Genomic DNA, 56,572 nt, shown 5'->3' on the forward strand with positions numbered 1-56,572 from the left:
GTCCGGGCGCCACGCCCGATCCCTCAGCCAGGCCGGCACGGACCATGCCAGCCTCGGACAACCGCACCACCGCCCGCTCTGCACAGGCCGCCGGCCCATCCGCCTCGCCAAGGGCCCCTCCCGTCGCAGGGACCAAGTGAGCAAATGGCTCGGGACATTGGACAAAGGTCATCATGTAGCCAGCCGGGATTGAGGATCGGGTCGATCCGCGCCAGCACATGTCGGCACAAGATCGCCGGACATTCGTTCACGTAGCAAAACGCAGACGAAGACAAGGACTCCAGCTGCATTTCTCCTTACCACCCCAGAATCCGTGAGCTCTCCGATATCCTCGGATGTATCCAGTGGATCGGCGACCGGCGTCGTCTTCAGCGGCTCCGTGCAGCAGTGCGGCCTACGCACCTGGAAGACATGCGCGATGACTGCGTTGAGGCCGGTGTGGACGGTGCTGGTCAGCAGCTTGGGGTCGGTCGGTTCGAGCGCCGTCTCCGGGGGCGTGCCGGGGCTCGGACTGTCCGGGCGCTTGTGCCGCTTCGGCGTCCGCAGGTTCGGTGCGATGGGCCGGGTGCGAGGCTCCGGTCGCTGTCAGCGTTCCGAAACGTCGTGCGAATCTCTACCCGCTATCGGTGGCGCCGGACGGCGGTGGCATTTCGCGGCGGGTTTCGGCGGTCGCCGCCTCCCTTGGGTTGCATCTCGACGGTCATTCCGCTTGTGCCGATCATGGTCCAGAAAGTTGCAAAGAGCCTCGGATGTCCTGGCCGGCACGACCGGAGCGGCCATCACGACCGAGCTCAGCGGGGCGAGCTGCGCCGCCGGCGGCCTATCGCGCCGGGCCGGTCCGCGCCGCCGGAAGGGGCAGCGTCACCGCCGCACGCAGGCCGCCGCCGGGGCGCCGGCTCAGGGCCACCTCGCCGCCATGGGCGCGGAGGATCGCCCGCGCGATGGGCAGACCGAGCCCGACCCCGCCGGTCTCGCGCGAGCGCGAGGGCTCGAGCCGGGTGAAGGGATCGAACACCCGCTCGAGATCGGCCTCGGGAATGCCGGGGCCGTCGTCGTCGACCAGGATCTCCGCCCGGCCCGCCTGCACCCGGAGCTGCACCCGCGCGCCGCCGCCATAGCGCTGCGCGTTCTCGAGGATGTTGCGCAGCGCCCGGCGGAAGGGCATCCGCCGCAGCGGCACGGTCACGGGCCCGGACGCGGCCAGCGCGATGCGCGGCCCGGTCTCGGAGAGTTCGGCCGCGAGGCCGGCGAGCTCCGCCGCGAGGTCGGTCTCCTCCATCGGCTGGTCGGTGGAGACGCCGCGGGCGAAGGCCAGCGTCGCCTCGACCATCTCCTGCATCTCGTCCAGCGTCGCCACCATGCGCTCGCGGGTCTCCTCGTCGTCCACCATCTCGGCGCGCAGCCTGAGCGCGGTGATCGGCGAGCGCAGGTCATGCCCGAGCGCCGCCAGCATCCGCGTGCGCTCGGCGATCATGCCGGCGAGCCGCCCATGCATCCGGTCGAGCGCCTCCGAGAGCGCCCGCACCTCGCGCGGGCCGCCGCGGGGCATCTCGGGCGGCGGGCCGTCGAGGCCGAAGCCGTCCGCCGCCGCCGCCAGCCGCCGCAGCGGCTTGGTGATCCGGCGCAGACCCAGCCAGAGCGTCACGAGGATCAGCAGGAGCGAGAGCAGCGAGGTTCCGAGCACCGCCGGCCCGAGCTGGAAATCCGGCCGGTGGAACCGCGCGCGCACGTTCAGCCATTGCCCGTCCGACAGCGCCAGCGACAGCCGGAGCTCCGTCGGCTGCACGCCCATGGCGCGCAGCCGGTCGCGCAGCCAGCCGCCGCGGTGCTCGTGATCCTCGCGCCGCCAGCGCCGGATCGGGGCGAGCGCCTCCTGCGCCCGAAGCTCGCGCGCGCCCTCGAGCAGCGTGCGCACCCGGCTGCGCACCGCCTCGAGGCCGGACTGGTCGGCCTCCACCAGCGGCCGGTCGGCGAGTTCGTAGCGCACCGCGCGCGACCGTGCGGCGACGAGGATGCCGGGCCGGCTCGCCGGTGGCGCGATCTCCAGCGCCCGCGCCACCGCGGCCACGCGCTCTGCGGTCTCCAGCCGCTGCGCCGCCCTGACCGCCGCGCCGCGCTCGTCAGCGAAGAACCAGACGCTCATCACCTGCGCCGCGAGGAAGGCGCCGAGGATCAGCAGCGCGAGCTGCCCGGCAAGGCTGCGCGGGAGGAGCCGCATCACGTCACCTCGCGGACATCCGCCGCGAGGCTGTAGCCGCCGGAGCGGATCGTCGCGATGATCTGCGGCTGCGAGGGATCGGCCTCGATCTTGCGGCGCAGGCGGCTCACCTGGTTGTCGATGGTGCGGTCGAAGACATCCGCGGTGCGTCCGCTGGTGATATCCAGCAGCTGCTCGCGCGAGAGCACGAAGCGCGGCCGCTCGAGAAAGGCGGTGAGCAGCTTGAACTCCGCCGTGGTGAGCGAAACCTCGGTGCCGTCTTCCTCGCGGGTCAGCGCGCGGGTGTCGGTATCGAGCACCCAGCCGGCGAAGGCGAGGCGCCGCCCGCCGAGATTGCCGGCCAGCGGCTCCGGGCGCTCGCTCCGCCGCAGGATCGCCTTGACCCGGGCCAGCAGCTCGCGCGGGTTGAAGGGTTTCGGCAGGTAGTCGTCGGCGCCGATCTCGAGCCCGACGATGCGGTCGGTGTCCTCGGTCAGGGCGCTCAGCATCAGGATCGGCGGCCCGCCGGAGGCCGCGAGGCGCCGCGCCGCCGAGAGCCCGTCCTCGCCGGGCATCATCACGTCGAGCACCACGAGATCGAAGCGCCCGGCACGGAGCTGGGCATCCATCTCGACGACATCCTTCGCCGCGCTGGCGCGCATCCCGTTCTTCTCGAGATAGCGCGTCACCGCATCGCGGATCTCGCGATGATCGTCCACGACCAGAATATGGGGCACCCGGGCTTGCTCGCTCATGACCCTGAGATAGCGCGGCAGGCGGGCCCGCGGGAAGGCGTTGCGTCGCACTCCGTCGCAACCGGGCGGCCTGCGACAGAGCGTTACAAATCCCCGCCTCCGCCGGCACATTCCTGCGACAGGCCGGGCCCATCTCATGCCCATCGAAACACCAACCAACGAGGTGAGATGATGAAACGTTCCAATATCCTGGCCATCGGCGTTCTGGCTGCCACCGCCGCGATCGGCGCCGTCGCGATCCCCGCCTTCGCGCATTCCGAGAAGGGCTGGGGCGGCCCGGCCGCCCATGGCTGGATGGACGGCCCGCGCGGCGAGGACCGGGCCGAGGGTCGCCGCGGCCACGGCCATGGCGAGCACCGCCGGATGAAGCATCGCGGCGGCCACGGCCCGATGGGGATGCGCGCGCTGATGAAGAGCCCGATCTACCAGTCGTTCGACACCGACGGGGACGGGCGGGTGACCGCCGCCGAGGCCGAGGCCGGGATCACCGCCCTGCATGCCCGCCACGACGCCAACGGCGACGGCCAGATCGACCCGGCGGAGTTCTCGACGCTGTTCGCCGAGGTCACGGCGGAGTTCCAGAAGCGGCCCTTCGCGATGCTCGACGCCGATGGCAACGGCGAGATCAGCGCCGAGGAGATGTCGTTCCCGGCGGAGATGGCGGCCCGGATGCAGGCCTGGCGCGATGCCGGCCCGAAGCATGGCCCGAGGGGCGGCCCGCGGCATGAGCGCGGCGCCGAGGAGTAACCCGGCACCGGCCTGAAGCAGGACGGCCGCCGGCAGCTGCGCCGGCGGCCGCAAGGATCAGAACTTCAGCCGCTCCAGCACGACATCCTCGCCGCCGCGGATCTCGGCAAGCTGGAAATCGCGGCCCAGCACCATGCCCTCGGCATCGAACTCGATGCTGGAGCTGGCGCCGGAATAGTTGATCTCCTCGCCCGCCCGGATCGCCGCCAGACCGTCGGTGACGTTGTAGACGGTGCGCTTGCCCTCGCCGGTGGTGACCTGCCAGATCGCCTTGGCGACCGCGGCGGTGTCGGTGGTGCCGGCCTTCTCGATGGCGAGCAGCAGCGTGCTCATCTGGTCGCGCCCGGCGGTGCCGAAGGGGTGCTGGACATTGCCGGTGTCCTCGAGCCCGGCCTCCTTCAGATACTCGCCATAGGCCGGGCTCTCGAGCGGCGGCACCGGCAGGCCGTGGATCACGCCATCCGCCGCATCGCCCACGGCCTCCTTGAACTTCGGCCCCACCGAGAGGCCGGTGGTGATCACCGCGCCCTCGTAGCCCTGGCGGTAGAGCTCCTTGTAGACCGCCGTGAAGTCGGTGACATAGGAGGGGATGAACACCGCATCCGGCTCGTCCTCGATGAGGCTGGTGACCTCCGAGCGATAGCTCGCCTGCGCGGCGTTGTAGTAGAGCGGCTCCTTGATCACCTTGTCGGCGCCGACCACCGCGGCGAAGGCATCAACCATCGACTTGGTGAAATCGTTGTTCAGCGCCATCAGCCCGTAGCTGCCATAGCCGCGGGTCACCGCCAGCTTGGCGATCGCGTCGCCCCAGACCGGCGAGAGCGCCTGGAAGTTGAACACGAGGCCCTTCTCGTCCGCCATCGGGATGTCCGAGGAGGAGGAGGTGCACATCTGGATCACGCCCGCGGTCTGGCATTTCGGCATGATGCCGAGCGTCACCGAGGAGGACCAGGTGCCGAGGATGCCGACCACGCCGTTGACATTGATCAGCTTGTCGGCGGCGCGCACCGCGGTCTCGGGGTTGGTCTCCGAGTTCTCCTGGTAGAGCCGGATCTGCCGGCCGAGCACGCCGCCCTGCCCGTTCACGAGATCCGCCACCCGCTTGTGCGAGGCGGTGATGTTCGGGCCGAAGGGGCCGCCGCCGCCGGTGTTGGGGGTGAGGCTGCCGACATTGATCTCGGCCCCCTGGGCCCGCAGGATCGAGGGCGCGAAGACCGCGGTGGCAGCGCCGAGCTTCAGCGCGTTGCGGCGCGTGAGATTGATGGCCATGACTGGATGACTCCCGTTGGTTGCTTCAGGATTTTCGTTGGAACTTGTTGCGGTAGCGCGGTTCGGGGATCAGGCCCTGGGGCCTCAGATGCAGCGTCACGATCAGCAGCACGCCGATCAGGATGATGCGCCCCGCCGAGAGCTTCTCGGCGTCGATCCAGGGCGCGATGTCGCCGATGAAGCGGCTGCCCTCGAGCAGCACCATCACGATGCCGGCGCCGAGCAGCAGCCCCCAGTTGTTGCCGGCGCCGCCGACGATCACCGACATCCAGATGAAGATCGCCACCATCGGCAGGAACACGTCCGGGCTGATGTTCTGGACGTAATGGGCATAGAGCGCGCCGGCGAGGCCCATGATCCCGCCGCCGATGGCGAAGATCCGGATCTTGTGGCGCAGCACCGCCTTGCCGAGCACCGAGGCGACCAGCTCGTCCTCGCGGATCGCGCGCAGCACCCGGCCCATCGGCGCGCGCCGGATCGTCTCCGACAGCGCGAAGGCCACCGCCACCGCCAGCACCACAAGCCCGAGATAGAGCAGCGGGTAGTTCTCCACCGAGACCCAGCCGGCGAGCGGCTGCTCGGCGATGCGCAGCCCGCGCGGGCCCTCTGTGATCTGGTCCTCGTTGAGGATGATGAGGCGCACGATCTCGCCGAAGCCGAGCGTGACGATGGCGAGATAGTCGTCGCGCAGCCGCCCCGAGAGCAGCGCCAGCGCCGCCCCTGCCGCAAGCCCGGCCAGCACCGCGACCATCATCGCCAGCCCCACCGGCAGCCCCAGCTTGGACGAGAGGATGCCGCTCGTGTAGGCACCGAGGGCATAGAACCCGGCGATGCCGAAATTCACCATCCCCGTCATGCCCCATTGCAGGTTGAGCGCGATGGCCAGCAGCATGAAGAAGCCGACGAAGGTCGCGAGCGAGACGATATAGGCGAGCATCAGGCGGCCCTCACTTCTTGATTTCGGGCTGGCCGAACAGCCCCTGCGGGCGCAGCAGCAGGAAGACGGCGATGATCAGGAAGCCGACGGCGATCTTGTAGGTCGAGGGCAGCACCAGGATGGTCAGCTCCTCCGCCATGCCGACGCAGATCGCCCCCACCAGCGCCCCCATCGGCGAGCCGATGCCGCCGAGGATCGCCGCGGCGAAGATCGGGATGGTGAGGTTCCAGCCGATCAGCGGCTCGATCACCAGGTCGAGCCCGGCAAAGACCCCGGTCAGCCCGAAGATCGCGCCGGCCAGCGCGCAGGTGCCGGCGGTGATCCAGCGCAGGCTGAGGCCGCGCACCTGCGCCAGCACCGGGTTGTCCGCCACCGCCCGCATCGCCTTGCCGAAGCGGGTGAAGCGCAGCACCACATGCACCGCGACCGTGATCGCGAAGGCCAGCATCAGGATGTCGAGCTGCTCCGGCGTGATCCGCGCGCCCATCACCTTGATCGGCCGTTCCAGCGGGATGTCGAAGCCCCGCACGTCGGAGGCGAAGAACAGCCGCACGAGGTTCTCGAGGATCAGCGAGAAGGCGATGGAGACCACCAGCAGCGTCACCGGCTCCTGGTTCCTCAGCGGCGCGAAGACCACCACGTCGCTCAGCCAGACCACCAGCGCCGTCACCGCCATGGCGAAGAGCGTCGCCGCCACCAGCGGCCAGGCGAAGATCACGTTGGCGGTATAGGCCATGAAGGCGCCCACGGTGATGTAGCCGCCGATGGCGAAGTTGGGAAAGCGCAGCACCCCGAAGAGCAGCGTGAAGGCAATGGCCGGCGGGGCGATCAGCGAGGCGTTGACCAGCCCGTTGACGAAGAGCTGCAGGTTCATCGGCGGGTCCCCAGATAAAGCTCGGATACGTTCTCGGAGGCGAGCAGCGCGCTGGCATCGTCGATCAGCGCGATCTCGCCGCCGGCCATCACCACGCCCCGGTGCGAGATGTCGAGCGCTTGGATCGCGTTCTGCTCGATCATCAGCACGGCGACGCCGGTCGCATTGACCTTCTTCACCGCGGCGAACATCTCCGCGACCATCTTGGGCGAGAGCCCGGCCGAGGGCTCGTCGAGCAGCAGCACCGAGGGCGCCACCATCAGCGCCATGCCGAAGGCGACCATCTGGCGCTGTCCGCCGGAGAGGTTGCCGGCGCGGGTGCCGAGATGGACGCGCAGGTCCGGAAAGAGCTCCAGCACCCGCTCGCGGCGCTCGCGGACATGGCCGCGATCGACCCAGCCGCCGATCGTGAGGTTCTCGTCCACCGTCATCTGGCGGAACACGTTGGCCTCCTGCGGGACATAGGCCAGGCCGAGGCGCGCCACCTCCGAGGGCGGCCGGTTGGCCACCGTCTCGCCCTTGATGCGGATGTCGCCGGCCGAGCAGCGCAGCACCCCGGCGATGGCCTTCAGCAGGGTCGACTTGCCGGCCCCGTTGGGCCCGATCACCGAGACGATCTCCCCCGCCGCCACCCCCAGCGAGGCGCCGAAGACGATGTCGATCTTGCCGTAGCCGGTCGAGACGTTCTCGACCTCGAGCAGCGCTTCGCTCATGCCGCACCTCCGAGATAGGCGTCGAGCACCTGGCGGTTCTGCCGGATCTCGTCGAAGCTGCCGGAGACCAGCGTGCGGCCCTCCGCCATCACCGTGACGCTGGTGCAGAGGCTCGCGATCAGGTCCATGTCGTGCTCGACGATCAGGAATGTCTTGCCGTGGTCGTTGCGCAGCATCTGGATCATGTCCGAGAGGGTCTTCATCAGCGCCGGGTTGACGCCGGCGCCGGGCTCGTCGAGCAGGATCAGCTTGCTGTCGACCATCAGCGTGCGGGCAAGCTCGAGCAGCTTCTTCTGCCCGCCGGACAGGTCGCTCGCGCGGTTGTTCTCCACATGCTCGAGCTTGGCGATAGCCAGCACCTCCTTGGCGCGGTCGAAATGCCGGCGCTCGATCTCGTCGACCTCGCGGCGGCGGGTGAAGAGCGGCAGCAGATCCTCGCCAAGCTGGACCTGTGGCGCCACCAGCAGGTTCTCGAGCACCGTCATCCGCGAGAACTCGCGCGAGAGCTGGAAGGTGCGGAGCATCCCCAGCCGCGCCCGCTTGCTCGGCGAGAGCTTGGTGATGTCGGCACCGTCGAAGACCACCCTGCCCCGGCTCGGCCGCATCACCCCGCTGAGCAGGTTGAAGAAGGTGGACTTGCCCGCCCCGTTGGGGCCGATCAGCCCGACGATCTCGCCCTCGCGGACGGAGATGCTCATCCGGTCCACCGCGACGAAGGCACCGAAGTTGCGGCTGACCTCCGTCGCCTCGATGATCGGGCGCGGCCCGGCTGGCTGTGATCCTGTCAAGCGTCGTTCTCCGATGTCCTGGTGGCGTCCTCGGCGACGACCCGGTCGAGCACGCCCTCGAGATCGAGCGCGCCCTTCAGGATCAGCGTCACCATCTGGCGCAGCGCCACGGCCACCTGCGGGTCGTTGCGCATCATGTTCTGAATCCGCAGGCCGCGGAGCAGCGAGGTCAGCATGTTCATCGCGAGGCCGCGCTTCTCCTTCGAGAGATTGCCCGCCGCGAAGAGGATTTCCGCCGCCTCGTCATAGCTTTCGAAGAGCTTCTCCACCGAGGCATCGACATGCAGCAGGATGCGCTCCTCGGCCCGTGCCGCGATGATCATGTCCATGGTCACCGAGACGTAGTTCTCGGTGAACGAGCGCTCCCAGAGCGCATCGACGAAGCCCTCGAGATCGACCTCGCCATCGACGTAGCGCCGGCAGATCCCGCGCGTCGAGGCGATCGAGGTGTCCCACATCTCGCGGGTGGCATCGATCACCAGCTCGGTCTTGTCCCTGTAGTGGTGCATCAGGGCGCCGCGGGTCACGCCGGCGCGCTTGGCGATGTTGACGGTGGTGGTGTTGGCGAGCCCGATCTCGGAGATCAGCTCGATCGTGGCCTTGCGCAGCTTCCGGCTGGTGATCGCCGAACGCTGCTCCTGCGTCAGCCGCTTCGCATCCGTCATGCCCGCCCCTCCTGTCGCCGGTCCGGGTGGCCCGATCCAGAAAAGATGCATTCATGTATGTATGTATTGCAAGCGTTTTTCTGCTGCATATGCGAGATTCCCTCCGTCATCCCCGATATGCCCGTCAGGTCAGGGCGTTGACCGCCCCGGCAATCCGCGCGCTGGCGCTGCGCAGGGCCTCGGCGGGGGCCGCGGTGGAGATCCTGAGATGCGGCGAAAGCCCGAAGGCCGCCCCGGGCACGGCAGAGACGAAGTGCTGCTCCAGCAGGTAGCGGCAGAAATCGGTGTCGCTCCCGATCACCTCGCCGGCGGGCGTGCGCCGCCCGATCACCCCGGCGCAGCGCGGATAGACATAGAACGCCCCCTCCGGCACCAGGCACTCGATCCCGTCGACGGCGTTCAGCGCCGCCACCACGATGTCGCGCCGCGCCTCGAAGCTGCGCGCGCGCCCGGCGAAGAAATCCGTCGGCCCGGTCAGCGCCGCCACCGCCGCGGCCTGCGAGATCGAGCCGGCATGGGTGCAGCTCTGCCCCTGCACGGTGTTCATCGCGGTGACGATCTCCTGCGGGCCGGCGGCATAGCCGATGCGCCAGCCGGTCATGGCGAAGACCTTGGAGACGCCGTTGACCACCAGCACCCGCGGCTTCAGCGCCGGTGCCACCTCGAGGATCGAGGCGAAGCGGTGACCGTCGAACATCAGGTGCTCGTAGATGTCGTCGCTCAGCACGTGCACATGGGGGTGGCGCGCCAGCACCGCCGCCAGCCCGGCGAGATCGGCCCGGGAATAGACCCCGCCCGTCGGGTTGCTCGGCGAGTTCAGCAGGAGCCAGCGGGTGCGCGGCGTGATCGCCGCCTCGAGCTGCTCCGGCGTGATGAGAAACCGCTGCTCCTGGGGGCAGTCGACGATCACCGGGCGGCCCTCGGCCACGGCGACGATGTCGGGATAGGACGACCAGTAGGGCGCCGGCACGATCACCTCGTCACCGGGCGAGAGCGTCGCCATCAGCGCGTTGAAGATCACCTGCTTGGCGCCGTTGCTCACCGTGATCTCGGAGAGCGCGTAGTCGAGCCCGTTCTCGCGGGCGAGCTTGCCGCGGATCGCCTCGCGCAGCGCCACGGTGCCGGGCACCACGGTATAGCGCGTCTCGTCCGCCCCGATCGCCGCGATGGCCGCCGCCTTGACGTGGTCGGGGGTGGTGAAGTCCGGCTCGCCGATGCCGAGATCGATCACCGGCTTGCCCTCGGCGGCAAGGCTGCGGGCCTTCTGCACGAGGCCGAGGATCATCGAGGGCCGGACCGATCCGAGGCGTTGCGCTTGCATCATCCGTCTCTCCCTGTTTCCCCGGCCTCGCGCGGATCAGTGCGCGGGTCAGTGAGCTGGGCCGGCGGGGGCCGGCAGGCCCTCGATCATCACGTTGACACAGGCCGGCTTGCCGCTCTGCACCGCGCGGGCCAATGCCGCGTCGAGCTCGCCCGGGTCGGTGACGAACTCGCCATGCCCGCCCATCGCCGCCGCGGCGAGGTCGTAGCGCGCCGCGCTGAGCTCGCAGCCGATGGTGCGCTGGGGGCCATAGTTGCGGAGCTGGATCTGGTGCTCGGCGTTCCAGCGAAGATCGTTCCCGATCACCACCACCATCGGGATACCCTGGCGCGCCGCGGTCTCGAACTCGGCGAAGTGAAAGCCGGCGGTGCCGTCGCCCATCAGCGAGAACACCGTCGCCCCCGGCCGCGCATAGCGCGCTGCGATGCCATAGCAGAGCCCGCCGCCGATGGCGCCCGAGACGCCGTTGATCACCCGCGCCGGGGCCTGCACGCAGGCCTGCGACCACTGGCCGAACTCGCCGCCGTCGCAGATCAGCACGGCCTCCGGAGCCGCATCGATCTGGCGCTGCACCGCGGCGCAGAGCGCGGCAGGGGAGATCCGGCCCTCCGGCACCTCTGCCGTCGAGCGCGCCGCCAGGAGCTTCGCCGCCTCGTCCCGCCAGGCGGCACGGGCGCTGCCGGCGCCGGTGTCGAGAAGCTGCCGGGCGACATCCCGCGGATCGGCCGCGACGCATTGCGCGAGCCGGTCGCCGAGATTGCGATGCGCGCGGTCGCGCTCCTCGGCGCTGGCCTGCACCACGTGCCAGCGGGCGGCGGCGTCGAAGAGCCTGGTGCTGCCGAAGCCGAGCGTGAAATCGACCTTCTTGCCGAGGCTCACCACCAGATCCGCGCTGGCGAAGAGCTGGCCGATGGCGCCGAGGGCCGGGTCCTTGAGCCCGCGCGGGCTCTCCATCGGCACCACCGGCGCGTCGAGCGCCCCGGCGAGGGCCGCGAGCGCGTCGAAGCGGGTCGCGGTCAGCACCGGCCCGGCCAGCACCACCGGGCGCGCCGCGCCGGCCAGCGCCGCCCGCAGCGCCGCCAGATCACCCGCGCCGGCCGGCATCGGCTCGCGGGCGAAGGCGCTCTTCTGCGGCACCGCGCCTTCCCCCGCATCGCCCTCGACCACGTCGAAGGCCAGCGCCATGTGCACCGGCCCCGGACGGCCCGACTGCGCCAGCCGCAGCGCCCGCGCGGTGTCGCGCCCCATGTCGGCGGCACGCAGCGGGCGGATCGAGAGCTTGGCCAGCGGCCCGGCCATCGCGGTCTGCGGCATCTCCTGGAAGGCGCCCATGCCGTCCTGCGCCACCGGGCTGTCGCCGGTCAACAGCAGCACCGGCGTGTCGCTCTCGAGCGCGGTGAAGAGCGGGCCCATGGCATTGGCCATCCCGGCACCGGCGGTGACCATCGCCACCGCCACCTCGCCGGTGAGCTGGGCATGCGCCTCGGCCATGTAGAGCGCCGCCGCCTCGTGGCGGGTGTGCACGATCTCGATGCCAGCGTCGATGCAGGCGTCGTAGACCGGCATGATCTGGTTCCCGGAGAGGGAGAAAATCCGCGTGACGCCCGCTTCGGCAAGCGTCTTGATCAACAGGTCTGCGCCTCGCATCGTGCCGTTCTTCCTTGTCATTCTCGGTCTTCCCGGTTGCAGGGTGGGGCCGCGGCGCCGCCCCGCCCGGGGCGGTGCAGGCGGCCGCAGCCGATCACCCGCCGCCCCGCCTTGCAAGCGGCAATCGGGCGGTCAGTCCCAGACCTCGTCGTCGCGGTACCAGGCATCGACATCGAAGGCGATGTTGTCGCCGAAATAGTCCACCGTGGTCTCGGCCGGCAGCGTCTCGCGGGTGTAGGTCGTGGTCGCGGCCTCGAGGCGGCGCACCCGGGGCTGGCCCTCGAGCCATTTCTCCACCGGCAGCAGGGTGCTCTGCCGCTGCACCACCTTCCAGCTGTAGTAGTGGTGCGGCACCACCACCTTCGGCGCCAGGCGCTCGAGCACCGAGGCGACCATCGGATGGCCCATCACGTGCTGGCTGTCGTCCACCGGCATCAGCAGGATGTCGATCTCGCCGAGGCGCTTCCAGACATCCTCGGGCGGATTGTGGCGGTTGTCGCCCCAGTGCAGGATGCGCAGGCCCCCGGTCTCCACCACCACCAGGTTGTTGTCCCAGGAGCGGCAGTTGTTCGGCGGATCCAGCACCTGCTTGTTGAAGTAGCTGTTGATCTTGTTGAAATCATAGGTGCCGTAGCTCGCATCGGTGGCGTGCTTGTCCGGGATCGTGCGGATCGCGAGATCGCCGACCTCGTAGCGCCCGATCGGCCGGTCGAGCAGCACCGAGGCGTCGAGCCGGTTCAGCGCGTCATGGTCGTAATGCGCATGGGTGGCGACGCCGATATCGACCTTGGTCAGCGGGAAATCCTTGAAATACCAGTTCCAGTAGCCGGTCGGGTGGTTGCGCCAGGGGTCGAGCATCACCGTGATCCCCGCCGGCGTGGTGATCCGGAAGGCCGAGGAGGCGAAGAAGGCGAGCTCCACCGGCCCGTCCTTCGGCGCCGCATCCTGGAGCTCCAGCATCCGGTTGTGGTTGGAGGAAAATCGCCATGCGGTGAGGCCGTCGTCGATGCCCATTTCCGTCTCCCTTGGGGTGTCTCGCTCGGGTGAGACTGGCACGGGCCGAACAAAGATACAATCATGTTTGTTTGTTTTATGGAGGGGCGCGTCAGCCCCCCTCCGCGGCGGGCGCATCCTCCTCGGGCGGCAGCACGCGGAACCCCGCTCCGAGCCAGGGCGCCGCGGCGGCCACCGCCGCCACTGCGGTCTCCGCGAGCATCCCGCGCAACGCGTCCGACAGCTCTGCCGGCAGCGCCCCCAGCGGGCCGCGCCGGGCCATCAGCGAGAGCCGCCGCGCGAAGCCGGGAAACGGGTTCGGCGCCAGCGACACGCCGCCATGCGCCTGCCCCGCGCTCAGCCAGCAGAGCGGGGTGACCAGCGCCCAGCCATCGAGCCGCGCCACGCAGCCGAAGAGCGCCTGCGTCGAATGGCAGATCACCCGGCGCGGCGGCGCGGCGCGCAGGCGGTGCAGGTGCCGCTCGGTCTGCCGGCCCATGAAGAGCGCCTCGGAAAAGCGGATCATCGGCGCCGCCATGAGCCCCGGCAGGGACACGCCGCCCGCCACCAGCCGGGGCGCCGCGGCCAGCATGTAGGGGTCGCGCAGCAGCGGATGGCGCTCCACCCAGTCCGGCGCATCGCCCTCGTCGGCCGCGATCACGAGGTCCACCGCCCGGTGCCCCAGCGCGTCGATGTTGAGATGGCTGGGGCCCGAGCGGATCTCGATCTCGCAGCCCGGCAGGCGCGCCGCCAGCAGCGCCGCGAGCGCCGGCGTGATCTCGCCGTCGAGATCCTCCACCACGGCCAGCCTGAGCCGGGGCAGCCGCGCCAGCGCCAGCGTCGCCAGCTCGGAGCGCGCCCGCTCCGCCTCGCCGAGGATCGCCGCCGCGCGCCGGGCAAAGACCTGGCCCGCCCCGGTGAGCGCCAGCGGCCGGGCCGAGCGCTCCACCAGCCGCGCGCCGAGCGCGGTCTCCAGATTGGTGATCTGCTGCGACACGGTCGACGGGCTCGCCCCGAGGCGGCGCGCGGCGGCGGCGACGGAGCCCTCCTCCATCACCGCCACGAAGACCTCGATGCCGCGGAGCGTCAGCCGTCCGCCCTCGGGCATCAGTGGCGCCTTCGCCATCCGCGCCTCCCCCGCCGCGCCGCGTCAGATGCTGCGGGCGAGCGCGGCCACGGCGCCGGCGATCTCGTCCTCGGTGTTGTAGACATGCGGCGCGATGCGCAGCATGACCGGCAGGCCCCGGCGCTCGCTGTCGAGCCGGGTGCTGGCCGGGTCGGAGGCGCCGATCACGAAACCGGCCTCGGCCATGCGCGCGACCACCGCGGCCGGCTCGGCGCCCTCGACCGTGAAGCTGACGATGCCGCAGGGCGCCGGCCCGAGATCGCGGACCGTGACCCCCGGCACCGCCGCCAGCAGCGCCCGGCACCGCTCGGCGAGCTGCCCGATCCGCGCGGCGATGCGCACGATCCCGATGGCCTCGGCATAGTCGACCGCGGCCCCGAGGCCGGCGCGCAGCGCATAGGCGTTCTCCCAGGTCTCGAAGCGGCGGGCGTCCGGGCGGAGCGCGTAGCGGTCCCGCGCCACCCAGGGCGCGCCGAAATGGTCGATCATCGCCGGCTCGAGGCGCTCCAGCCAGCGCCCGGCGACATAGAGGAACCCGGTGCCGCGCGGCCCGCGGAGGAACTTCCGCCCGGTGGCCGAGAGAAAGTCGCAGCCGATCGCACCGACATCGATCGGCAGCTGGCCCGCCGCCTGGCAGGCGTCGAGCAGATAGGGCACGCCGTGGCGCCGCGCCACCGCGCCGACGGCGGCGGCCGGGTTCACCAGCCCGCCATTCGTCGGCACCCAGGTGATCGCGATCAGCCCGACATCGCCGTCGATCATGGCCTCGAGCGCCGCGACGTCGAGCGCGCCGGAGGCGTCCGACGGCACCACCTCGATGCGCAGGTCCTCGCGCTTCGCCCGCTGCAGCAGCGCGACGTAGTTGGCGGCATATTCCGCCTCGCAGGTCAGGATCCGCACGCCGCGCCGGAGCGGCAGGGCATAGAAGGCATGGCACCAGGCAACGGTGGCGTTCTCCAGCAGCGCGATCTCGCGGGGCTGCGCGCCGACAAGCCGGGCGACGCTGGCATAGACCGCCTCCAGCGCCTCCGCCTGCATGGCCGCCGCCTCGTAGCCGCCGTGCTCTGCCTCGAGCCGGGTATGCCCGATCACCGCATCGACCACCGGCTGCGGCATCAGCGCCGAGCCGCAGGCCAGCAGATGCACCGGCCCGCCGATCCCCGGCGTCTCGGCGCGGATCCGCGCGATGTCGAGCTCCTGCGTGCCATCTGCTGCCATTGCGGCCTCTCCGTGCTGCCCCGCTCCTGCATAGGAGGCCGGCGGGGCCGGCGCAACGCGCACCGCTCGACAGCGGCGCCCGCAGGGGCGAGTATCGCGCTGGCAGGACGCGTCATCCCGGGAGGCCAGAGATGCCGAAGACCATCGCGCTCGTCGCGCATGACCAGCGCAAGGATGCGCTCGTCGCCTGGGCCAGGACCCACGAGGCGGCGCTCGGCGCGCATGCGCTCTATGCCACCGGCACCACCGGCGGGCGGATCAATGCCGAGACCGCGCTCTCGGTCACCGCGCTGAAGAGCGGGCCGCTCGGCGGCGATGCGCAGATCGGCGCGATGATCGCCGAGGGCCGGCTGGACGCGCTGGTGTTCTTCATCGACCCGCTGACCGCGATGCCCCACGATGTCGACGTGAAGTCGCTGCTGCGCCTGGCGATCCTCTACGACACGCTGCTCGCGGTGAACGAGGCCTCGGCCAACATGCTGCTGCGCGGCGGGCTGGCCGACTGACGCGTCCGGCGGCGGCTCAGCCGCCCTGCACCCAGCGCGCCGGCCGCTTCCCGAGAAAGGCGTCGATGCCGTGCGCGGCCTCCTCGGTCTCCCAGGTGTCCGCGAGGCGCCGGATGGTCTCGTCGATCACGCCGGCGTCGATCCGCGGCCCGAGCGCGCGGGCCAGCGCCTTGGCCCGGCCCACCGCCCCCGGCGCAACCGAGAGATAGGGCGCGATCTCCGCCTCGACCGCGGCATCGAGCCCGGCCTCCGGCACCGCGCGGGCGAGGATGCCGAGGTCCACCGCCTCCGCCGCGCCGAAGACCCGGGCCGACATGAAGACCCGCCGCGCCCGGCCCTCGCCCATCCGTGCGATCACATAGGGCCCGATGGTGGCCGGGATCAGCCCGAGCCGCGTCTCGGTCAGGGCGAGCCGGGTGCCCTCGGCCGCCAGCGCCACGTCGCAGACGCAGGCGAGCCCCACCGCGCCGCCGAAGGCGCCGCCATGCAGGCGCCCGATCAGCGGCGTCGGCATCTCGTTGAGCGCGCCCAGCATCTCGGCGAGCTTGCGCGCCTCGGCCATGCGGGTCTCGCGGTCGGCCTCGATCTGCGCCTGCATCCAGCCGAGATCGGCGCCGGCGCAGAACACCTTGCCCCGGCCCGAGAGCACGATGGCGCGGGTCTCCTCCGCCGCGCCGAGGCTGCGCGCCATGTCGGTCAGCTCGGCGATCATCGCGGCGTTGAGGGCGTTGCGCTTGTCCGGCAGGTTCAGCGCGACATGCGCCACGCCGCGGTCGTCCTGCCGGATCTCGAGGGTCTCGTAGTCGCTCATGCCGCGCTCCTCAGGGTGTTCGCGAAGGCCGCCGCGGCGGCCAGGCGCCGGGGGTCGATGCCGGTCTCGAAGCCGCGCATGGCGAGCATGGCGACCACCGCCTCGGTGGCGACATTGCCCTTGGCGCCGGGGGCATAGGGGCAGCCGCCGAGCCCCGCCACCGAGCTGTCGAAGACGCGCAGGCCCCGGTCGAGGCTCACGCCGATGTTCTCGAGCGCCCGGCCGCGGGTGTCGTGGTAGTGCCCGGCCAGCCGCGATGCCGGCACCGCCTCCAGCACCGCGTCGAGCATCGCGGCCACGGTTTCCGGCATGCCGGCGCCGATGGTGTCGCCGAGGCTCACCTCGTAGCAGCCGAGCCCGATCAGCGCCGCCGCCACCTCCGCGACCCTGCCGGGCGGGGTCGGCCCGTCATAGGGGCAGTCGGTCACGCAGGAGACATAGCCGCGCAGCGGGATGCCGGCCGCGCCCGCCGCCTCCGCCACCGGGGCGAAGCGCTCGAGACTCTCGGCGATCGAGCAGTTGATGTTCCTCGCGCTGAACCCCTCGGAGGCCGAGCCGAAGATCGCCACCTCGTCGGCGCCCGCCGCCCGCGCCGCCTCGAAGCCACGCAGGTTCGGCGTGAGGGCGGCATAGGAGACGCCCTCGGCCCGCGCGATTCCGGCCAGCACCTCGGCGGCATCGGCCATCTGCGGCACCCATTTCGGGCTGACGAAGCTCGTCACCTCGATCCGCGCGAAACCGCAGGCCGAGAGCAGATCGACGAGGCGGATCTTGTCCGCCGCCGCGATCTGCACCGGCTCGTTCTGCAGCCCGTCGCGGGGCGACATCTCGAAGATCGTGACGCGCTCAGCCATCCTCGGGCTCCAGCGTCAGGAGGAGCGTGCCGTCGGTCACCTGGTCGCCCACGGCGGCGAGCACCTCGGCCACCCGCCCGGCCCGCGGCGCGCGCAGCGTGTGCTCCATCTTCATCGCCTCGAGCACGAAGAGCGCCTCGCCCTCGGCCACCTCGGCGCCCGGCGCGGCCGAGACCAGCTTGACCAGCCCCGGCATCGGCGCCGCGATGCTTTCGCCGCCGGCCTTCTCGGCTTCCGCCCCGGTCAGCGCGTCGGGCAGCCCGAAATGGAAGCTCCGCCCCTCGGCAAACACCGAGATCCGCGCCGCCTCGCGCAGCACATCCGCCCGGAGCTGGCGCGTGCCGAGATCGACCCGGCAGGCATTGCCCCCGATCGGGGCGACGCCGAGCGTCACCGCGCCGCCCTCGCCATCCACCGTGAAGCGCCCGCGGCCGAGCCGGGTGACGCGCTGCTCGATGCGCCCGGCCGGGGTCTCGAGCGCGACATACTGCTTGGCATCGGTCCAGTGCCGCCAGCCGGCCAGCGTCTCCCAGGGATCGCTGCCGACCGGCTCGTGCAGCAGCCCGAGCCCGCCGAGCGCCGCCAGCGCCAGCACGTGAAGCGGCGCCGCGGCATCCTCGGTGAGGCTCGCGAGGTCGCGCCCGATCAGCCCGGTATCCACCTCGCCGCGGGCAAAGCCCCGATGCGACGCGAGCCGGCCGAGGAAATCGAGATTGGTGACCGAGCCGGTGACATGGCAATCCGCCAGCGCCGCCGAGAGCATGTTGAGCGCCGCCGCGCGGGTCGGGCCATGGACGATCACCTTGGCGATCATCGGGTCGTACCACGGGCTGATCTCGTCGCCCTGGCGCACGCCGCTGTCGATCCGCACCGGCGCCCGGCGGAACTCCGCGGCCTCGGGGAAGGAGAGATGGTCGAGCCGCCCGGTGGCCGGCAGGAAGCCGCGGCCGACATCCTCGGCATAGACCCGCGCCTCGAAGGCCCAGCCCTCGATGCCGAGATCCGCCTGCGCCACCGGCAGCGCCTCGCCGCTGGCCACGCGCAGCTGCAGCTCGACGAAATCGAGCCCGGTGATCGCCTCCGAGACCGGGTGCTCGACCTGCAGGCGCGTGTTCATCTCCATGAACCAGAAGCCGTCCTCGCGCAGCGGGCCCGAGCCGTCGGCGATGAACTCCACCGTGCCGGCGCCGACATAGCCGATCGCCTTTGCCGCCTCCACCGCGGCCCGGCCCATGGCGGCGCGCACCGCCTCGGGCATGCCCGGCGCCGGGGCCTCCTCGATCACCTTCTGGTGGCGGCGCTGCAGCGAGCAGTCGCGCTCGAAGAGGTGCACCGCGTTGCCGTGGGCGTCGCCGAAGACCTGGATCTCGACATGCCGCGGCTGGGTGACGAACTTCTCGATCAGGCAGGCCGGGTCGCCGAAGCTCGCCTGGCCCTCGCGCTGCGCGCCCTCGAGCGCGGCGCGGAAATCCGCCGCCCGCTCCACGAGGCGCATGCCCTTGCCGCCGCCGCCGGCGCGCGCCTTGATCAGCACCGGATAGCCGATCTTCCCGGCCTCCGCCGCCAGCAGGTCGGGGTCCTGGCTCTCGCCGTGATAGCCCGGCACCACCGGCACGCCGGCCTCGACCATCAGGCGCTTGGCGGCGTCCTTCAGCCCCATGGCGCGGATCGCCGAGGCCGGCGGGCCGACGAAGACCAGCCCCGCCGCCTCCACCGCCGCGACGAAATCCGGGTTCTCCGAGAGGAAGCCGTAGCCGGGATGGATCGCCTCGGCGCCGGTGGCCAGCGCGGCCTCGACGATGCGCGCGCCCTGCAGATAGCTCTCGGCCACCGCGGCCGGGCCGATATGCACCGCCTCGTCGGCCAGCGCGACATGCTTGGCCGCGGCATCGGCGTCGGAATAGACCGCGACCGTGCGCACCCCCAGCCGGCGGGCGGTGGCGATGACCCGGCAGGCGATCTCGCCGCGATTGGCGATCAGGATCTTCTTGAACATCGCCCGCTCCTCACATGCGGAACACGCCGAAGCGCGTCTCCTCGATGGGTGCGTTGAGCGCCGCCGAGAGCGACAGCGCCAGCACGTCGCGCGACTTGCGCGGATCGACGATGCCGTCGTCCCAGAGCCGGGCCGAGGCATAGAGCGGGTGCGACTGCTGCTCGAACTGCGCGATGGTCGGGGCCTTGAAGGCGGCCTCCTCCTCGGCCGACCAGGCGCCGCCCTTGCGCTCGATGGCATCACGGCGGACGGTGGCGAGCACGCCCGCCGCCTGCTCGCCGCCCATCACCGAGATCCGGGAATTCGGCCAGCTCCAGAGGAAGCGCGGCGAATAGGCCCGCCCGCACATGCCGTAATTGCCGGCGCCGAACGAGCCGCCGACCAGCATGGTGATCTTCGGCACCTTCGTGGTGGCCACCGCGGTGACCAGCTTGGCGCCGTCCTTGGCGATGCCGCGGCTCTCATAGGCCCGGCCGACCATGAAGCCGGTGATGTTCTGCAGGAACACCAGCGGGATGCCGCGCTGCGAGCAGAGCTCGACGAAATGCGCGCCCTTCAGCGCCGACTCGGAGAACAGCACGCCGTTGTTGCCGATGATCCCGACCGGCATCCCCATCACATGGGCGAAGCCGCAGACCAGCGTGGTGCCGTAGCGCGCCTTGAACTCGTCGAAGCGCGAGCCGTCGACCAGCCGGGCGATCACCTCGCGGATGTCGTAGGGGGTGCGCAGATCCGCCGGGACGACGCCGAGGATCTCGTCCGGGTCGTAGGCCGGCGGCTCCACCGGGGCGCGCTCGAGCTGCGCCGGCTTCACGGTGTTGAGATGGCGCACCGCCTGGCGCGCCAGCGCCAGCGCATGGGCGTCGTCCTCGGCGAGATAGTCGGCGACGCCCGAGAGCCGGGTGTGCACGTCGCCGCCGCCGAGATCCTCGGCCGAGACCACCTCGCCGGTCGCCGCCTTCACCAGCGGCGGGCCGGCGAGGAAGATGGTGCCCTGCGCCTTGACGATGACGGTGACGTCCGACATCGCCGGCACATAGGCCCCGCCGGCGGTGCAGGAGCCCATCACCACCGCGATCTGCGGGATGCCCATCGCCGACATGTTGGCCTGGTTGTAGAAGATCCGGCCGAAATGGTCGCGGTCGGGGAACACCTCGTCCTGGTTCGGCAGGTTGGCGCCGCCGCTGTCCACCAGGTAGATGCAGGGCAGCCGGTTGGCCTCGGCGATCTCCTGCGCGCGCAGGTGCTTCTTCACCGTCATCGGGAAATAGGTCCCGCCCTTCACGGTGGCGTCGTTGCAGACGATCATCGCCTCGCGCCCCTCGACCCGGCCGATGCCGGTGACGATGCCCGCCGAGGGGCTGGCGCCGTCATACATCCCGTGCGCCGCGAACATGCCGATCTCGAGGAAGGGCGAGCCCGGGTCGAGCAGCCGCGAGACGCGCTCGCGCGGCAGGATCTTGCCGCGGCCGACATGGCGCGCGCGCGGCCCCTCGCCGCCGCCGGCCACCGCCAGCGCCGCCGCCGCGTGGACCTCGGCCATGGCGCGGGCATGGGCCTCGCGATTGGCCGCGAAGCCCTCCGACCGGGGCGAGGCCGTGGACTTGAGGACCGCCATCAGCCCATGGCCCCGACCAGCTCGCGCCCGATCAGCATCCGCCGGATCTCCGAGGTGCCGGCGCCGATCTCCATCAGCTTGGCATCGCGGAACAGCCGGCTGACCGGGGTCTCGTTCATGAAGCCGGTGCCGCCCATCGCCTGCACCGCCTGATGCGCCACCACCATCGCCTCCTCGGAGGCATAGAGCACGCAGGCCGCGGCGTCCTGCCGGGTCACCTCGCCGCGGTCGCAGGCCCGGGCCACCTCGTAGGTATAGGCCCGCGCCGAGTTCAGCTTGGTGTACATGTCGGCGATCTTGCCCTGCATCAGCTGGAAGCTGCCGATCGGCTGGCCGAACTGCCGGCGCTCCGCCACATAGGGCATCACCTCGTCGAGGCAGGCGGCCATGATCCCGGTGCCGATGCCCGAGAGCACGACGCGCTCGTAGTCGAGCCCCGACATCAGCACCCGCACGCCGCGGCCCTCCTCGCCGAGGATGTTCTCGAAGGGCACCTCGACATCCTCGAACACCAGCTCCACCGTGTTGGAGCCGCGCATCCCGAGCTTGTCGAAATGCTTCGACTGGCTGAAGCCCGGCATCGACTTCTCGACGATGAAGGCGGTGATGCCGCGCGAGCCTGCCTCCGGATCGGTCTTGGCATAGACCACCAGCGTGTTGGCCTCGCCGCCATTGGTGATCCAGAACTTGTTGCCGTTGAGCACGAAACGGTCGTTGCGCTTCTCGGCGCGCAGCTTCATGCCCACCACATCGGAGCCGGCGCCGGCCTCCGACATCGCCAGCGCGCCGACGCTCCGGCCCGAGATCAGGTCGGGCAGGTAGCGCGCCTTCTGCGCGGGCGTGCCGTTCAGCTTGATCTGGTTGACGCAGAGGTTGGAATGCGCGCCGTAGCTCAGGCTGACGCTGGCGCTGGCCCGGGCGATCTCCTCGGTGGCGACCACATGCGCCAGATAGCTCATGCCGGCGCCGCCCTCCTCCTCGGGCACGGTGATGCCGAGAAGGCCGAGTTCGCCCATCTCCTCCCAGAGCGCCGGCGGGAAGCAGTTGGTCCGGTCGATCTCGGCGGCCATCGGCTTGACCCGCTCCTGCGCCCAGCGATGCACCGTCTCGCGCAGCGCCTCGACATCCTCGCCGAGATCGAACTTCATCGATGCCGTGAACATTCCCCGGTATCCTCCTCATGCCGACGCGCCCGCCGGTCGGTCGTTGCCTGGCCCTGCCGGGGCCGCGCCGCCCGGCCCCGTGCCGGCAGAGGATTGCATCATCGGGCGCCCCGGCCAAGGCGTCGCGACATGGCAACGGCGCGCGAAAGGTTGCCCGCGCGCACCCCGCCCCCATTGACATTCATGCCGCGATGCATCATTTCGGGCCCCAGACGCCGCGCTGCCGCGTGAGCAAGCCGCGCCCGGTCCCCGGGTGCCCGGCGTCGCCTCATCTCGAGCTCCCCATCACGCAGGGTTCACCACACGAGGCCGGACGGCGCGGGACACGCTCGCCCAGTCCGAGGTCTCGCCAACCCTCGTGCGCCGCGCATCCGCGGCCCGAAAGGATTGACATTGTTCGACTTCGACATGCTCGGCCTCGCGCCGGCGCTGAACGACGCGCTCGCCCGTTCCGGGTTTACCGAGCCCACCCCGATCCAGAACCAGGCCATTCCGCTGGCGCTGGAAGGCCATGACATCCTCGGCCTCGCCCAGACCGGAACCGGCAAGACGCTGGCCTTCGGCCTGCCCATGATCGACCACCTGCTGGCCCAGCCCGGCAAGCCCGCGCCGAAGACCGCCAAGGCCCTCGTGCTCGCCCCCACCCGCGAGCTGGTCAACCAGATCTCCGAGAGCCTGCGCGGGCTCTCGGCGAGCACCCGGATCCGCGTCGCCACCGTGGTCGGCGGCCAGTCGATCGGCCGCCAGATCGCGGTGCTCAGCCGCGGCGTCGACATCCTCGTCGCCACCCCCGGCCGGCTCATCGACCTGATGGACCGCGGCGCGGTGGATCTCTCGACCGTGCGCCACCTGGTGCTCGACGAGGCCGACCAGATGCTCGATCTCGGCTTCATCCACGCGCTGCGCAAGATCGCGCCCAAGCTCGGCACGCCGCGCCAGACCATGCTGTTCTCGGCCACCATGCCGAAGCAGATGGAGGAGCTGAGCCGCGCCTATCTCAAGGACCCGCGCCGGGTCCAGGTCTCGCCCCCGGGCAAGGCCGCCGACAAGGTCACCCAGTCGGTGCATTTCGTCGACAAGGCCGCCAAGCCCTCGAAGCTGCGCGAGATCCTCTCCGCCGACATGGACGCGCTGACGCTGGTCTTCGCGCGCACCAAGCACGGCGCCGAGAAGCTGATGAAGGGCCTCGTGGCCGACGGCTACAACGCCGCCTCGATCCACGGCAACAAGAGCCAGGGCCAGCGCGACCGCGCCATCAAGGCGTTCCGCGACGGCACGGTGACGGTGCTCGTGGCCACCGATGTGGCGGCCCGCGGCATCGACATCCCCGGCGTCGCCTATGTGGTGAACTACGATCTGCCGGAAGTGCCCGACAGCTATGTCCACCGCATCGGCCGCACCGCGCGCGCCGGGCGCGAGGGCGAGGCCATCGCCTTCTGCGCGGCGGACGAGATCGACCTGCTGCGCCAGATCGAGCGGCTGATGAAGGTCGAGATCCCGACCGGCAGCGGCACCCGCCCGGCCGATCATGTCAGCGGCAAGCCCGTGCGCAACAGCGGCCCGGCCCGTCGCCGCGGCGGCGGCGGCGGTGGCGGCAAGCCCGGCGGCCATGCCGCGGCGAAGCCCGATCACGTCAAGGCCCGCCGCCCGCGCCGGCGCCGCGTCGCGGCCTGACCGGCGCCCCCCGCAACGGGTACGAGAACGGGCGCGCCCTCAGCCGGGGGCGCGCCCGTCCTTGGTTCCGGCCCGCGGCCCGGTGTCGAAGCTCGAGCGGCGCAGCACCGTGGCCTCGGCATCCACCACCAGCCGCAGCGCCCGGCCGCCGTGGCAGAAGGTGAGCCGCCAGCGGCCCGCGCCCGCGCCGGCGCCGCGTCGCGGCCTGACCGCCGCCGCCCGCAACGGGTACGAGAACGGGCGCGCCCTCAGCCGGGGGCGCGCCCGTCCTTGGTTCCGGCCCGCGGCCCGGTGTCGAAGCTCGAGCGGCGCAGCACCGTGCCCTCGGCATCCACCACCAGCCGCAGCGCCCGGCCGCCGTGGTAGAAGGTCAGCCGCCAGCGGCCTTCGTCCTCGCCGATGCCGCGCTCGCTGCGGCTGGTGATCGCGCCGCTGCGCATCATCCGCGGCACCGCCGCTGGCTCGAGCCCGAAGAACCCGGCCAGCAGCTCCGCCTCGACGGTGAAATCCGCCCCCTCGCGCGCCACGCTCGCCATCGCCCGCTCAGTCCCGCCAGTAGCGGTTGGCGGCGGCGATCGTGGCGAAGTTGGTCGCCACCACCTGGCTCGCGGCGATCAGCGCATCCGCATCGCCGGCATAGCCCGGGCGCAGCGCCTCGCGCATCGCCGGATCGGGCTGGGTGAACTTCACCGCCATGCGCGAGAGCTTCACCGCGAGATCATAGCCCGCCTGCGGGGTGGGCGTGACGAGGCTGGGCAACCAGTCATCCATCTTGGGGTCTCCCTTTCCGTGATCGGGTCAGGCTTCGGTCGGCGCCGGCAGCGCCACATCGGCGAGCGTCGCGCGGTCGAGCTGGGCGAGGAAGGCGGCCTCGGCCACGCGCAGCCGGGCCTTGAGCCGGCAGCAGCCGTCGATCGAGCAGGCGCCGCCGGCCTCGCCGAAGCACTCGACCAGCGCCTGCCCCTCCTCGAGCAGCCGCACCAGCTCGCCGAGCCGCAGCTCGCCGGGCGCCCGCGCCAGCACCGCACCGCCGCCGCCGCCGCGCCGGGTCTCGACGACCCCGCCCCGCGCCAGCCGCTGCATGATCTTGTTGAGATGGTGGCGCGAGAGGCCGAACTCCGCCGCCAGCTCGGCGGTGGAGAAGGCCCGGTCCGGCGCGCTCGCCAGCCGCATCAGCATCCTCAGCCCGTAGTCGGTGAAGGAGGTGAGCCGCATCGGGGCCTCCATTGAATTGGTATTTACAATGCTTATTACGCGGACTAGACAGGATTGCAAGCCATAGCCGCGAGGCCACCATGACCCATGCCCCGTTCCCCGAGACGATTCCCGAGACGATCCGCTCCGCCCGGCCCGCCGCCACCGCCGCGCTGATGGCCGAGACCGGGCTCGACGAGCCGCGCCTGCGCCGGCTGGTGCACCGCTTCTACGACCGGGTGCGGGCCGACCCGATGCTCGGCCCGGTCTTCGCCGCGCGGATCGCCGACTGGGGGCCGCATCTGGCGAAGATGGAGGCGTTCTGGTCCTCCGTCGCGCTGATGACCGGGCGCTATCACGGCAAGCCGGTGGAGCGGCACGCCGATCTCCCGGTCGACTGGGCGCATTTCGAGCGCTGGCTGGCGCTGTTCCGCGAGACCGCCGCCGAGACCTGCCCGCCGGAAGGCGCCGCGCTGGTGATCGAGCGCGCCGAGCGCATCGCCCGCTCGCTGCACATGGCCGTGCAGGATGCCCGACAAGGGCCCGCCGGCATTCCCGTCCTGCGCTAGAGGAGCCCTGCCGATGCCCCCTGCCCCGCCACTCGACGACCCGCTGCCCGATCCGCGCGACCCCGCCGGCGGACGGCTGCGCACCCCGGTCTGCGATCTGCTCGGCTGCCGCTGGCCGGTGCTGCTGGCGGGCATGGGCGGGGTCTCGCACTGGGAGCTCGCCGCCGCGGTGGCCAGGGCCGGCGGCTACCCGACGCTCGGCATGGTGCGCGAGGACCCAGCGCTGATCGCGCAGGAGGTGCTGGCGCTGCGCCGGGCGACCGACCGGCCCTTTGCCGTCAACCTGATCCCCGCCGCCACCGACCCGGCGCTGCTGGAGGCGCAGCTCGACCGCTGCATCGAGCTCGGCGTGCCGGCCTTCTCGTTCTTCTGGGACGTGCGGCCGGAGGCGATCCGGCGCGCCAAGGATGCCGGCTGCCTGGTGCTGCACCAGGTCGGCACCCTCGAGGCGGCGCGCGAGGCCGAACATGCCGGCGCCGACCTGCTGATCGCGCAGGGCATCGAGGCCGGCGGCCATGTGCACGGCCGCATGGGCGCGCTCGCGCTGGCCGCCGGGATGATCGCGCAGAGCGCGCTGCCGGTGGTGGTGGCAGGCGGCATCGCCGACGGGCGCGGGCTGGCGGCGGCGCTGGCCATGGGGGCGGCCGGGGTGCAGTGCGGCACCGCCTTCCTCGCCACCGAGGAATCCTTCGCGCATCCCTATCACAAGGCGCGGGTGGTGGAGGCGACCGCCGCGGACACGCTGCTGACCGATGTCTTCGTGCTCAACTGGCCGAAGGGCGCGGCGGTGCGGGTGCTCGCCAACAGCATCACCGAAAAGCTCGACGGGCGGCTGATGGGCCACGATCCGGCGGAGCTGCCGCGCGAGGCGATCGCCTGGGACGGCGAGCTGCCCCGGCTGCGCTACAGCACCGACTCGCCGCTGCGCACCACGCGCGGCGATCTCGAGGCGATGGCGCTGTTTGCCGGCCAGGGCGTCGGCGCGCTGCGCGACATTCCCCCCGCCGGCACGCGGCTGGCCCGGATCGTCGCCGAGGCCGACGCCCTGCTGGCCGGCGCCGCCGAGCGCCGCCACGAGCGGGAGCCGGTGCGATGACCGGGCAGAAGCCGCAGGCCGCCGGGGACCGCGCCGGGGATCACGGCGGGGAAGGCGCCGGGGCCGGCGAATGCGCCTCCCCGCCCTGCTATGCTGCGGAGATCGACCCGGGCTATTTCGACCCGCCGGCGGCGCCGGAGGACATCCCCGCCTGGCGCCGGGCGGAGCGCAGGCGGCTCCGCGCCGCGCGCATGGAACTCGCCGTCGAGGCCCGCGCCGGGATCTCGGGCGGCCTGATGCGCGCGCTCGAGGCGTTTCTCGAGGCCCGCCTCGACGGCGCCCGCGGCCGCGTCTTCTCGGCCTACTGGCCGATCAAGGGCGAGCCGGATCTGCGCCCCCTGATGCACGCGCTGCACGAGGCCGGCGCGCTGGTCGCGCTGCCGCTGGTCGAGACCAAGGCCGCGCCGCTGGTGTTTCGCCGCTGGACGCCGGAGACCCGCATGGTGCGCGGCGACTGGAACATCCCGGTGCCGCCGCCGGAGGCGCCCGCCGTCACCCCCGAGATCGCGCTGGCGCCGCTGGTCGGCTGGGACAGCCAGGGCTTCCGCCTCGGCTATGGCGGGGGCTATTTCGACCGGACGCTGGCCCGCGAGCCGCGGCCCTACACCATCGGCATCGGGGTCCAGTCGGCGCGGCTCGCCACGATCCATCCGCAGCCGCACGACATCCCGCTCGACGCGATCGTCACCGAGGCCGGGCTCCAGGTGCTCCGCCGCGCACCCTGAAGCCGCCGCGGCATCCCCTCCCGGGCGTGGCACGCAGAAACCGGTTGAAAGCGCGCCGCCCCTGCGCTCAATTGCGTGAACACAAACGACCGCCCAAGGCGGTTCACATCCGGGAGGAAGGGATGAGGAAATTCTTCTGGGGCGGCGCGCTCGCCCTCGCGCTCGCCGTGCAGGCGTCCGCAGGCCATGCCGCCGATCTCACCGCGCGCATCTCGCTGCAGCTGCCGCTGAAGAGCCATCTCGGCCAGAACCTGCTGATGTTCAAGCAGGAGGTCGAGGAGAAGTCCGGCGGCGCCATCGAGGTCGAGATCTACGACAGCGCCCAGCTCTACAAGGACAAGGAGGTGCCCGCCGCGGTCGGCTCCGGCGCCATCGAGATGGGCGTCGCCTCGCTCACCCGCTATGTCGGCGACATCCCGGCGGTGGACGTCTTCTACATGCCCTTCCTGTTCAACACCGACGAGAAGGTGCGCGCGGCCGTGGCGCCGGGCAGCCCGATCCGCCAGCCGATCGACGAGGCGATCGCCGGCACCGGCGCCACCGTGCTCTGGTGGCAGGCCTATGGCGGCGCGATCCTGCTGTCGCAGGGCGGCCCGCTGAAGACCCCGGCCGACATGGAGGGCAAGAAGGCCCGCGTGTTCGGCAAGACGCTCGGCGATTTCGTCTCCGCCACCGGCGGCGCGCCGACGCTGATCTCCGGCTCCGAGCAGTATCTCGCCTATCAGCGCGGCACCGTGGATATCGGCATGACCGGCGTCTCGGGCGTCAAGTCGCGCAAGCTCTGGGAGGTGATGGACACGATCACCGTCACCAACCACGCCGATATCGAGTTCATCGTGGTCGCCAACACCGAGTGGTGGAACGGGCTCACCGACGAGCAGCGCAGCATCCTCTCGGAAGCCGCGCGCAACGCCGAGACCCATGTCCGCGACGAGATGGCCAATATCGAGGCCGAGGCCTATGCCGCGGCGGAGGCGAACGGCATGGCCGTCTATCGCCCGACCGAGGCCGAGATCGCGGCCTGGAAGGCGGCGGCGCAGCCGGTCTACGACGCCTATCGCGAGAAGGCGGGCGAACTCGGCGCGCAGCTTCTCGACGCCGCCTCCGGGCTCTGAGGCGCAGATGCCCGTGATCGTCGTCGCGGCGCCGGCCGGTTCTCCGGCCGGCCCGGCACGCCGCGGCGCCGGTCGCGCCTTGCCTGCCCGGGGCCGCCCGGGCAGCGCCGCAGGCCGAGGACCCGCCCCATGCCGATGATCCTGTTCCGCGCCTTCGTGACGCTGCTGGCGCGCGTCGCCTCGGCGCTCTTCGTGCTGGCCGGCGCGATGCTGACCTACGAGGTGATCGCGCGCTACTTCTTCACCGCGCCGACGATCTGGGCGGCCGAGCTCAGCCAGCTCTGCCTGATCTGGGGCACGCTGGTCGCCATGGCCTGGTGCCTGCGCGAGCGCCGCCACATCCGCATCACCGCGGTGATCTCGCTGCTGCCGCCGGGCCCGCGCCGGGTGGCCGATATCGGCGCCATGCTGGCGGTGGCGCTGTTCTCGGCGCTGGTGGTCTGGAAGGGCTGGGAAATCTTCCTCGACAGCTTCGAGCGCGGGCGCACCACCGGCTCGATGCTCGACCTGCCGAGCTGGGTGGCCGAGCTGGCGGTGCCGGCCGGCTTCGCGGTGCTGCTGGTGCAGGCGCTGATCGAGGCGACGCGGGCCCTCCGCGGCGAGGTGATCGAGGAAGGACACGTCTCCGAATGACCGTCGCGCTGATCCTGCTTGCCCTCTTCGGGCTCCTGCTCGCCGGGGTTCCGGTGGCCTTCGCGCTCGGCGGCATCGGGCTCGGCATGCTGCTGGCCGGCGGCTTCTCGCCGCTGATGGCGCCGCAGGCGGTGCTCTCCACGCTCGACGGCTTCATCCTGCTGGCGGTGCCGCTGTTCCTGCTGATGTCCAACGTGCTGCTGAAGGGCGGCGTCGGGCGCGACCTCTTCGCCGCGGTGCAGGCCTGGGTCGGGCACTGGCCGGGCGGGCTTGCGGTCGCCACCATCCTGTCCTGCGGCATCTTCGCGGCGATCTCGGGCTCCTCGGTGGCGACGGCGGCGACCATCGGCACCGTGGCGATCCCGGAGATGCTGGCGCGCGGCTACGAGCGGCGCTTCGTCTACGGGCTGCTGGCGGCGGGGGGCACGCTCGGGATCCTGATCCCGCCCTCGATCCCGATGATCGTCTACGGCTTCGTCACCGAGGAATCGGTGATCGCCCTCTTCCTCGCCGGGATCGGGCCGGGGCTGGCGCTGGTGGTGCTCTTCATCGGCTTCTCGATGATCTATGCCGCGGTCAACGGCATGGGCCGCAGCGAGGCCGCGAGCTGGGAGACCCGCCGCGCCGCCACCATCCGCGCGCTGCCCTCGATCGCGCTGGCGCTGCTGGTGATCGGCGCGATCTATACCGGCGCCGCCACCCCCACCGAGGCCGCCGCCATCGGCTTTGCCGCGGCGCTGCTGATCACCGGGCCGCTGCTCGGCACGCTGACCTGGCCGACCTTCCGCGAGGCCGCCATCGAGGCGATGGCGACCACCGCGGCAATCCTGCTGATCGTCGCCGGCGCCAAGGTCTTCGGCAAGGCGATCGCGCTCTACCGCATCCCGCAGGAGATCTCGACATTCATCGGCCAGGTGATCGAGACCCCGCTGGCCTTCGTGGTGGTGGTGGCGCTGGTGCTGCTGGTGATGGGGCTGGTGTTCGAGGCGCTCTCGATGGTGCTGATCATGACCCCGGTGCTGCTGCCGGCTGCGATGGCGCTCGGCTTCGACCCGATCTGGTTCGGCGTCTTCATGGTCATCATGGTCGAATGCGCCCTGATCACGCCGCCGGTCGGGCTCAACCTCTACGTCATCCAGGCGGTGGCGCGGACCACGCTCGGCGATGTCGCCCGCGGCGTGCTGCCCTTCCTCGGGCTGATGTTCCTCACCGCGGCGCTGCTCTTCGTCTGGACCGACCTCGCCCTCTACATCCCCTTCAAGCTCTGAGAATGCCATGACCCCTGCCGACCGTCTCCGCGCGCTCCTCGCCGAGGACCGCCTGCTGACCATGCCCTGCTGCTTCGACGCGCTCTCGGCCAAACTGATCGAGCAGGCCGGCTTCGACCTCACCTTCATGTCGGGCTTCGCCGCCTCGGCGAGCCGCATCGGCGCGCCGGATCTCGGGCTGATGAGCTATGCCGAGGTGCAGGACCAGGCGCGCAACATCTGCGAGGCGGTCTCGCTGCCGCTGATCGGCGACGGCGACACCGGCTACGGCAACGCGATGAACGTCCGCCGCACGGTCGCCGGCATGGCGCGGGCCGGCTGCGCCGCGGTGATGATCGAGGACCAGGTCGCACCGAAGCGCTGCGGCCACACGCCGGGCAAGGATGTCGTCGGCCGCGAGGAGGCCTTCGACCGGATCCGCGCCGCGGTGGATGCGCGCAACGAGGGGCCGGACATCCTGATCCTCGCCCGCACCGATGCGCGCCACACCCTCGGGCTCGACGAGGCGATCGCCCGCGCCGCCCGCTTCGCCGAGCTCGGCGCCGACATCCTCTTCGTCGAGGCGCCGAAGACCGAGGCCGAGATGCGCCGGGTCTGCGACGAGCTGCCGGGGCCGAAGATGGCCAACATCGTCGAGGGCGGCGAGACGCCGGATCTCCCCGCCGCGGTGCTCGAGGAGATCGGCTACCGCATCGCCGCCTATCCGCTCAGCCTGATGGCGGCGGCGATGAAGGCGATGGTCGAGACGCTGGAGAGCATGGCCGCCGGGCACCCGCGCGCGCCGCACCTGATGGATTTCGCCGAGCTCCGCCGGCGCATCGGCTTCGACGACTACTACGCCCGCTCAGAGGCCTACGCCTCCGCCGCCCGCCCCCGCTGAGCCACCTGCAGCGCCGCGCCCCCCGCCCGCAGAACGCGCGCTCCCGCGCGAGCCCGCGGCAGCCCGTACTCCCGACCCCGGGGCGCGGCCCGTCTCCCCGCCCCAAGGCGCCGCCCGCCTTCCCGGCCCAAGACGCGCCGTGACCGCCGGGCCATCCCGGTCTGCCGCGCCGTGGCCATGCCGGTTCGGGTTCGGTCAACGGAGCGCCCCACTTCGGCGACTCGTGGTGCGGGCTGATGGCGCGCGTACCGTGCCGCCCTGACTGGCCCGCCGGGCCTGTCGAGCCATCCCGGTTTGCCCCGCCGCGCCATGCCGGTTCCGGTCCGGTTCAGCGGAGCGCCCCGCTTCGGCGACTTGAGGCGTGGGCTGGCGATGCGCGCACCGTGCCGCCCTGATCGAGCGTGCCCGCCGGGCCTTCCCGATCTCCTGCGCCGCGCCATGCCGGTTCCGGTCCGGTCGACGGTGCGCCCCGCTTCGGCGACTGGAGGTGCGGGCTGGTGGCGCGCGTACCGTGCTGCCCTGACTGGTCTGCCGGGCCTGGCGGGCCTTCCCGTTCTCCTGCGCCGTGGCCAAGCCGGTTCCGGCCCGGTTCAGCGGAGCGCCCCGTTTCGGCGACTCGAAGCGCGGGCTGGCGATGCGCGTACCGGGCCGCCCTGATCGAGCCGTGCCCGCCGGGCCATACCGATCTACCGGGCCGCCCCGCGTCGGTTCCGGCCCGGTTCATCGAAGCGTTCCGCTTCGGCGACTTGTGGCGTGGGCTGGCAGTGCGCGCACCACGCCGCCCCAACTGGCCCACCGGGCCTGCCGAGCTATTCCGATTGGCACCATCGGCGGCCATGCCGGTTCCGGTCCGGTCAACGGCGCGTCCCGCTTCGGCGACACGCGGTGCGGGCTGGTGGCGCGTGCGCCGTGCCGCCCTGGCGGACGCGGCGGGGGCGCCGGGGCTGCCGGGCGTCCTCGCCCCCCTCCGCCGGGGCCTTGCCCGGGGCGGGCGCGGGGCCATGCGCCGCGGCTTTCCCTCGCCCTGCGGCTCTCGATGCCGCCCTGCCCCGCCGGTGCGGCACCGACAACCGTACAACCATGGCGGCATAGCCTCCCCAGAATCCGCCACCACCGGTTGATCCTCTTCCACCGGGGCAGCCGATCCAGCAGACTGGGGCCGGGGACGAAGCATGAGCGAGGACGACATGACCACGGAAACCGACACCCTCCCGCCCTTCGCGGCGATCGACGGGTTCATCGCCTATGGCGAGACGGGCCCGGCGGCGGCGGCGGGCGACTGCCGCCTGCTCGCATGCGCGCCCGGGGGCGACGCCGCCGAGGCCGCGCGGGTGCTGGGGCGGACGATGGAGCTGGCGCGGCATCTGGCACCGCCGGGCTTCGGCGGCGGCGTCGCCGCGCTCTGGGAGGGCGGCGCCTGCCTGGTCCAGCCGGCCAGCGGCCGCGGCGTGCTCGGGGCGCGCGGCTTCAATCTCGGGCTCGCCATGCGCGGGCTGGCCGAGGGCGCGCCGGCGGGCACGGCCGATGATGCGGCCGGGGATGCGCCCCAGGCGGAGACGCCGGACGCGGAGGCGCCGGTTGCCCTGCCGCCCGGCCCGGAGGCAGCGCTCTGGGAGCTGGCCGACCTGATCGAGCGGACCGAGCTGCCGCGCCGGTTGCGGATCATGCTCGGCGACGACGCGCTGACCCTTGCCATTGCCCGCGGCGCGGCATGGGGCGACAGCGCGGAGGCGCAGCTTTCCGGGCTCGCGGCGCGGCTTCGCGCGGCCCTCGGCTCGGGCGCGGGCCTGCGCTATCGGCTCGAGCCCGACCCCGGTGCGGCGCATGCCGGGCCGCCGGTCGATGCCGCCGCGCTGTTTCGCGGAGCGCATGATGCGGGCCGGAGTTCCGAAGAATCATGGGCGTTCAATGCCGCGGGATGGCCGGATAGCGTCCCTACAGATGCACAGTTTTCGCGCATCCGTAAAGAAACGTTACAGGCGAACAGGGTCAGGGCCTGGGCGAAGTTCGTTTCCGTGCAAACGTCTTTTCGATTCGGGTTGCTGACGCCCGGCGCCGCGATTTGTCTTGTTGTGGTCGGCGATGGCGACGGTACGGTCCGGATACGGAACCCCGCCGCGCCGAAGATTGGTTAATTTTCGGTTAACGTCGCAAAAAACAATTCTCGTGACAGGCCGAACCCGTCAATCCAAGATGGTTTCCGTGGGTGAGATTCAACCGGAAGTAGGGCCACCGGGCCGGGGCGGTTCCATGCCGGGCGCGTGGAATGACCGGCCGTTGCGGCCCTGCGCCCCGATTGGATTGCGGAGAGCGTCATGTCCGGAACGGGCGACAGAATTGCATGTGCAGGATTGGGCCGGGAGCGGCACCTCGCCGCTCTCGGGGAGCGCCTCGAGGCGCTGGGCGAGCATCTCGGCAAGCTCGAACGGCTGGTCGACGGCGAGCACCGCGAGAAGGTGCTGCAGACCGGCGCCGCGCTGCGCCGGTTCTCGCCGGTGGTCAATGTCGTCGGCCAGATCAAGGCCGGCAAGACCGCGCTGATCAACAGCCTCGCCGAGTCCGGCGGCGTGCTGCCCACGGATGTGAACCCCTGGACGGCGGTGGTCACCTCGCTGCATCTCAACAGTGCCGAGACCGCCGGCGAGGCCGCGGTGTTCCGCTTCTTCACCGCCGAGGAATGGGACCAGCTGACCTGCGAGGGCGGGCGTGCCGGGCTGCTCGCACGCTCCGCCGAGCTCGAGACCGAGCTGGCCACGCTGAAGCGGCAGATGGCGGAGGTCCATGCCAAGGCGAAGGCCCGGCTCGGGCGCAATTTCGACATGCTGCTCGGCGCCGAGCACCGCTTCAACAGCTATGACCGCGCGCTGATCGAGCGCTATGTCTGCCTCGGCATGGACGACGGCGAGGCCGGCACCCGGCGCGGCCGCTTCGCCGATCTCACCCGCTCGGCCGATCTCTACATGCAGGCGCCGCGCTTCGGCGCGCCGATCACCCTGCGCGACACGCCCGGCGTCAACGACCCCTTCCTGGTGCGCGAGCAGGTCACGCTGCGCAGCCTCGGCGACACCCAGGTCTGCGTCGTGGTGCTGAGCGCGCACCAGGCGCTGAGCACCACCGATCTCGCCCTCGTGCGCCTGCTGACGACGATGAACGACAACCAGATCCTCGTCTTCGTCAACCGCATCGACGAGCTCGACGACCCGGCGGCGCAGGTGGCGGAGATCCGCGAGCGGATCCGCGACACCTTCGCGATGCGCCGGATGGCGGCGGAGGTGCCGGTCCTGTTCGGCAGCGCGCTCTGGGCCAATGCGGCGCTCGGCGGGAGCCTCGATGCCCTGCCGCCGGCCAGCCGCCGGACCCTCGCCGCGGCGATCGCGCGGGATGGCGCGGCGGACCCGGCGGCGGGCCCGGCAGCGGGGCACACGGCGGGGCAGGACGAGATCGCCGCCGCCTGGGCCGCCTCCGGCGTGCCGGCGCTGCAGGCCCGCATCGCGGCGCTGATCGAGGCCGGCGACGGGCGCCGCCAGGTGCGCACCCTGGCCGGCCAGGCGCTCAACATCGCGCGGCAGGCCGAGGCCCGGCTGCGGGCGGCGCCGCGCGACCCGGCGCGCGAGCCGAACGCGCTCGACACCGAGGCGCTGTTCGCGCGGATCAACCCGATGACCGCCCGGCTCAACGGCCGCATGGAGACCATCACCGACACCGCCTGGATCGCCCTGCAGCGCGAGCTCCACCGGCTGATCAACGCCTATGCCGAGCGCGAGTCGGCGGCCTTCGCGGCGGCGCTCGACCGGCAGGGCCAGGTGCCGGAATGGACGCCCGACCCGGTGGCCTTCCGGCAGTCGCTCGGCACCGCCTACTACGCCTTCCTCGCCGAGGTGCAGGAGCAGACCCAGGCGCTCTACGACGAGGCCGCCCGCGAGATCCGCACGCTCTACGGCCTGGTCCTCGCGGAGGGCGCGATGCCGGCGCGGATCGAGCCGCCGCAGGTGCCCTTCACCGCCGCCCCGACGACGCTCGGCGCGGCGCTGACGGTGGACATGAGCTCCGGCTGGTGGACCGGCTGGTTCGCGCGCTTCCGCTCGAGCCGCACCAAGGCGGCGCAGCTCGCCCGGCAGATCCGCACCGAGGCCCGCGGCGTGGTGCAGGGCCTCGAGGAGGGGCATATCGGGCCGGTCTTCCGCGACTACCGCGCGGTGCTCGCCGACTTTCTCGAGGAGCACTGCGCGACGCTCTACGACCTGGTGCCGGATGACGGGCGCGGCGAGCAGACCGGCACCGGCCGCTGGCTCGGCCGGCGCGCCGCCGACAAGGCGCGGCTGCTGGTCATCGCCGAGCTGACCGCCGGGCTCGAGGCGCTGTTCGACGCGCCCGGCCGCCCCGCCCCGGCCGCGGCCGAGCCGCTGAAGGCGCTGGAGGCGACCCGATGAACATGCTGCGGAGCGTCTGCCCCGGGGCGCCGCCGGCGGCCGCGGCCGACCGGGCCCGGCGCATCGCGCGCTGGCTCGAGAGCCCGCCCCGCTGCGCACTGATGGGCGAGTTCAGCGCCGGCAAGTCGACCCTGCTGAACCTGCTGCTCGGGCGCGACGCGGTGCCGACGCGGGTGACCGCGACACAGCTCCCGGCGCTGCGCTTCGGCCATGGCGAGACGGTCCGCGTGCTGCGCCGCGACCACGACGGCAGCCGCCGCATCATCGCGCCCTCGGAGATCCCGGCCTGCGGGCACCGGAGCTGCGCGATGCTGGAGATCACCGCCCCCGACGCGGTGCTGCGCGACTGCACGATCTTCGACACGCCGGGGATCTCGGACCCGATGCTGGCGCATGACGTGCTGCCGCGGGTCGCCGGCGCCAGCCGCTTCGTGCTGTGGTGCACCAATGCCGCGCAGGCCTGGCGCCAGACCGAGAAGGAGCGGTGGCTGTCGCTGCCGCCGCGACTCAGGGCCGAGAGCGTGCTGGTGGTGACCCGCGCCGACATGCTGAGCCCGGCCGATGCCCGCAAGGTCCGGGCCCGGCTGGAGCGCGAGACCGCGGGGCTGTTTCGCGATGTCGTCTTCATCGCAACGCCGCGCGCCACGGAGGCCCTGAACATGGCAGATGAGGAGAAGCGCCAGTCGGCCTGGGCCGCGAGCGGCGGCGAGGACCTGTTCGCGGCGTTCCGGACCTCGATCGACCGCGCCAGGGCCTGGCGGCGCGAGCTTCTGAAGCGGCGCGGCCCCGCCGGCCGCGACCTCGGCCCCGCCGGGGACGACCTCGGCCCCGCCGGGGGCAATGCGGCGCCGGGCATCGCGACACCGGGCGATCCGGCACCGGACGATCTGGCGCCGGGCGATCTGGCGCCGGGCAATCCGGCACCGGGCGATCTGGCACCGGGCGATCTGGCACCGGGCGATCTGGCGCCGGGCGATCTGGCGCCGGGCGATCTGGCGGCGGGCAATCCGGCACCGGGCAATCCGGCACCGGGCGGTCTGGCGCCGGGCAATCCGGCACCGGGCGATCCGGCACCGGGCAATCCGGCACCGGGCGATCCGGCACCGGGCGATCTGGCGCCGGGCGATCCGGCACCGGGCGATCCGGCGCCGGGCGATCTGGCGCCGGGCGATCTGGCGCCGGGCGATCTGGAGCCGAACGACCGCGCACCCGGCGATGCGCGCAACGGGTCCGCCTCCGCACCGCCGGAGCCGCCCGCGCCCGCGCCCCCGGCCAGGCCCGAGACCCCGCCGCTCGCGGCCTGGGACGCGATCTGTGCCGAGACCGCCGGGCCGCCGGAGATCGACCGCATCCGCGCCGCCGCCGCGCGCTTCGCCGACAGCCTGGCGCGCCGCACCGATGCCGAGGCGCCGCCGATCCGGCTGCTGCGCCGGCTCGTCGACCTGCGCGGCGAGGGCGATCTCGACGGGCTCGATCCGCAGCGGCTCGCCCGGCAGCTGCGCCGCGAGATCGCGACGTTTTCCACGAGTGACTGGCGCGAGCCCGGAGCGGCCCGCGCCGACACGGAGACACCTACCAGGAGGGGTGCCGAGGGAGTGGCTCCTGGCATGGACGACGGCAGACAAGGAGTGAGAGATGCCTAACGAAATGACGATGTCGACCAATATTTCCGGTCTGAACGAGATCGCCGGCTTCATCGGCGCCTGCCTCGTGGACAGCGAGACCGGCCTGATGCTCGGCTCGGAGGGCGGCGGCTCGCGCTTCGACCTCGAGGCCGCCGGCGCCGGCAACACCGAGGTGGTCAAGGCCAAGCTGGCGACCATGCAGGCGCTCGGCCTGAACGACACGATCGAGGACATCCTGATCACGCTCGGCAAGCAGTACCACCTGATCCGGCCGCTCTCGGCCAACCCGTCGATCTTCATCTATGTCGCGCTGGACAAGAAGGCCGCCAATCTCGGCATGGCGCGGATCCAGGTGAAGAAGGTCGAGCAGACCCTGCGCCTCTGACCCCCGGCGCCCCCCGGCGGGCGCCCCGCGGCCGGCGCCCGCCGCCCCTGCCGCCCGATGGCAGAGCGGCCCGGCGCCGGCCGCCACCGGCGCCGGCTGGCACCGGACCGGGCCGGCACCGCGGCAGGCTGGCACCGCGGCAGGCTGGCACCGCGGCAGGCTGGCACCGCGCCGGCTGGCACAAGGGCGGGCTGGCACAAGGGCGGGCTGGCATATGGGCGGGCTCGCACGGGCCGGCCCGGACCGCGATCCGCCCGGCCGCCCGGTCGGTCATCCGGCCCGCGGCCAGGTATGTGGCCCGGCCGCCGCCCCGCGCCGCCAAACTCCCTCCCGCCACATCGGCGGGCAGAAGGCATGCCTTGCCGCATGACCAGGAACAGACCCGGCCCGCCCGCCGGCCCGCGCCATCGAAGACCCTCCCGCCGCAACGGCGGTCAGGAGGCATGACTGGCCGATGCGGCAAGCCTCCGGCCCGCCGCGCCGCACCTGGTCCGGAGCACTGGCCGCACCGACCGGAAAGATACCCGACCCGCCCGTAGTCCGGGGGAACCCGGAGCCCCCCGCCGCCACCCGTATGCACCGCATGACCCCGCCCCGCCGCGGCGCCGGGCAAGCCGATGGCCACACCGCCCGCCGCCAGCCGATCCCCATGGCCCCGCGCTAGGCTCCGCACGATCGGCTGATACCGGCGGCCCACCCGGCCCCGGAGGCCGCGCTTCCGCAACGCCGGGCAAGTTGTTGGCCGCGCCGCCCGCCTCCAGCCGATCTTCGTGGCTCCGCGCGAGGACCTGCAAAGACGGTGGATACCGGCGACCCACCCGGCATCGGAGGCCGCAAAGGCGTCCCAGACCGCTGAGCTTCCGAAACGCTGGGCAAGTCGGTCGCCGTGCGCCTGTCGCCAGCCGATCACCGTGCCTCTGCGCGGGGCCCCGTGCGGTCGGCGGTTACGGGCGACCCACCGGGCGTAAGAGGCCATGAGCCCGTCCCCGACCGCCGTGCTCTTGCAACGCCGGCCAAGCCGGTGGCCGCGCTGCCCGCCGCCCGCCGATCTTCGTGGCCGCACGCGGGGCCCCGCGGGATCCGCGGATACTGGCGACCCACCCGGCACCGGAGGCCGCGAGCCCGTCCCCGACCGCCATACTTCCGCAATGCCGGCCAAGCGGTGGCCGAACCGGCCGCCGCCAGCCGATCTCCGTGGCCCGGCGCGAGGCCCCGTGCGGTCGGCGGATACCGGCCGCCCAACGGGCAGCGGAGGCCGCGAGCCCGTCCGCGACCAGCCTCGCCGCCGGGCGCGCAGCCGCCCCCGCGCGGTCGCGCCGCATCCGCCTCACGGTCCCGCCGGACAGGCAGGGGGTATTCGCGGCAGCGGCGCGCAGGGGCCCGGAACCGGTCAATGCGCAGGTTGCCGGTCTGCGCCATGGGCGACGGGCGGGCCGGGTGGGCGCCGCGGGAAAGCCCTTCAGCCCATCGGCGACCGCGACGGGGAGGCCCTGAGCCCGGATCCGGAGCGCGTGCATTGCCGGCTGTTGGACCATCGGCCGCCGCGCCCGGCAGCCCGTCGGCGGGCGGTGGCGGGAGAGGCGGCGCCGCTCCTGCCCGGCGCGCGGCACGGTGTCCTCGGGTCGGGGCACGGGCACGGGCACGGGATGCGGGATGCGGGAAACCCGTCGCCAGCGGGCCCGCAACGCCGCAGCTTCGGAGCCGATGCCTCAATTCCGGGCCGATCCGGGCGCATCCGCCGCTGGCGGGCCGCAGGCCGGGATGGCGGGCAAGGCCCGGATGCGCCGGAGCAGCGCCGCCGCCTCCCGCGCCGCGGGCGCCGCCTGCCCTGGCCGAGACGCCGGCCGGCGCACCCGGCGGACCCGCGCTCCGGGTTACCTCGCGGCGCGCAGGCGCTTGCGTTCCTCGAACTCCGCCGTGACGTCGCGGAGCACCGCGATCACGCCCTCCAGCCCGCCATCCGGCCCCGGCATCGGGATCATCGAGAACTGGACCGAGATCCGGCTCCCGTCCTTGCGCAGGGCCGGAACGGAGAGCAGGTCGCCCGCGCCGTAGCGGCTCTCGCCCGTCTCCATGGTGCGCGCGAAGGCGCTCCAGTGCCGCGCGCGCTGGCGATCGGGGATGATGATGTCGAGCGAGCGGCCGGTCGCCTCGCCGGGCGTGAAACCGAAGATCCGCTCCGCCCCGGCATTCCAGAACCGGATCACGCCGCCGGCATCCGAGACCACGACCGCATCCGGCAGGGCATGCAGCAGCAGCGCGGCGATCCGCTCCGGCGTGAAACCCCCGGCCGTCATCGCGCCGCCCCCGGCCCGGAGCGGCACCGGCCCGCGCCGCGAGGGAGCCGCACCGGCGCGGCCCCCGCGGGAGCGGTGACTGGCCGGGACGCAGCCACCGGGCACGCCGGTCGGCGCGCATCCGAAGGGCCCAAGGGGCGGCGCTCGATCCGCCGGCACGCGATCTGGCGGCACATGTTCAGGCAACGCACGGTCAGGTGGCGTGCGATTGGGTGGCGTGCGGTCCGACGGCACAAGGTCGGGCGACGCGCGGTCAGATGGCGTGCGATCCGATGGCACGAGGTCGGGCAACGCGCGGTCGGGTGGGGTTCAACCGGGCGACGCGCGCTCCGACGGCATGTGTTCAGGCAATGCGCGGTCAGGTGGCGTGCGATGGGGTGTGCGATCTGACAACCCGAGGTCGGGCGGCGCGCAGTCAGATGGAGCGCAATCAGACAGCGCACGGTCAGGCAGCCAACGGACGGGCGACCAATGGGCGAGCGGCGCTTGATCAGGTGGCGAGCGATTGGGCGCTGCGCAACCAGGTTACGTGCGGTCTGTCGGACAATGGTCTGCCGGCGCGAGGTCAGGTGGCGCGCGGTCAGGCGGTGTACGGACAGGCGGTGTATGGTCAGGGGACGCGCGATTGAGCGGCACCTGGACGGGCGGCGCGCGATTGGGTGGCGCGCGATCCGGGGGCGCGCGACCATGTGGAGCGCGGTCAGGGGGTGCGCGCCGCGCGGGTGCGGGGTCGCGGCGTGTCTGGACGGGCGGCGCGTGGTTGGGTGGCGCGTGATCCGGAGGGGCGCGGCCATGTGGAGCGTGGTCAGGGGGGGTGCGCCGCGCGGGTGCGGGGTCGGGTGGCGTCCGGCCGGGCGGCGCCCACACTGGCGGGGTGCACACTGGCGGGGTGCGCACTGGCGGGGCACCATCCGGCGGTGCACCATCCGGCGGGGCGTGGTCCGGCGGTCCGGGGCGGCGCTGCGGCTTCGGGCGGGGTGGCGGCGCGCCGGGCCGGTGGCGGCGGGCCGGTTCCGCGCCGGCGTCCGGTCCCCGGCGGGGCCGGGGGTGGCGGCGGCCCGGCGGCGCCGTGCTCGCGGGGTCATGGCAGGCTCCTGTCCGCGCCGATCTGCGGGTCCGGCGGCGGCGGCGCGTTGCCGGCCTCGAGCTCGAGCAGGCGGACCCCGCAGCGCAGGATCCGTGCGGCGACCGCGGCCTCGCCCCGGCGCGCCGCGGCATCCACCACGATCGCGGTGAGCGCCCAGATCACCCGCCGGTCGCCGTGGCAGCGGCTCGCCGCCACCAGGCCGGGCCGGATCGACGCGATGCAATCGGCCATCAGCATCATCCGGCCGGCGTCGAAGGCCGCGCCCCCGCCGAGCCAGAAGGTGCCCTCGACGACGTCCTGTGCAGCGACATCCGCATCCATCCGACCCTCCTGCCGGCCAGCGCCCGGTCGGCCCCGATCGCCGACAGCTTCCGGATAAACCATTGGCCATAATCGATAAAGCGAATATTAATGGATTTTTATATCGCGATTCCCGATAGGTTCTGTATGGATACCGAGCTCGCCCGCACCTTCCTCGCCGCGCATGGCTCCGGCAGCTTCGTCGCCGCCGCCGAGCGGCTGCATGTCACCCAGTCCACCGTCAGCGCCCGGATCCAGCTGCTCGAGGCCGAGCTCGGCTGCGTGCTGTTCACGCGGAACCGGGCCGGCGCGCGGCTCACCGATGCCGGGCGGCGCTTCCACAAGCATGCGCTGCTGCTGGTGCGCACGGTCGAGACCGCGCGGCACGATGTCGGGCTGCCCGAGGGGATCCGGGCGAGCGTCTCGGTCGGCGCCCGGATCGGGCTCTGGGAGGGGCTGATGCTGGGCTGGCTCGGCGAGGTGCGGCGCGCCCTGCCCGACATCTCGATGCGCACCGAGATCGGCCTCGAGGCCGACCTGATGCAGGGCCTGATCGACGGCCGGCTCGATATCGGGGTGATGTACACGCCGCAGCGCCGGCCGCGGCTCGAGATCGAGATGCTGCTCGAGGAGCGGCTGGTGCTGGTCGCCTCGCCCGGGCCGGAGGCCGGCGCGCGCTATGTGCATGTCGACTGGGGCCCGGAATTCGACGCGCAGTTCAGCGCCAGCTTCCCCGATGCCGGCGGGCCGATGCTGTCGGCCAATATCGGCTGGCTCGGCCTGCGCTACCTGCTGGAGAACGGCGGCTCGGGCTATTTTCCGCTCCGCCTAGTCGGGGACCTGCTGGCGCGCGGCACCCTGGTGCGCATCGCCTCGGCGCCGGATTTCGTGCTGCCGGCCTGGGTCGTCTATGCCAGCGACCGCGACCGCTCGGTGATCGACGCGATGATCGGGCTGCTGCGGAGGCGGGTCAGGGAGGGCAACGCTGCCGCCTGACCCCGGGCGCCGCGCCGCCTCGCTGCCGGATCTGCCCCGCGGCCAAGAAACGCCAACATCTTCCGCTTCGGTCCGAAATATAGACGCTGTGCCGGCCCGAAAATCGCCGCCGCGGCTGCCGCCGTTTCGGCTCTGCCGCCGGTTCCGGCAGGCGGAATTCGCGGTCGTTGCAATTTGCGCTTGGTATTTTTGCGCACCGGACATAGCGTGTGCGCCGGCAGGGCATATGAAACTGTTTGGTTTGCGCGTTTCTTGCCGGCCAGATCCTCAGTCCTCAGTCCCCAGCCCCGAGCGCCCGGTCGGGAAAGACCCGTCCGGAGAACCGAGTAGGCAACCGACGAGGAGACGTCATGGCGGAATTTCTTGTAACCACGGGCGGCGACACGACCGACGACAATGACGGTGTCCTCAGCCTGCGCGAGGCGGTCGCGGCGGCCTTCGGCACGGCCGAGGCCGATACCATCAGCTTCGCCGACAACGTCTCGGTCGCGACGCTGAACGCGGAGCTGTTCATCGGCGCCGAGCAGGATCTGACGATCTTCGGCGACCAGGACGGCGACGGCGCCGCCGATGTCGCGATCAGCGGCGGCGACAGCACGCGCCACTTCAGCATCGACGCCAATGGCGCGCTGACGCTCGACACGCTGCGGCTGACGAACGGCTTCGCGTCCACCTCCACCGCCAGCTCCGGCGGCACCGGCGGGGCCGGCGGCTCGGCCGCCGATGCGACCGGCTCGATCGTCAACGCCGGCACGCTGACGATGCTGCGCACCGTGATCGACGAGACCTCGAGCGCGGCCGGCAGGGGCGGCGCGGGCGGCAGCGGCTCGCGCGGCGCGGATGGCGGCGACGGCGCGGACGGCAGCGGCATCGGCAGCGACGGCAGCGACGGCGGCCGCGGCGGCAACGGCGGCCGCGGCGGCAACGGCGGCGACGGCGGCGATGCGGCGAGCATCATGAACCTGGCCGATGCCAGCATGTCCGTGCTCGACAGCGCCATCGGGTCCGCGGTCTTCGCCGAGGCCGGCGATGGCGGCGCCGGCGGCCGCGGCGGCACCGGCGGCAACGGCGGCGACGGCGGGCGCGGCGGCAGCGGCGCCTCGATCTTCTCGAGATCGGGCGATGGCGGCGACGGCGGCACCGGCGGCAATGGCGGCAATGGCGGCACCGGCGGCAATGCCGGCGACGGCGCCAACGGCATCCTCAATTACGGCTCGCTGACCCTGCTCACGCCCTTCGCCGCGGGCTCGCTGTTCAGCGACCCGGCATCCGGCGGCAGCGGCGGCAGGACCGAGGGCAACGACGGCGAGCCGGGCGCCGGCGGCCTGCCCGGTGCCAACACGCTGGGGCCGGTCGGCTCGGCCGGAAGCACCGGCGGCGCGGCGAGCGACGGCGCGCCGGGCCAGGCCGGCGCCGACGGCGCCTTCGCCACCGGGATCCTCAGCTTCGGCGAGGTCACCGGGCCGGAGGAGAGCGTCCAGACGCTGCTCTACGTCCACCCGACCGAGGAGCGGCGCACCGCCGACGACATGATCGTCTTCAACGTCAACCGGATCGGCTCGGTGGATGACGAGCTCACCGTCGCCTACACCGTCGAGACCGAGGCCGGCGCCGAGGTGATGTCCGGCACCGCGACCTTCGACGACGAGGACGAGAACGCGCTGACGCTGTCGGCCGATGTCGCCGGCTTCTCGAGCGACAGCTACATCGTGACGCTGGGCGCCGTCGAGGTCGTCGACGCCGGCGACGACGGCGAGGCCTCGGTCGGTCTCGGCACCGCGATGCTGGAGATCCCGGGCCTGCGCGTCGGCGACGGGCTGAGCGTGATGGAGGCGCACCGGGTCGCCTATCTCTACGAGGCCGGGCTCGACCGCACCGCGGATACCGGCGGTGTGAACTTCTGGATCGACGCGCGCGAGGGCGGGCTCTCGCACCGGGCGCTCTCGCAGTCCTTCCTCGACTCGCCGGAATTCGAGGCCAGCGCCGGCGGCCCGGACGAGGACCTGACCGACCGCGAGCTGGTCGAGCTGCTCTATCGCAACGTGCTCGACCGCGACGGCGAGGAGGGCGGGATCCTGTTCTGGACCGAGGTGCTCGGCCAGCCCGGCTTCGACAATGCCGACCTGCTGATCGCCTTCGCCGACAGCCCCGAGAACATCGAGGGCTCGCCGCAGGTGATGGACCTGACGGAGGTGACGCCCGGCGAGTGGGATTTCGTCGTCTGACCCCGCACACCGGCCCCGGGCACCGCGCCCCGGGGCCGACGGCACCGGCCGGCGCCTTCCGCTCCCGCGCCCGTGCCCCTGCCGGCACCCCGCCCGGCGCCATCCGCCCCCGCGGCCGGTGCCCATGCCGGTGCCGGCACCCCGGCCGGCGCCATCCGGCCCTGCGGCCAGTGCCCGTGCCAGTGCCGGCACCCCGCCCGGCGCCATCCGCCCCCGCGGCCAGTGCCCGCGCCAGTGCCGGCACCCCGCCCGGCGCCATCCACCCCCGCGGCCAGTGCCCGCGCTGGTGCCGGCACCCCGCCCGGCGCCTTCCGCCCCGCGGCCGGTTCCCGCGCCGGCGCCGGCACCCCGGCCAGCACACACCCGCAATGGCCGCCGCAGGCCCGCAACGACCGGCCGCACAGCGCATCGCCGCCCCCATCCTCCCGCACGCTGCGCCGCAGCACCCGCCCCGCCCCGGGCCACCGGCGAAAGCCCCGGCCATCCGCCCCCCCACACCGGGCCACCGGCCACCCCCTCCCACACCGGACCGCCGATCGACCATTTCCGCACCGGGTGGCCAACCAGCCCAATCGCGCACCGGGCCATCGACCGCCCCAATCTAGCACCGCGCCACCAGCCGCCCATCCCATACCGAACCGACGGCCGACCCCTCCCGCACGGGACCGCCAACTCTCCCTCCCACGCCGGACTGCCTGCCGGCCCATCCCATACCGGGCAGCACGCCGGCCCATCCCATACCGGGCCGCCAGAAGACCCCTCCTGCACCGGATCGCCAGCTGCCTCTTCCCATACCGGGCAGCAAGCCAACCCTTCCCCAGCGGGTCCGTCAGCCGCCCCATCTCAAACCCGGCCTTCTGCCGGCCGTTGCCGCGCAAGGCCACCGGCCAACCCTTCCCGCGCCGGGCCAGCACCCTGTCCTTCACAGGCCGAGCCGCTCGCCACGCCTTCCTTTCCGGGTACCCGGCAGACCCCTACCGGGTGGGCCGCTGGACAACCCTTCTCGCACCGGGCCAGCGTCCGGCCCTTCACAAACCGAGCCGCTGGTTAGCGCCTTCCCTACGGGGCCGCTGGCTGGCACCTTCCCTACCGGGCACCCGGCCGATCCCTCCCGCACCAGACCGCCGGACAACCCTTCTCGCGCCGTGCCACCGTCCGGCCCGTCTCAGACCGAGCCGCTGGCCGACACCCTCCTTACCGGGCACCCGGCCGACCCCTCCCGAGCGGGCCCCCGGACAACCCTTCTCGCGCCGTGCCACCGCCGGCCCTACACATTGCCGGGCCGCTGGTTAGCGCCTTCCCTACGGGGCCGCTGGCCGGCACCTTCCTTACCGGGCACCCGGCCGATCCCTCCTGCACGGGCCGCCGGACAACCAATCTCGCGCCGGGCCACCGCCCGGCCCTCCACAAACCGGGCCGCTGGTCGGCGCCCCCCGCGCCCGGCACCCGGCCAATCCTTCCTGCACCGGGTTGCCGGACGACCCATCTCGCGCCGGGCGACCGTCAGGCCCTTCACCAACCGGACCGCTGGCCGGTGCGTTCCGCGCAGGGCGCCCGGCCAGCCCTTCCCGCGCCGGGCTGCCAACCGGCTGCCTTTGCGCCGGGCCGCCGAGCGCCCCTCCTGCACGCCGAACCCGGCGCCGAAATGATTGCCTTCGCGCCTGCCGCCCGGATCGGCACCCGGCGGGATCGCCTGCCCCGCCTCAGCATCCCTTCGGCCGGCAGCTCGCCCCCGCTGCAGATCGGCAACCCGCTCGGTCGTCGCCGGGCCCGCCGGCTGCGCCGGCCGCGGTGGCCTGCATCGCCGGCGCGGGGCAGCCGATCGCAGGCGCGGTGCCCATCGGAGGGCGGGCCTTCAGATGAGGCGCGCGCTACCCGGACGCTGCCGCCGCACCGCTTCCGAGCGCGCGAGGCCGTGGCGGACCGTCACGCCTTTGCGGGCCCGGTCGACCCGGACGTGCTCCCCGGGTTCCGGGCGGTGAGCGACGTCCGATCCGCTGGTGGAGAAGGACGGCCGGGTGGCAGGAAGGCGGAGACGGCACGGCGCCGCTTTCGAGGCGCAGGCGGCGCCGGAGGCGATCCGGGGCGAGGCGAGATCGCCGAGCTGGTCATGCGGCACGGCCTGCACCCGGCGCTGATCGACGCCTGGCAACGGCAGGCCATCGCGGACCTGGCCGCCGCGGTCTCCGGCAGGGCCGAGGCCGCCGCGGCCGAACGCGAGGGCGAGCTCGGGACGCTGCTGGCGAAGCTCGGGCGGCTCGTGGCGGAGCGCGATTCCCGGCGAAGTCCTCCGGCGGATGGGCCCGGCCCGGCGGCGGAAGATGATCGAGCCGCGGCACGCTCGGCTTTCGGAGCGCCGGCAATGCCGGCCCGTGGGCCTCCGCCGGCCGGTGTTCCGCCGGCCGAGAATGGAAGCAGCCCCGCTCGACCTTGCGCCCATGACATCGCGAAGCGGCGGGCGCGGAACGTCATCGACGCGCAGTGGAACGGGCGCCGGCGAATACCCCGCCATCCGAGGCGTCCGGGCCATGTCGCCGGGCGCGGGCCTGTCCGGCGGCCGATGGCCGGGATGGGCCCGGGCGCGGTTTGCCGGCAGCCGCGGACCGCCAAGCCCCGTCCCGGGCCCAGGACACAGCCATATCCGTCGCGGAAACCGGCGATCGACCGGCCGGGCGAGGCCTGATGCGCCGAGATCGGCGACATCCCGATGCGCCCAGGCCTGCCCTGCCGCGTGGCGGACACGGGCGGGCGCGCCGGCGCGTGCCGGCCCGGCGGCTCTCCGACACCGTGACGGCCGGTTTCCGCATCGCGACCTCGCGGCAGCGATGGCGCATCGTGGCAAGCCGGGGATCGTCTCCCCCGATCGGGGCCGCCGGTTCACGCGCCCGCGGCTCACCGGGGCTCCGACCGCGGCGGGCGTTCGGATCGCCAGGGAGACCGGATCCGGCGGCGCGGCACCGTGCTCATCGCGCGCCCCTGGCGGACCCTGAAGTCCGGGTTGCGGGTATCCCGGCGCCTGCGGGACCGGCTCCGGCGCGCGCGCCGGCATCGGCGGATGGATCGCCTCCGACACCGCCGGGCGGCCCGGTTCGGCCCTCGGCGGACAGAGGCCCCACGAGGCCCAGACCGGCCCCGCGGGCGCCGAACCGGCGGCACGAGGGAGCTCGGATCCGGGAATGGAAAGGCCGCCGGTCTGGCCGGGAAACGGGGAGCCCTCAGCCCGCTCGTGGCGGCCGGCGCCGATCACACCCCCGGCGCCGGTCTGCATGAACGGCTGCAGGACGGCTTCGGCGGCAGCGCGGAGGAGATCACGCTCATCGTGCTCATCGAGGGGCGCGGCGAGGCTGAAGGTGGCCCTGGTCTTCGGCGGTTGCTTCGGTGCCGGGTCGACGCGGCAAGCACCGCCCCCGGCCATGCACCGCGCTGGCCGCTCCGCCTGCACCGCCAGCGCGGTCGGACATTCAGCCACCGCCCCAGGCGCAATCGCATGTGCGTGCCGAACGGGTTTGCTCCAACGGTCATCTCCCGGGGTTTCGGCGGCGGTCTCGCCGCCCCCTCGCGACAGCATTGCCGCCCTCCTGCGGGGGGTCTCGCAGGGGGCATCATCGGCTCGAAGACCGTTGGATCGTCCGGTGATCGCAGGGACAATGTCCGGGCGGGCCTGCCGGCGCGGGCCAGGCCGGGAGCCGGCCCGACTCCCGAAAATCCTGCCGCTGGTGCTGCGGCTCGCCAGCAACGCCGCGACGCGGAGGCATCTCGATATCGGGGGATCATTGGCCAAGCGCTCGGGCCACCGCGCCCTCGCCACGATCCTGCCCCTCTTGTTGCAGAGATGACCATGTCTCAGTCCGAATTGGCGCGAGAATTGTGGCGGGGATATCGCCGTTCTTCAGGGATGAAGACGATGCGCGCGGTTGGCGGGCCGGCTGCGCCTTCCTGTATCGGATATTGCGACTGGAGTTTTCGGCCATTGCGGCGGGCGCGGCGTCGATCCTGGCGCGGATGGCTTCGCCGGTTGCCCGGTCGCCGGGCCGCGCGGAGAGCCGGTCCGCATCCTCGCTGTGGATCACCGTCGTCGCGCTGGGCGCTGCGCGGAGCGCCGCCGCCGCGCACGGAGCGAGCGCGACACCCGTGGCACGCGGCGTAGCGAGGCCTCGAGGCTCGGTTTCCGTGCCCGTGCGGAATGCGTCTGCACGACGCGCCCGGTGAAGCGGGCGGGGTTGGCCGGGAGGCTGTACGCTCGGGATCGTCGAGGCGGCGCGGCAGGCCGCCGTTCCTGCAGCGACTTCGCCCCGAGGCGAAAGCCCGGCCCGAAGGCCTTCTCCATCCGGTGCCGGGCACCGCGCGCGCGGCGAGATACGTCGCGATGGCGGCGGCTCCGGGGAACCGGTAGTTCCCGGGGGGCTGGTCCTGATGCACCGGCATCGCCATGCGCGCCGGAGAGCCGCGCGCGCGAGGTCCCGGCCCCGGCCACGGTGTCGTCCGTCCGTGGCTCCCTTGGGCTTTGGGGGGGCCGTGCGTCCATGCCGGCGCGGCCCGGCGGGGCGGCCCGCGGCAGTCTCCAGATTGCGGAAGTCGCGCTCGGAGCGCGGCGCTGCCCGATCCCCGACATGCGGGGCGTCTGCCGGCCGGTCGCTGCCGGGGTTCCCCCGCGAACCGAGGGGATCTTCGCCCGTCTGATGTTGCACCGATGTCGCGCGGCGATGCCGGGCGTGGCTGGCAACGGTCGATCCCAAGGGGAAATCCCCGCCGCGCCGGTGCGATGCGGCCCGGTCGGACACCGCACCATCGGAGGATCGGTTCTCGGAGGAAATGGGTGGTGGCGGGGGAGGGACTCGAACCCTCGACCTCAGGATTATGAGTCCTGCGCTCTAACCAGCTGAGCTACCCAGCCGCCGTGTGCAGCCGGATACGTCGCCCCGGCGCCCTCGTCAAGGGCCTAGCCGCAGCAAAGCCGCGGCCGCCCCCTGCCCCGCCGGTTCAGCGGCCCCAGTCGCGCTTCGGGCCGCTGTCGAGATGCACGAACTGCGCCCGGCTGTAGGTGCCGACGCCGCCCGCCGAGAGCGATTTCGCCGCCCCGGCGATCTGCCGGATCGAGCGGGTCTTCATCGTCAGGTCCACCGCCATGCCGCGGACATGGTAGGAGTTGCGCGCCACCCCGCGCGAGCGGCGGCGCAGCATCGCGTTGGTCTTCGGCGTGCGGTAGCCCGAGATCACCTCGAAGGGCTCGCCGCAGTCGAGCAGGTTGTGCGTCGCGGCGAGGATGTCGATGGTCGCCGGGGCGATCGGGATCTCCTCGTCCTCGCGCCAGTCCCGCATCAGGTGGCTGATCGCCTCGAGCGCGTCGGGGATGTAGGTCCCCTCGACCCAGTAGGCGGTCTTGATCCACTCGCCGGTGCGATTATTTACGAGATTCAGGGAGCGATACTCGCCCTTGCCGCGTGCCAGTGCCGGTGCGGGCAGAAGGCTGGAGACGCCTGCGCCTGCCAGGCCCGCGAGCACGAATCGGCGCGACACGTTTGCTGTCGTCGATTTTGGATTGTCCACTGCTGGCCTCGTTCCGTCGTCGGTCCCGCCCGCCACTATCCCTGGCGGTGCTTAACAGGTTATGCCACAGCCGCTAGCTGAGGCCAAGTTGCAACAGCGCAACGGCAAAATGCAGCCGCGCCACGGTCCGGTGCGAATTGCCCCGTGCAATGCGGCAGAACTGCCTCTTCAACCGGTATTGAAATGCGGGCTCGCGATTTCGCTATCGCGGATGGTTTGCGATTCAGGTCGCTTTGTGCGATGAACGCTCGGGTAAGGACCGCAGCCAATGTCGCCCCGGGGCAACACAGGTGATGTGATGAGAGCAATTTCAAAACTGTCGGCCGACCTCAGCGCCCCCTCCCGCGGGACGGGCCTGGTGCGCGGCGCGATCTGCGCCGCCGTCGTCGGGCTCCTGGCCTCGGCGCCGCTGGCCGGTGCCCAGACCGTGGCGCAGGGCCTGGCCGAGGGCGCCGCAGCGCCCGCCGCCGCGGCGCCCGCCTATGCGCCGACCCCCCTCTCCGAGGCGCTGGCCGCGGCGCTGGCCGCCCGGCGCGCCGACGACACGGTGGCGAGCTTCTACGCCGCGCGCGGCTACCAGCCGATCTGGCTCGGGCGCGATGCCGGCACGGTGCCGCGGCTGATGGCGCTGATGTCGGCGCTGGAGCGGACCGCCGAGCACGCCCTGCCGGCCGGGCGCTATGGCCGGAGCGCGCTGGCCGCCGATCTCCGCGCCGAGCCGCTGGCCAGCGAGGCCGAGCGCGCGGCGATCGAGCTGCGGCTGACCGAGGCGTTCCTGCGCTATGGCCGCGATGTCAGCTCCGGCGTGCTGGAGCCCGGCAAGGTCGACCGCGAGCTGCACCACAAGCCGATGCGGCCCGATCCGTCGGCGCTGCTGGCCGGCATCGCCAATGCCAGCGACCCGGCGGCGATGATCGGGGCGCTCGCCCCGTCCGATCCCGAATATGCCCGGCTGCAGGCCCGCCTCGCCGAGTATCGCGGGCTCGCCCGCTCCGCCGCCTGGGCGACGGTGGTTCCCGATGGCCGCACGATCCGCCCCGGCGCCCGCTCGGCGCGGGTGACGGCGCTGCGCGAGCGGCTCGCGGCGATGGGCGAGCTCGGCGCCGCGGCCTATGGCGCCGAGCGCTTCGGCGGCAGCGATGGCGCCCGCGTCGCCTCGAACGACATCGTGACCGATGCGCCGCTGCACAGCTCCGGCGACCCGCGGCTGTTCGACCCGGCGCTGGTCGCGGCGGTCAAGAGCTTCCAGGCCCGCCACGGCCTCAACCAGGACGGCGTGGTCGGCCCGGCCACCCTCGCCGCGCTCAACGAGAGCCCGGCCGACCGGGCCCGGCAGATCGCCGTCAACCTCGAGCGGCTGCGCTGGTTCAACCGCGATCTCGGCCGGCGCCACGTGATGGTCAACCTCGCCGGCTTCGAGGTCGCGCTGGTGCAGGACGGGCAGACCATCTTCACCTCGCGCGTGGTGGTCGGCAAGTCGACCAAGCACCGCACGCCGGAGTTCTCCGACGAGATGGAGCACATGGTGGTCAACCCGACCTGGCACGTGCCCGCCTCGATCGCCCGCGAGGAGATCCTGCCGAAGCTGAAGCAGGACCCGACCTATCTCTCGCGCAAGGGCATGCGGCTGGTCGGCGCCGGCGCCTCGGCCGAGGAGATCGACTGGAGCTTCGTCACCCCCTCGAGCTTCCCGGGCCGGGTCAAGCAGAGGCCGGGCGGCGGCAATGCGCTGGGGCGCGTGAAGTTCATGTTCCCCAACAAGTGGTCGATCTACCTGCACGACACGCCGTCGAAATCGCTGTTCAACCGCGACCGGCGGGCGTTCAGCCATGGCTGCGTGCGGGTGCAGAAGCCCTTCGAGTTCGCCTATGAGCTGCTGGCGCCGCAGCGGGCCGATGGCGCGGCCTATTTCGACGCCGTGCTGCGCCGCGGCCGCGAGGCGACGATCCGGCTCGACGATCCGGTGCCGGTGCATCTCAACTACCGCACCGCCTGGGTCGATGCCGCCGGGGTCGACCAGTTCCGCGCCGATGTCTATGGCCGCGACGCGACGGTCTATGCCGCGCTGGCGCAGTCCGGGGTCGATGTCCTGGCCGACTGATCCCGGCCATCGGCGATGAGACGCGCGGCGCCGCCCCCGGGCGGCGCCGGTGCTTTTTGGGCCGCCCCGAGGCCTTCCCTGCCGCGGCCCGTGCCGGCGCCGCTTGCATCCTGTGCAGCCCCTTGGCTACAACAGCGCCCGAAACACCCGGCCGGAAGCCAGCAATGCCCCACAGCGTGAGAGATATCGCCCGTCTGACGGGCCTCGTGGCGGAAGGCGCCCTCGACCTCGAGGTCGAGCGCCCGGCCGAACCGCAGGATGCCGGCCCGAGGGACCTCGCGCTGGCGATGAGCGAGGACTATGCCGCGGCGGTGAAGGCCGGCCAGGCCCGCGCCGCGATCCTCTGGGAGGGGGCGGACTGGCGCGCCCTCGGGCTCGAGGCGGCGCTCTTCGCGCCGCGCGCCCGGGTGGCGCTGGCCGCGGTCGGCGAGATGTTCGCGCCGGAGCCCGAGATCGCCGCCGGCATCCACCCCACCGCGCTGGTCGATGCCTCGGCCCGGATCGGCGCGGATGTCGGCATCGGCGCCTACGCGATCATCGGCGCCGGCGCGGAGATCGGCGACGGCTGCCGCATCGGCGCCCATGCCAGCCTGGCCCGCGGCACCCGGCTCGGCGCCGGCTCGCGGCTCGCCGACGGGGTGCGCATCGGCCTCGGCGTGACCATCGGCGAGCGCGCCATCGTGCAGGCCAACGCGGTGATCGGCGCCGACGGCTTCTCCTATGTCACGCCGGAGCGCGGCTCGGTCGAGAGCGCCAAGCGCGAGGGCCGGATCGAGGACGACGCGCGCAACACCCAGGGGCTGCGGCGGATTGCCTCGCTCGGCGGCGTCGAGATCGGCAACGACGTGGAGATCGGCGCCGGCACCTGCATCGATGCCGGCACCATCGCCCCGACCCGGATCGGCCACGGCACCAAGATCGACAATCTCGTGCAGGTGGGCCACAACTGCCAGATCGGCGCGAGCTGCATGATCTGCGGGCATGTCGGGCTTGCCGGGTCGGTCAAGGTGGGCGACAGGGCGGTGCTCGGCGGCAAGGTCGGCGTCGGCGACCATCTGGAGATCGGCGAGGATGCGGTCCTGGCCGGCGGCAGCCTGGTCGGCAGCAACATCCCCGCCCGCAGCATCTCGGTCGGCGTGCCGGCGGTGCCGCGGGACCAGTTCTTCCGCCGGGAGATGGCGCAACGGCGCCTTCCCAAGCTGGTCGAGCAGGTCAGGGAAATTCGCGCGAAGCTCGGGCTGTGAGCCCGGCAGCGCAGACGGAAACGAGCGGGAATACCATGTCCCGGCCGCCGCAGCGGCCCGCCGGGGCGGACAGGAGAGCGGCATGAGCGACCAGGTGGCCGAGCGCATCGCTGAGATCATCGCCGAGCAGGCGCTGGTCGAGCCCGACCAGATCCGGCCGGAGACCACCCCGGAGGATCTCGGCCTCGACAGCCTCGCGCTCGTGGAGGTGGTGTTCGGCATCGAGGAGGCGTTCGACATCTCGGTGCCCTACAACGCCAACGATCCCGAGAGCACGGATTTCGACATCTCCAACTTCGCGGCCATCGTGACGGGCGTGAAGAAGCTGATCGCGGACCGCGAGGCGTGAGCGCGGCCGGCTCCGATCGTCGCCGGGTCGTCATCACCGGCCTCGGGGTGGTCTCGGCGCTCGGCACCGGCCGGGCGGCGCATTTCGAGGGGCTGCGCGAGGGCCGCGTCGGCATCGGGCCGATCGAGCGCATCAGCGCCGAGCGGCTGATGATCAAGATCGCCGCCGAGGCCAAGGGCTTCGAGGGCACCGACTATTTCGACCGCTCGCAGCTCGCGCTCTATGACCGGGTGACGCAGATGGCGCTGGTCGCCGCGGCCGAGGCGATGGCACAGTCCGGCCTCGAGATCGACGAGGAACTCGGCCTGCGCACCGCCACCATCATCGCCACCGCGATGGGCGGGCTGCACACCCAGGACGAGAACTACTACGCCGTCTATCACGAGATGAAGAACCGGGTGCATCCGTTCATCATCCCGCGGCTGATGGCCAATGCGCCGGTCTCCCAGGTCTCGATGAAATACGGGCTGATGGGCCCGGCCTGGTCGGTCGCCACCGCCTGCTCCTCGGCCAACCACGCGATCGGCCAGGCGATGCAGCTGGTGCGCTCCGGCGCCTGCGACGCGGCGGTCACCGGCGGCACCGAGAGCGTGCTCTGCTTCGGCGGCATCAAGGCCTGGGAAGGGCTGCGGGTGATGTCGAAGGACGGCTGCCGGCCGTTCTCCAAGACCCGCAACGGCATGGTGCTCGGCGAGGGCGCGGCGATCCTGGTGCTCGAGGAGCGCGAGCGGGCGATGGCGCGCGGCGCGACGATCCTCGCCGAGGTCGCCGGCACCGGCATGACCGCGGATGCCGGCGACATCGTGGCGCCGAAGATGGAGGGCGCGGCGCGGGCGATCAGCCTGGCGCTGGCCGATGCCGGGATGCCGGCCGAGGCGGTGGACTATGTCAACGCCCACGGCACCGCCACCGCGATCAACGACCGCACCGAGGCGGCGGCGCTGCGCGCGGCGCTCGGGGAACATGCCGAGTCGATCATGGTGTCCTCCACCAAGTCGATGCACGGCCACGCGATCGGCGCCGCCGGGGCGCTCGAGGCGGCGGCGGTGGTGATGGCGCTGACCGAGAACGTGGTGCCGCCGACCATGGGCTACGAGGAGCCGGACCCGGAGATCGGCCTCGACGTGGTGCCCAATGCCGCGCGCCAGGCGCCGGTGAAGGCGGCGCTGTCGAACTCCTTCGCCTTCGGCGGGCTGAACGCGGTGCTGGCCTTCCGCGGCGCCTGAGGGCGCTGCCCCCCCGGGGCGATGCGGAACGGGTGATGCGGAACGGGTGATGCGAAACGGGTGATGCGAAACGGGCCGCGCGGTTGCGCGGCCCGTGCGGTTTTTCCCTGCTGGCGCAGCGGCTCAGTCGAGATCGTTGAAGGCCGCCGTGAAGCCGCGCAGCGAGATCGTGACGCTGACCTCGCCGCGGCGCGGCGCCACCACGGTCATCGCCGCATTGGTGCCGCGCTTCATCTGGGCGAGGAAGTCGGCGCTCATCGGCGAGCGCATCAGGCAGCCGTTCTGCAGGCAGATGTCGAACGGCGCGGCGCGCTCCTGCCCGCCGTCGATCTTGACCCGCAGGCCGGCCTTCAGCGCGACGCCGAGCGGCGCCAGCACATCCATCGCCGCGGGCACCACCTCGCCGTTCTCGGCCTTCACGTCCTTCAGCTCGCGGATCGTGACGGCGAGCACCTCGTTGCCCTGCGAATCGCTGCCGATCTGGCGCATCGCGCAGACATCGCGGCCCTCGATGCAGACCACGTCCCAGTCGCCATGGGTCGACTTCTTCACTTCCTTGGGAGGCTGGCCGTCCTGCGCCGCGGCGGGGCCGGTCGCGCAGGCGCCGAGGAAGCCGGCGATCAGCAGGGCAGAGAGCGGGGCGAGGGCGAAACGGCTCTTGGGCATCAAGGTCTTAGCCTCCGGGCAAAAGGGGGACGGCAGCGCTTCCGCCGCGCGTGTCGCGGGCACCCTGCCAAGGCTTCGCGCCGAAATCAACCGCAGCCCGCCGCCGGTCTGCCGCGGCATCGGAGCCGCATCGCCCGGACAGCATAAGGGCGCCCCGGGGGCGCCCCTAGCCGCCACGGCGAACCGTGGCTGAATTGCTTCCCTGTCGAACTGGCTTTGCGCCTTGGCCCGAATGGTTAGCAAGTGTTGCGACAAGGTCAACCGGATAGTCCAAACAAATCCGCCTTTCCTGCAGATTTTTTCATCCGCCGAAACGGTATTGCGGAAACCTGGCGCAAATCGCTGCACTGCACGAAAAAAACGGCCGCGCTAGGCACGCGCGACCAAGTCGACAGGGAGGTGGTACGCCGCCGGCCTGCGAGACAAGTGCAGGAGCGGCACCAATTCGGGAACGATCGCCGAAACTAGTTAACAAATTCACCATATCCCGCTATCGGAGTAGGGAAATCGGGTTTGGGGGGCGACATGGACACGAGCTCTGGCACGATCTTCGTCGGCGGCGGCGGCGCTGCCCAGGACACGCCCTGCGTGCTGCGGCTCGACCTCGGCAACCGGCACGGGCTGATCACCGGGGCCACCGGCACCGGCAAGACCGTGACGCTGCAGATTCTGGCCGAGGGATTCGCCCGGGCCGGCACCAGCGTGTTCCTCGCCGATGTGAAGGGCGATCTCTCGGGCCTCG

49 protein-coding genes and 1 tRNA gene (1 of these 50 cut by a window edge) are annotated in these 56,572 nt (G+C 72.4%); 21 read left to right on the top strand and 29 right to left on the bottom strand.

What is annotated here, in order from left to right; genetic code table 11:
• Positions 1-820: 820 nt before the first annotated feature.
• Both QSJ97_RS15995 and QSJ97_RS16000 read right to left on the bottom strand, forming a co-directional pair.
• On the bottom strand, positions 821-2,218 hold the full coding sequence (locus QSJ97_RS15995; RefSeq protein WP_285672908.1) for an ATP-binding protein: 1,398 nt from the start codon (positions 2,216-2,218) through the stop codon (positions 821-823).
• Positions 2,218-2,952, bottom strand: a complete 735-nt coding sequence (locus QSJ97_RS16000; RefSeq protein ID WP_285672909.1) for a response regulator — start codon at positions 2,950-2,952, stop codon at positions 2,218-2,220. The genes QSJ97_RS15995 and QSJ97_RS16000 overlap by 1 nt, the downstream gene beginning before the upstream one ends.
• Positions 2,953-3,123: 171 nt before the next feature.
• On the opposite strand from QSJ97_RS16000, the gene QSJ97_RS16005 reads away from it, so the two are divergent.
• Positions 3,124-3,699 carry an EF-hand domain-containing protein gene (locus QSJ97_RS16005; protein ID WP_285672910.1) on the top strand — a complete coding sequence of 192 codons (576 nt, stop codon included), beginning with the start codon at positions 3,124-3,126 and terminating at the stop codon, positions 3,697-3,699.
• Positions 3,700-3,756: 57 nt separating this feature from the next.
• On the opposite strand, the gene QSJ97_RS16010 is transcribed toward QSJ97_RS16005, so the two are convergent.
• The 11 genes from QSJ97_RS16010 to QSJ97_RS16060 all read right to left on the bottom strand — a co-directional run bounded on the left by QSJ97_RS16010 (position 3,757) and on the right by QSJ97_RS16060 (position 15,250).
• Positions 3,757-4,968 (bottom strand): ABC transporter substrate-binding protein, encoded by a 1,212-nt coding sequence (locus QSJ97_RS16010; RefSeq protein WP_285672911.1) that lies wholly within the window; start codon positions 4,966-4,968, stop codon positions 3,757-3,759.
• Between the two features lie 25 nt (positions 4,969-4,993).
• Positions 4,994-5,905: a branched-chain amino acid ABC transporter permease gene (locus QSJ97_RS16015; protein WP_285672912.1), complete on the bottom strand. Its 912-nt coding sequence runs from the start codon at positions 5,903-5,905 to the stop codon at positions 4,994-4,996.
• Between the two features lie 10 nt (positions 5,906-5,915).
• On the bottom strand, positions 5,916-6,779 hold the full coding sequence (locus QSJ97_RS16020; protein WP_285672914.1) for a branched-chain amino acid ABC transporter permease: 864 nt from the start codon (positions 6,777-6,779) through the stop codon (positions 5,916-5,918).
• The gene (locus tag QSJ97_RS16025; RefSeq protein ID WP_285672915.1) at positions 6,776-7,492 is read right to left on the bottom strand and encodes an ABC transporter ATP-binding protein; all 717 of its coding nucleotides are present in this window, start codon (positions 7,490-7,492) and stop codon (positions 6,776-6,778) included. Before QSJ97_RS16025 ends, QSJ97_RS16020 begins: the two co-directional genes overlap by 4 nt.
• Entirely contained in the window at positions 7,489-8,280 is a 792-nt protein-coding gene (locus QSJ97_RS16030; RefSeq protein WP_285672917.1) for an ABC transporter ATP-binding protein, read from the bottom strand. The genes QSJ97_RS16025 and QSJ97_RS16030 overlap by 4 nt, the downstream gene beginning before the upstream one ends.
• Positions 8,277-8,945, bottom strand: coding sequence for a TetR/AcrR family transcriptional regulator (locus QSJ97_RS16035; RefSeq protein ID WP_285672918.1), 669 nt, complete (start codon positions 8,943-8,945; stop codon positions 8,277-8,279). Before QSJ97_RS16035 ends, QSJ97_RS16030 begins: the two co-directional genes overlap by 4 nt.
• A gap of 124 nt (positions 8,946-9,069) precedes the next feature.
• Complete coding sequence (locus QSJ97_RS16040) at positions 9,070-10,269, bottom strand: aminotransferase class I/II-fold pyridoxal phosphate-dependent enzyme (RefSeq protein WP_285672920.1); 1,200 nt, start codon at positions 10,267-10,269, stop codon at positions 9,070-9,072.
• A gap of 45 nt (positions 10,270-10,314) precedes the next feature.
• Positions 10,315-11,913, bottom strand: a complete 1,599-nt coding sequence (locus tag QSJ97_RS16045) for a thiamine pyrophosphate-binding protein (RefSeq protein ID WP_285672922.1) — start codon at positions 11,911-11,913, stop codon at positions 10,315-10,317.
• Between the two features lie 132 nt (positions 11,914-12,045).
• On the bottom strand, positions 12,046-12,927 hold the full coding sequence (locus QSJ97_RS16050; protein ID WP_285672923.1) for an MBL fold metallo-hydrolase: 882 nt from the start codon (positions 12,925-12,927) through the stop codon (positions 12,046-12,048).
• A 91-nt stretch (positions 12,928-13,018) separates the two neighbouring features.
• On the bottom strand, positions 13,019-14,032 hold the full coding sequence (locus QSJ97_RS16055) for a LysR family transcriptional regulator (protein ID WP_285672924.1): 1,014 nt from the start codon (positions 14,030-14,032) through the stop codon (positions 13,019-13,021).
• 24 nt (positions 14,033-14,056) lie between these two features.
• Positions 14,057-15,250, bottom strand: a complete 1,194-nt coding sequence (locus QSJ97_RS16060; RefSeq protein ID WP_285672925.1) for an aminotransferase class V-fold PLP-dependent enzyme — start codon at positions 15,248-15,250, stop codon at positions 14,057-14,059.
• Between the two features lie 131 nt (positions 15,251-15,381).
• Between QSJ97_RS16060 and QSJ97_RS16065 the strand changes: the two genes are divergently transcribed.
• On the top strand, positions 15,382-15,756 hold the full coding sequence (locus QSJ97_RS16065; RefSeq protein WP_285672927.1) for a methylglyoxal synthase: 375 nt from the start codon (positions 15,382-15,384) through the stop codon (positions 15,754-15,756).
• Between the two features lie 16 nt (positions 15,757-15,772).
• Here the strand turns inward: QSJ97_RS16065 and QSJ97_RS16070 are convergent, their stop codons facing one another.
• The 5 genes from QSJ97_RS16070 to QSJ97_RS16090 are packed head-to-tail and all read right to left on the bottom strand — an operon-like array spanning position 15,773 to position 22,198.
• The gene (locus QSJ97_RS16070; RefSeq protein WP_285672929.1) at positions 15,773-16,567 is read right to left on the bottom strand and encodes a crotonase/enoyl-CoA hydratase family protein; all 795 of its coding nucleotides are present in this window, start codon (positions 16,565-16,567) and stop codon (positions 15,773-15,775) included.
• Positions 16,564-17,421 carry a hydroxymethylglutaryl-CoA lyase gene (locus QSJ97_RS16075; RefSeq protein ID WP_285672931.1) on the bottom strand — a complete coding sequence of 286 codons (858 nt, stop codon included), beginning with the start codon at positions 17,419-17,421 and terminating at the stop codon, positions 16,564-16,566. Before QSJ97_RS16075 ends, QSJ97_RS16070 begins: the two co-directional genes overlap by 4 nt.
• Entirely contained in the window at positions 17,414-19,417 is a 2,004-nt protein-coding gene (locus tag QSJ97_RS16080) for an acetyl-CoA carboxylase biotin carboxylase subunit (RefSeq protein WP_285672933.1), read from the bottom strand. Before QSJ97_RS16080 ends, QSJ97_RS16075 begins: the two co-directional genes overlap by 8 nt.
• Before the next feature lie 10 nt (positions 19,418-19,427).
• On the bottom strand, positions 19,428-21,035 hold the full coding sequence (locus QSJ97_RS16085) for a carboxyl transferase domain-containing protein (RefSeq protein WP_285672935.1): 1,608 nt from the start codon (positions 21,033-21,035) through the stop codon (positions 19,428-19,430).
• Complete coding sequence (locus tag QSJ97_RS16090; protein WP_285672936.1) at positions 21,035-22,198, bottom strand: isovaleryl-CoA dehydrogenase; 1,164 nt, start codon at positions 22,196-22,198, stop codon at positions 21,035-21,037. The genes QSJ97_RS16085 and QSJ97_RS16090 overlap by 1 nt, the downstream gene beginning before the upstream one ends.
• Before the next feature lie 393 nt (positions 22,199-22,591).
• On the opposite strand from QSJ97_RS16090, the gene QSJ97_RS16095 reads away from it, so the two are divergent.
• Positions 22,592-23,872: a DEAD/DEAH box helicase gene (locus QSJ97_RS16095; RefSeq protein WP_285672938.1), complete on the top strand. Its 1,281-nt coding sequence runs from the start codon at positions 22,592-22,594 to the stop codon at positions 23,870-23,872.
• 39 nt (positions 23,873-23,911) lie between these two features.
• On the opposite strand, the gene QSJ97_RS16100 is transcribed toward QSJ97_RS16095, so the two are convergent.
• Genes QSJ97_RS16100 through QSJ97_RS16115 form a run of 4 tightly spaced genes read right to left on the bottom strand, consistent with a single transcriptional unit; the run spans position 23,912 to position 25,087 of the window.
• Entirely contained in the window at positions 23,912-24,097 is a 186-nt protein-coding gene (locus tag QSJ97_RS16100; protein WP_285672940.1) for a DUF6522 family protein, read from the bottom strand.
• A 23-nt stretch (positions 24,098-24,120) separates the two neighbouring features.
• On the bottom strand, positions 24,121-24,408 hold the full coding sequence (locus tag QSJ97_RS16105) for a DUF6522 family protein (protein WP_285672942.1): 288 nt from the start codon (positions 24,406-24,408) through the stop codon (positions 24,121-24,123).
• A 7-nt stretch (positions 24,409-24,415) separates the two neighbouring features.
• Positions 24,416-24,643 carry a hexameric tyrosine-coordinated heme protein gene (locus QSJ97_RS16110; protein WP_285672944.1) on the bottom strand — a complete coding sequence of 76 codons (228 nt, stop codon included), beginning with the start codon at positions 24,641-24,643 and terminating at the stop codon, positions 24,416-24,418.
• A 27-nt stretch (positions 24,644-24,670) separates the two neighbouring features.
• Complete coding sequence (locus tag QSJ97_RS16115) at positions 24,671-25,087, bottom strand: RrF2 family transcriptional regulator (RefSeq protein ID WP_285672946.1); 417 nt, start codon at positions 25,085-25,087, stop codon at positions 24,671-24,673.
• 80 nt (positions 25,088-25,167) lie between these two features.
• Here QSJ97_RS16115 and QSJ97_RS16120 point away from each other — a divergent pair, with 80 nt between their 5' ends.
• The 11 genes from QSJ97_RS16120 to QSJ97_RS16170 all read left to right on the top strand — a co-directional run bounded on the left by QSJ97_RS16120 (position 25,168) and on the right by QSJ97_RS16170 (position 37,792).
• A complete protein-coding gene (locus QSJ97_RS16120) occupies positions 25,168-25,635 on the top strand; it encodes a group III truncated hemoglobin (RefSeq protein WP_285672947.1) in 468 nt (155 codons plus the stop codon).
• Positions 25,636-25,648: 13 nt separating this feature from the next.
• Entirely contained in the window at positions 25,649-26,731 is a 1,083-nt protein-coding gene (locus QSJ97_RS16125) for an NAD(P)H-dependent flavin oxidoreductase (protein WP_285672949.1), read from the top strand.
• On the top strand, positions 26,728-27,456 hold the full coding sequence (locus QSJ97_RS16130) for a 5-formyltetrahydrofolate cyclo-ligase (RefSeq protein ID WP_285672950.1): 729 nt from the start codon (positions 26,728-26,730) through the stop codon (positions 27,454-27,456). The genes QSJ97_RS16125 and QSJ97_RS16130 overlap by 4 nt, the downstream gene beginning before the upstream one ends.
• 122 nt (positions 27,457-27,578) lie before the next feature.
• Positions 27,579-28,571, top strand: coding sequence for a TRAP transporter substrate-binding protein (locus QSJ97_RS16135; protein ID WP_285672952.1), 993 nt, complete (start codon positions 27,579-27,581; stop codon positions 28,569-28,571).
• Between the two features lie 129 nt (positions 28,572-28,700).
• The gene (locus QSJ97_RS16140; protein ID WP_285672954.1) at positions 28,701-29,204 is read left to right on the top strand and encodes a TRAP transporter small permease; all 504 of its coding nucleotides are present in this window, start codon (positions 28,701-28,703) and stop codon (positions 29,202-29,204) included.
• Complete coding sequence (locus QSJ97_RS16145; RefSeq protein ID WP_285672955.1) at positions 29,201-30,472, top strand: TRAP transporter large permease; 1,272 nt, start codon at positions 29,201-29,203, stop codon at positions 30,470-30,472. The genes QSJ97_RS16140 and QSJ97_RS16145 overlap by 4 nt, the downstream gene beginning before the upstream one ends.
• 7 nt (positions 30,473-30,479) lie before the next feature.
• A complete protein-coding gene (locus tag QSJ97_RS16150) occupies positions 30,480-31,352 on the top strand; it encodes an isocitrate lyase/PEP mutase family protein (protein WP_285672957.1) in 873 nt (290 codons plus the stop codon).
• 1,172 nt (positions 31,353-32,524) lie between these two features.
• Positions 32,525-33,487, top strand: coding sequence for a hypothetical protein (locus tag QSJ97_RS16155; protein ID WP_285672962.1), 963 nt, complete (start codon positions 32,525-32,527; stop codon positions 33,485-33,487).
• Between the two features lie 180 nt (positions 33,488-33,667).
• On the top strand, positions 33,668-35,782 hold the full coding sequence (locus QSJ97_RS16160; protein ID WP_285672964.1) for a dynamin family protein: 2,115 nt from the start codon (positions 33,668-33,670) through the stop codon (positions 35,780-35,782).
• Positions 35,779-37,425 (top strand): dynamin family protein, encoded by a 1,647-nt coding sequence (locus QSJ97_RS16165; protein ID WP_285672965.1) that lies wholly within the window; start codon positions 35,779-35,781, stop codon positions 37,423-37,425. Before QSJ97_RS16160 ends, QSJ97_RS16165 begins: the two co-directional genes overlap by 4 nt.
• Entirely contained in the window at positions 37,418-37,792 is a 375-nt protein-coding gene (locus QSJ97_RS16170; RefSeq protein ID WP_285672967.1) for a roadblock/LC7 domain-containing protein, read from the top strand. Before QSJ97_RS16165 ends, QSJ97_RS16170 begins: the two co-directional genes overlap by 8 nt.
• Before the next feature lie 1,874 nt (positions 37,793-39,666).
• Here the strand turns inward: QSJ97_RS16170 and QSJ97_RS16175 are convergent.
• Positions 39,667-40,089, bottom strand: coding sequence for a PAS domain-containing protein (locus QSJ97_RS16175; protein WP_285672968.1), 423 nt, complete (start codon positions 40,087-40,089; stop codon positions 39,667-39,669).
• Positions 40,090-41,170: 1,081 nt separating this feature from the next.
• Positions 41,171-41,497, bottom strand: a complete 327-nt coding sequence (locus QSJ97_RS16180; protein WP_285672969.1) for a hypothetical protein — start codon at positions 41,495-41,497, stop codon at positions 41,171-41,173.
• A gap of 126 nt (positions 41,498-41,623) precedes the next feature.
• Here QSJ97_RS16180 and QSJ97_RS16185 point away from each other — a divergent pair, with 126 nt between their 5' ends.
• Positions 41,624-42,472: a LysR family transcriptional regulator gene (locus QSJ97_RS16185; protein ID WP_285672970.1), complete on the top strand. Its 849-nt coding sequence runs from the start codon at positions 41,624-41,626 to the stop codon at positions 42,470-42,472.
• A 350-nt stretch (positions 42,473-42,822) separates the two neighbouring features.
• Positions 42,823-44,697, top strand: coding sequence for a DUF4214 domain-containing protein (locus tag QSJ97_RS16190; protein WP_285672972.1), 1,875 nt, complete (start codon positions 42,823-42,825; stop codon positions 44,695-44,697).
• 1,855 nt (positions 44,698-46,552) lie between these two features.
• Here the strand turns inward: QSJ97_RS16190 and QSJ97_RS16195 are convergent.
• The 4 genes from QSJ97_RS16195 to mepK all read right to left on the bottom strand — a co-directional run bounded on the left by QSJ97_RS16195 (position 46,553) and on the right by mepK (position 50,214).
• Positions 46,553-47,209 carry a hypothetical protein gene (locus tag QSJ97_RS16195; RefSeq protein WP_285672973.1) on the bottom strand — a complete coding sequence of 219 codons (657 nt, stop codon included), beginning with the start codon at positions 47,207-47,209 and terminating at the stop codon, positions 46,553-46,555.
• A gap of 1,258 nt (positions 47,210-48,467) precedes the next feature.
• Complete coding sequence (locus QSJ97_RS16200; protein ID WP_285672975.1) at positions 48,468-48,767, bottom strand: hypothetical protein; 300 nt, start codon at positions 48,765-48,767, stop codon at positions 48,468-48,470.
• Positions 48,768-49,514: 747 nt separating this feature from the next.
• Positions 49,515-49,591, bottom strand: a tRNA-Met gene (locus tag QSJ97_RS16205).
• Positions 49,592-49,677: 86 nt separating this feature from the next.
• On the bottom strand, positions 49,678-50,214 hold the full coding sequence (mepK, locus tag QSJ97_RS16210; RefSeq protein WP_285672977.1) for a peptidoglycan L,D-endopeptidase MepK: 537 nt from the start codon (positions 50,212-50,214) through the stop codon (positions 49,678-49,680).
• A gap of 328 nt (positions 50,215-50,542) precedes the next feature.
• Here mepK and QSJ97_RS16215 point away from each other — a divergent pair, with 328 nt between their 5' ends.
• From QSJ97_RS16215 to QSJ97_RS16230, 4 genes are all read left to right on the top strand, one after another.
• Positions 50,543-52,345, top strand: a complete 1,803-nt coding sequence (locus QSJ97_RS16215; RefSeq protein WP_285672979.1) for a L,D-transpeptidase family protein — start codon at positions 50,543-50,545, stop codon at positions 52,343-52,345.
• Positions 52,346-52,509: 164 nt separating this feature from the next.
• Positions 52,510-53,589 carry a UDP-3-O-(3-hydroxymyristoyl)glucosamine N-acyltransferase gene (locus tag QSJ97_RS16220; protein ID WP_285672980.1) on the top strand — a complete coding sequence of 360 codons (1,080 nt, stop codon included), beginning with the start codon at positions 52,510-52,512 and terminating at the stop codon, positions 53,587-53,589.
• Positions 53,590-53,671: 82 nt separating this feature from the next.
• The gene (locus QSJ97_RS16225; protein ID WP_285672981.1) at positions 53,672-53,938 is read left to right on the top strand and encodes an acyl carrier protein; all 267 of its coding nucleotides are present in this window, start codon (positions 53,672-53,674) and stop codon (positions 53,936-53,938) included.
• Positions 53,935-55,164: a beta-ketoacyl-[acyl-carrier-protein] synthase family protein gene (locus tag QSJ97_RS16230; protein ID WP_285672982.1), complete on the top strand. Its 1,230-nt coding sequence runs from the start codon at positions 53,935-53,937 to the stop codon at positions 55,162-55,164. Before QSJ97_RS16225 ends, QSJ97_RS16230 begins: the two co-directional genes overlap by 4 nt.
• A 123-nt stretch (positions 55,165-55,287) precedes the next feature.
• Here QSJ97_RS16230 and QSJ97_RS16235 read toward each other — a convergent pair whose 3' ends face one another.
• Positions 55,288-55,830: an invasion associated locus B family protein gene (locus QSJ97_RS16235; protein WP_285672983.1), complete on the bottom strand. Its 543-nt coding sequence runs from the start codon at positions 55,828-55,830 to the stop codon at positions 55,288-55,290.
• A gap of 525 nt (positions 55,831-56,355) precedes the next feature.
• Here QSJ97_RS16235 and QSJ97_RS16240 point away from each other — a divergent pair.
• Positions 56,356-56,572, top strand: the beginning of a protein-coding gene (locus QSJ97_RS16240) for a helicase HerA-like domain-containing protein (RefSeq protein ID WP_285672984.1). Its footprint extends 1,286 nt past the window's final position; 217 of the gene's 1,503 nt are visible here — the first part of the coding sequence; its start codon is at positions 56,356-56,358; its stop codon lies off the right edge, out of view.

This window comes from Paralimibaculum aggregatum (genome assembly GCF_030270585.1).
In the GTDB taxonomy this organism is placed as follows: Bacteria; Pseudomonadota; Alphaproteobacteria; order Rhodobacterales; family Rhodobacteraceae; genus Thermohalobaculum; species Thermohalobaculum aggregatum.

Coding starts and splice junctions, on each gene's coding strand:
- QSJ97_RS16150 (WP_285672957.1), top strand. CDS start 30,480: ATGACCCCTGCCGACCGTCTCCGCGCGCTCCTCGCCGAGGACCGCCTG.
- QSJ97_RS16115 (WP_285672946.1), bottom strand. CDS start 25,087: ATGCGGCTCACCTCCTTCACCGACTACGGGCTGAGGATGCTGATGCGG.
- QSJ97_RS16090 (WP_285672936.1), bottom strand. CDS start 22,198: ATGTTCACGGCATCGATGAAGTTCGATCTCGGCGAGGATGTCGAGGCG.
- QSJ97_RS16015 (WP_285672912.1), bottom strand. CDS start 5,905: ATGCTCGCCTATATCGTCTCGCTCGCGACCTTCGTCGGCTTCTTCATG.
- QSJ97_RS16010 (WP_285672911.1), bottom strand. CDS start 4,968: ATGGCCATCAATCTCACGCGCCGCAACGCGCTGAAGCTCGGCGCTGCC.
- QSJ97_RS16225 (WP_285672981.1), top strand. CDS start 53,672: ATGAGCGACCAGGTGGCCGAGCGCATCGCTGAGATCATCGCCGAGCAG.
- QSJ97_RS16185 (WP_285672970.1), top strand. CDS start 41,624: ATGGATACCGAGCTCGCCCGCACCTTCCTCGCCGCGCATGGCTCCGGC.
- QSJ97_RS16170 (WP_285672967.1), top strand. CDS start 37,418: ATGCCTAACGAAATGACGATGTCGACCAATATTTCCGGTCTGAACGAG.
- QSJ97_RS16025 (WP_285672915.1), bottom strand. CDS start 7,492: ATGAGCGAAGCGCTGCTCGAGGTCGAGAACGTCTCGACCGGCTACGGC.
- QSJ97_RS16130 (WP_285672950.1), top strand. CDS start 26,728: ATGACCGGGCAGAAGCCGCAGGCCGCCGGGGACCGCGCCGGGGATCAC.
- QSJ97_RS16050 (WP_285672923.1), bottom strand. CDS start 12,927: ATGGGCATCGACGACGGCCTCACCGCATGGCGATTTTCCTCCAACCAC.
- QSJ97_RS16000 (WP_285672909.1), bottom strand. CDS start 2,952: ATGAGCGAGCAAGCCCGGGTGCCCCATATTCTGGTCGTGGACGATCAT.
- QSJ97_RS16180 (WP_285672969.1), bottom strand. CDS start 41,497: ATGGATGCGGATGTCGCTGCACAGGACGTCGTCGAGGGCACCTTCTGG.
- QSJ97_RS16220 (WP_285672980.1), top strand. CDS start 52,510: ATGCCCCACAGCGTGAGAGATATCGCCCGTCTGACGGGCCTCGTGGCG.
- QSJ97_RS16120 (WP_285672947.1), top strand. CDS start 25,168: ATGACCCATGCCCCGTTCCCCGAGACGATTCCCGAGACGATCCGCTCC.
- QSJ97_RS16125 (WP_285672949.1), top strand. CDS start 25,649: ATGCCCCCTGCCCCGCCACTCGACGACCCGCTGCCCGATCCGCGCGAC.
- QSJ97_RS16140 (WP_285672954.1), top strand. CDS start 28,701: ATGCCGATGATCCTGTTCCGCGCCTTCGTGACGCTGCTGGCGCGCGTC.
- QSJ97_RS16235 (WP_285672983.1), bottom strand. CDS start 55,830: ATGCCCAAGAGCCGTTTCGCCCTCGCCCCGCTCTCTGCCCTGCTGATC.
- QSJ97_RS16040 (WP_285672920.1), bottom strand. CDS start 10,269: ATGATGCAAGCGCAACGCCTCGGATCGGTCCGGCCCTCGATGATCCTC.
- QSJ97_RS16005 (WP_285672910.1), top strand. CDS start 3,124: ATGAAACGTTCCAATATCCTGGCCATCGGCGTTCTGGCTGCCACCGCC.
- QSJ97_RS16075 (WP_285672931.1), bottom strand. CDS start 17,421: ATGGCTGAGCGCGTCACGATCTTCGAGATGTCGCCCCGCGACGGGCTG.
- QSJ97_RS15995 (WP_285672908.1), bottom strand. CDS start 2,218: ATGCGGCTCCTCCCGCGCAGCCTTGCCGGGCAGCTCGCGCTGCTGATC.
- QSJ97_RS16105 (WP_285672942.1), bottom strand. CDS start 24,408: ATGGCGAGCGTGGCGCGCGAGGGGGCGGATTTCACCGTCGAGGCGGAG.
- QSJ97_RS16060 (WP_285672925.1), bottom strand. CDS start 15,250: ATGGCAGCAGATGGCACGCAGGAGCTCGACATCGCGCGGATCCGCGCC.
- QSJ97_RS16110 (WP_285672944.1), bottom strand. CDS start 24,643: ATGGATGACTGGTTGCCCAGCCTCGTCACGCCCACCCCGCAGGCGGGC.
- QSJ97_RS16055 (WP_285672924.1), bottom strand. CDS start 14,032: ATGGCGAAGGCGCCACTGATGCCCGAGGGCGGACGGCTGACGCTCCGC.
- QSJ97_RS16070 (WP_285672929.1), bottom strand. CDS start 16,567: ATGAGCGACTACGAGACCCTCGAGATCCGGCAGGACGACCGCGGCGTG.
- QSJ97_RS16080 (WP_285672933.1), bottom strand. CDS start 19,417: ATGTTCAAGAAGATCCTGATCGCCAATCGCGGCGAGATCGCCTGCCGG.
- QSJ97_RS16085 (WP_285672935.1), bottom strand. CDS start 21,035: ATGGCGGTCCTCAAGTCCACGGCCTCGCCCCGGTCGGAGGGCTTCGCG.
- QSJ97_RS16035 (WP_285672918.1), bottom strand. CDS start 8,945: ATGACGGATGCGAAGCGGCTGACGCAGGAGCAGCGTTCGGCGATCACC.
- QSJ97_RS16165 (WP_285672965.1), top strand. CDS start 35,779: ATGAACATGCTGCGGAGCGTCTGCCCCGGGGCGCCGCCGGCGGCCGCG.
- QSJ97_RS16020 (WP_285672914.1), bottom strand. CDS start 6,779: ATGAACCTGCAGCTCTTCGTCAACGGGCTGGTCAACGCCTCGCTGATC.
- QSJ97_RS16045 (WP_285672922.1), bottom strand. CDS start 11,913: ATGCGAGGCGCAGACCTGTTGATCAAGACGCTTGCCGAAGCGGGCGTC.
- QSJ97_RS16145 (WP_285672955.1), top strand. CDS start 29,201: ATGACCGTCGCGCTGATCCTGCTTGCCCTCTTCGGGCTCCTGCTCGCC.
- QSJ97_RS16160 (WP_285672964.1), top strand. CDS start 33,668: ATGTCCGGAACGGGCGACAGAATTGCATGTGCAGGATTGGGCCGGGAG.
- QSJ97_RS16155 (WP_285672962.1), top strand. CDS start 32,525: ATGAGCGAGGACGACATGACCACGGAAACCGACACCCTCCCGCCCTTC.
- QSJ97_RS16065 (WP_285672927.1), top strand. CDS start 15,382: ATGCCGAAGACCATCGCGCTCGTCGCGCATGACCAGCGCAAGGATGCG.
- QSJ97_RS16175 (WP_285672968.1), bottom strand. CDS start 40,089: ATGACGGCCGGGGGTTTCACGCCGGAGCGGATCGCCGCGCTGCTGCTG.
- QSJ97_RS16215 (WP_285672979.1), top strand. CDS start 50,543: ATGAGAGCAATTTCAAAACTGTCGGCCGACCTCAGCGCCCCCTCCCGC.
- QSJ97_RS16195 (WP_285672973.1), bottom strand. CDS start 47,209: ATGGCGGGGTATTCGCCGGCGCCCGTTCCACTGCGCGTCGATGACGTT.
- QSJ97_RS16190 (WP_285672972.1), top strand. CDS start 42,823: ATGGCGGAATTTCTTGTAACCACGGGCGGCGACACGACCGACGACAAT.
- QSJ97_RS16135 (WP_285672952.1), top strand. CDS start 27,579: ATGAGGAAATTCTTCTGGGGCGGCGCGCTCGCCCTCGCGCTCGCCGTG.